The following is a 57,671-nucleotide window of genomic DNA, read 5'->3' on the forward strand; positions in this document are numbered from 1 at the left end:
ACATGCTGACGGACATTGTCGAAGGGCGTTTCGACGCCGGAATTCGGCTCGGCGAGCGGTTGGAAAAAGACATGGTGGCGGTGAAGCTGAGCGGGGATCTGCAAATGGCCGCGGTGGCCGCTCCAGCGTATCTCGCGGGACGCAACACGCCGCGTCATCCCGGCGATCTGCACCAGCATCGCTGCATCAATTTCCAATGGCCAGGCGGCGGCAACATCTACCGATGGGAGTTCGCGCGGGGCAAACGGGCGCTGGAAATCGCCGTCGAAGGCAGGCTGACCGTCAACGACACCGACTTGCTGCTGAACGCGGTGCTGGGCGGTGCCGGTATCGCCTACATGATCGACTATCAGGTTCGTCCCTGGATCGAAAACGGCCGGCTGGTCCGGTTTCTGGAAGCTTGGTCACCCAGCTTCCCCGGCTTCTATCTATACCATCCGAGCGTGCGGCATGTGCCGCCAGCCCTGAGGGCGTTCATTGATTTTGTGCGGGAGAGGCGGAGTGGCGAGTAGCAGTACGAGGCTCTCGCGGCCTTCACTGTTCGCTCACAATTTTCCCAACAGCTCCGGCGTCGGCCAGCCATCCACCGGCAGGCCAAGCCGCATCTGTTCCTTGCGGATCGCTTCACGGGTGTTGGTGCCCAAGATGCCGTCGACCGTGCCGACGTCGTAGCCCCTGGCCTCGAGCTTGGTCTGCAGTTCTTTCATTTGCTCATTGTTGAGGCCGGGCTCGGGATTGCGCGGATCGAGCGGCGGCGCGCCCGCCAGGCGCGCGGCGAGATTGGCCGCGGTCAGCGCGTAGGTGAAGGACTGGTTCCATTCGAGATAGACGTCGAAATTCTCGTAGGTGAGGAAGGCCGGGCCCTTGCGGCCCATGGGCAGCGCCAGGCCGGCTTTCAGCCCCTTGTCGGCCAGCGGCGAGCCGTCGGGGTTGGTGACGCCCCATTGCGCCCACTGCGTCAGCGGCAGCTTGTTGGTGCGCCCGGTCTGGTCCCACGGCATCTCTTCGGGCACGCGCACTTCCTGGATCCAGGGTTCGTCCCGTTTCCAGCCGCGCGACAGCACCTTGTTGCCCGTGGTCATGATCACGTCGGGCACGGAGCCGCGCAGATCGATCTTGCCGTCGCCGTCGCCATCGATGCCGCGCGCAAGATAGTCGGATGGCAGGATCTGCGTCTGGCCGATCTCGCCGGCCCAGGCGCCGGTGACGTCGGCCGGCAGCACGCCGCGATCGATCAGTTCCAGGAGCGGCACCAATTGCTGGCGGAAAAGCTGCGGGCGGCGGCAGTCATGCGACATCGTCACCAATGCGCTCAGCGTGTGGAAATCGCCCTGCACGGCGCCGAAATCCGTTTCAAGCGCCCAGAAGGCGGTGATAACCGGGGCCTGGACGCCGAACTGCTGGTCGGCGCGGGCGAAGATGTCGGCGTATTTCTTCATGTTCGCCGCACCTTGCTTCAGCCGGTAAGCCGAGATCATGCGGTTGGAAAACTGGACGAATGTTTGCGTGAAGACGCCCTGCGCACGGTCGCGCGCCAGAGCCCTCTCGTCGATCCGGGCGTCCTCCAGCGCATCAAGACCGACCGCGCCGACACCGGCAGCCTTGGCTTCCGTCGCCACACCCTGCTTCCAGCTTTCGAAATCGCCGCCGCATTCCTGCGCCATCGCCGGCAAGGCCGTGGCGCACAAGAACAGCGCCGCGAGGGCTTGGGAACGCAGTCGCATCAGCTTCCTTTCGAAACGAGAGGGCATTGTCATGCCTGGCTGAAAGCGCAACGCCCTGAATTACCAGCGGTTGCACTCTTTAGCGCTGGCTGTGTCGAAAGCAGGCGGCAGGCCCGGTGTCAACGGGTGATCTGCCGCAACCACCATTCGTGCGGCTTCGCTGCCGTTGTCACGGTGTCAACGGGTGATCTGCCGCAACCACNACTCTTTAGCGCTGGCTGTGTCGAAAGCAGGCGGCAGGCCCGGTGTCAACGGGTGATCTGCCGCAACCACGATTCCTGCGGCTTCGCTGCCGTTGTCACGGTGTCAACGGGTGATCTGCCGCAACCACGATTCCCGCGGCTTCGCTGCCGTTGCCACTGGTCAACGGGTGATCTGCCGCAACCACCATTCCCGCGGCTTCGCTGCCGTTGTCACTGTGTCAACGGGTGATCTGCGGCAACCACGATTCCCGCGGCTTCGCTGCCGTTGTCACGGTGTCAACGGGTGATCTGCCGCAACCACCATTCNGCGGCTTCGCTGCCGTTGTCACGGTGTCAACGGGTGATCTGCCGCAACCACCATTCGTGCGGCTTCGCTGCCGTTGCCACTGCGTCAATGCGTGTTCTGCCGCAGCCACTTGTTCCAGGCGGATTCCGAGCCGTTGAAGATGTTGATGTCGGACTTGCCGGTCATGCCGGGAACGATGCCGGTTCCGGTGTACTGCCAGAAGGTGAAAGGGTGGCTGCCATATTTCTCGCGCGGGTGCCCGGCGACGGAACGCAGCCAGTAGGGATAGCCGCGGAAGGTCGACAGTTCATTGTCGTCGAAGAAGTCGACCGAGGTGTAGATGATCGGCTTCTTGCCGTAATGCCGCTCGACGATTTCGAGGAAGGTCGTCATCTCCGCGCGCACCGTGGCGGCGTCGGGGCGCAGCCGGCAGGTCGGCGAGTTCGGGTTCCATTCCATGTCGAGAACCGGAGGCATGGCGGAGCGGTCTACGGGGACATTCTGGATGAACCAGCGCGCCTGGACGGCCGCCGGAGTGCAGAAATAGAAGAAATGATAGGCCGCGCGTGGAATCCCGTTGGCTTTCGTGCGCGCCCAGTGCTCGCTGAAATACTCATCGAAACGGTCGCCGCCTTCCGTTGCCTTGATGAAGGCGAAGGAGATGCCGCTGGCCTTGGCCGTCGGCCAATCGACCGAGGTCTGGTATTTGGAAACGTCGGTACCATGGACGGCATAGTTCCATGGCGCACCGCTGTCCCACTCATGCGGCTTTGAATCGGCAAAGCGCGGCGCGCGTACGGCCACCGTCGGACTTCTCGACGCGGACGGCGACAGCGGCGAGAGATCGTCCACGGTCGAGCAGGCGCCGAGCAGCGTCAGCATGAAAAGGGCCGCAAGACGGCGCATCGCAACTTCCAAGCCGGAATCAGCCGGTCGCTGATGGGTCTGTGCACTGATGGCCGAAGTTGGTCTGGCCCCCTCCAGTCGATCGCCCCACGCATCGCCTGGCATATCGTTCTTCATGCATGTCGTGTCCCAAAACCGCTGCGCACTTTTGGGCGACATGCATCCCTGTGATCGCCGATCATGGTTGATATCTGGTTTATGGCGCTCGACAAGAGGCGAGATTTTGCGGAAGCAATGGCGGCAATTCGATGACATAAACGTCAGGCGAATGCCTGGGAGGCAATGGATGCGGTTCGTCGTCAAGGTCGTCAAATGGCTTCTTGGCTTGATCGTGCTTGCAATCGCCGCGCTGTTTGCCTGGCTCTATATCGCGCCGCCGGAACTGATCCGCGTCGGCTCGGGCTATTCGGCCAAGATCGTCTGCTCCAACGTCTTCATCGCCGGCCGCGACGCCAACGAGGTGCTGGCCCTCGATGTGCAGGCGCCGGGCCACCCGCTGCTGCGCTTGATGCGGGTCTCGGTCGACAAGAACCGGGGGACGGTTTCGGCCGGCCTGCTCGGCTTCCTCGGCAAGAGCGAGGCGGTTGCCCGCGACGGGCTGGGCTGCGCCTCGGTTCCCGACGGCGATGTCGGCAAGGCGCGGCGCACGGCAATCCATGCCCCGCCATCGCCGACCAGTCAGGACGCGCTGTGGCCCGAGGGCGAGCGGGTCGATGCTTCGCAGAATCCCGAGGTCTCGAAGATTGTCGGGGACGCCGCGATGACCGGCACCGGCGTGCGCGCGGTCGTGGTGGTCAAGAACGGACGGGTCGTCGCTGAGCGCTATGGCGACGGCTTCTCCGAAAAGACGCCGCTGCTCGGCTGGTCGATGACCAAGACCGTCAACGCCGCCATCGTCGGCACGCTGGTCAAGGACGGCAAGATGGCGGTCACCAACAAGGGCCTGTTCACGCCATGGAAGGCCGACGGCCGCGCCGCGATCAGCCTTGCCGACATGATGGCGATGTCGAGCGGGCTGGAGTTCAACGAAGACTATGGTGACGTCGCCGATGTGACGCGCATGCTCTATCTCGAACCGGACATGGCGGGCTTTGCCGCAACCAAACCCCTCACCGGCGAGGTCGGCAAGACGTTTTCCTATTCAAGTGGCACGGCGGTGATGCTGTCGCGCCTCTGGCAGGACGCGATCGGCGACAGGGCCAAGGCATTGATGTGGCCGCGCATGGCGCTGTTCGATCCACTCGGCATGCATAGCGCGGTGCTCGAGACCGACGAGCAGGGCACTTTCGTCGGCTCGTCCTATCTCTACGCCACGGCGCATGACTGGGCCCGCTTCGGCCAGTTCCTGCTGCAGGGCGGTATATGGAACGGCAACCAAATCCTGCCGGTGGGCTTCGTCGACTGGATGCGCGAGCCGACATCCGCCTCGAAAGTCTACGGCAAGGGCCAGTTATGGATCGAAGCGCCGGGCGACGAGGAAAATCCCGGCGCCGGCGTCGCGGCCGGGCTGCCGAAGGACACTTATTGGATGGAGGGCCATGACGGACAGACCGTCGCCGTTATTCCGTCTGAGCAATTGGTGGTGGTGCGGCTCGGGCTAACGCCGGCCAAGTTCGGCTACCGTCCGCGGACGATGGTGGGTGCGCTGGTGAAGGCGCTGCATTAGCCCAATCGCTTATGACCCTAGCAGGCGTTGACCTGCCTGCAAGACCAGCCTCCGCCATCGGTATCGTGGCAGTCTTCGTAGTTCCCGTAACAGGTATTTGTTGAATTGCGATACCAGGGATAACCACCCGGGCAGCAGACATCCTGCTGCGCGGTCTGAAGGTATCGGTTCGCCGGCTGGCTTTGTCTTTCAGTATTGCCAGGGTGCGGAACGCTAAACCTGATTGGCATATCCAGGCTTGCATTGCTCATTGCGGACGAGCTCAAGAAAACCGTGCAAGCAACCAATGAAAGCATTCCCCGCGCACTCATGCTCTCCTCCTTGAGAGAAAATAGAGACCGCTAATATACCGGCTTTCATCCGTTGCGTCGATTGGCCCTGACCGGTAAAATTGCGGCGGGAAAACCGCTGAGCAGCTTTCCTGAGTGTCTGGCCGTCAAAGGCCAGGTTTGATCACGGCCAGCCAGGCATAGCCGCGATAAAGCGTACGAAAACGGAAGGTTGCGCCGGTTCGCCGCGATTCTGATTCAAGAACTTCGCGCAGGGTTGAGCGCGGCGCGACGTGGAATTTTTTCAGCCAGCCGCGCAGCAAGGTGCGGAACCAGCCTGGCAGACCTTCCTGCTGGCCGAAATCGACGAGGTGCAGCGAGCCCATGGGGGCCAGCGCGGCAAGTGCTGCCGATACGGTCTTCTCCCAGCCCGGGATCATCGACAGCGAATAGGATACGAAGATGCGGTCGAAGCTGCCTTGGCCAAACAGCGCTTTGGCGTTGAAATCCGTGGCATCACCTCTTGCCAGCGCTACGCGATCGGACAGGCCNTCGCGGGCAACCGCGGCGCCTGCCGTCTCCAGCATTTCGGCCGAAATATCGAGGCCGAAGAAGCGACCTTCTGGATAGGCGCGGGCGGCGAGGATGATATTGCGGCCGGTGCCGCAGCCGAGCTCCAGCACGGTGCCGCCGGGTGGCACGTCCAGCCCCTCGATCAATCGGTCGCGGCCAAGCAGATAGTATTTGCGGGTCAGGTCGTAGATGTGGCGCTGCCAGCGATAGACGCCGTCCATCAGTTCGGCATGGTTGGCCTGGAATTCGGGGCTGGCCGGCAGCTCGGTCGTGCTCATGCCGCGCACTTCACATAGAGGTGGAAACCGCCATAGATGGCGGAGCGGTCGCGGGCCGAGAATTCGCGCGAGGCATCACTCTCATAGGTCCACTGGTCGAGCAAAGAGGTCGAAACACGGCCCGGCAGCAGGCTGGGCTCGGCGGCGGTGCGGAAAATGACGCGAGCACCAGCCGAGGCGGTGCGGGTGATCTCCGACCACAGTGCATTGAGCTGGTCATCGGTCATCCAGTCCTGCGCGTCGAGCAGGATGAAGCGGTCGACGGCGCCGGCATCCTTGCCAGCGAGGAATTCGATCAGGTTGGCGTGATGGATGGCAACGCGGTCGATATTGCCGCGGATGGTGTCGTAGTTGTGCTTTTCCAGATAGGCGGGCAGGGCGGCCTCGCCTGGTTCCGGGTAGCGGCGAGCAAAGGCCTGCCAGGCGAAATAGTTGTTTTCCAAGGGGAAGTCGCAGGCAAGCTTTTCCAGCCGGGCCTTCAGCACGCTGGCCATGGTGCCGTCGCCGGAGGTGATCAGCGAATCATACTGCGCCGGCGGAATGCCGAGGCCGAACAGCGAAGCCTTGCGCGACGTTGCCCATTTCAGCAGCTTCCTCTCGAAGACTGGCGCGAGTTCCTCGTTGAAGAATCGGCGCTGTTCGCCGATATTTCTGGCTTCCATCATGCGGGCCGGGTTGACGCCGAAGAACTTCGCCGTGCGATGGCCCATGGCGATGAACAGGCCAAGCAGGCCGGTCTGGTAGAAATTGCGGTCGAAAACGCCAATGCGCCGGCGGCCGCGCAAGTTGCGGTGTTCCCAATAGTGGCGGCTGACCGCATCGAGATGCGGGGCGATGAAGCGGTCGTAGGCCTCGGAATTGTGACTGGTGTCGGCGGCGCCGAAGAAACGAAAGAGGTCGCCCTGCGAAGGCAGATGGCGGACCGCCTCCAGCTTCATCCGGTTCAGCGCGATGTGGGCGGCGTTGAGGTCGACGGCGTCGATCCGTGCCGGCGAGCGGGTAAGGTAGGCCAGGATGTTGCAGCCGCCGGAAGCGATGGTGACGACGCGATGACCTTGGCCAAGCTGCATCGCGTCCATGTCGACGTCAGGGTCTTCCCAGATCTGTGGATAAACGAGGCCGGAAAACAGGAAGGCGAACAGCCGCTCCGAGATGCCGGCTTTCGAAAGCGCGCGGTTCTGGTAGACCGCTTTTCCAACTTCCTTGCCGCGGCGAAAAACCAGATCCGAGGAGACGTCCGTCATGGCAAAGTGATTCCCCATTTGCTTTGCCGCAAGCGGGTAACCCAGGGTCATGACAGGCCGGTGACAGCCTGTTGACGTCTCCCTTACAGCTTGCCAAACCCGCCCGGCGTCGGCGTCGTCACGATGACGGCCTCGCCAGCGTCGAGCACGGTCTGGTCGCAGGCTTTCAGCACGTCGACCGTGCCGTCGTTGCGGCGGACCTTGGTCGAGCCGACCTCGCCGTCGCCGCCCCCATCCAGCCCTTGCGGCGGCCGGTTGCGGTGTGAGGAGAGGATGGCGCATTCCATTTTCTCCAGGAAGCGGATGGTGCGTCTGGTGCCGTCGCCGGCGTTCCATTTGCCCTTGCCGCCGGATCCCTGGCGAATGTGAAAATCCTCCAGCACCACGGGGAAGCGCAGTTCAAGCACCTCCGGATCGGTTAGGCGCGAATTGGTCATATGGGTGTGCACGCCGGAGGTGCCGCCAAAGCCGCGGCCGGAGTTCATATGGCCGGCCGGCGAGCCCGAACAGATGGTCTCGTAATATTGGTATTTCTTGTTGCCGAAAGTCAGGTTGTTCATCGTGCCTTGCGCATTGGCCATCGCCCCCATGGCGCCGAACAGCGCATTGGTTACGTGCTGCGAGGTCTCGACATTGCCGGCGACGACGGCGGCAGGGTAGGCCGGCTTCAGCATACAGCCGTCGGGAATGACGATGTTGATCGGCCTGAGGCAGCCGGCGTTCATCGGGATCATGTCCTCGACCATGACGCGGAAGGCGTAGAGCACGGCGGCCCGAGCGACCGGTTCGGGCGCGTTGAAATTGTTCTTCATGACAGGCGACGTGCCGGTGAAGTCGACGGTCGCCTCGCGCTTTTGCCGGTCGACCGTGATCTTCACCTTGATGACCTGGCCGGTATCGGTCGGATATTCATATTCCGACGTGTCCGGCAGCCGCTCCAGCACGCGGCGCACGCTCTCGGCGGCATTGTCCTGGACATGGCCCATATAGGCCTCGACGACGTCGAGTCCGAAATGGGAGACCATCTTGCGCAGTTCGGCGACGCCCTTCTCGTTGGCGGCAATCTGTGCCTTGAGGTCGGCGATGTTCTGGTGCGGGTTGCGGGCGGGGTAGCGATGATCGGTGAGCAGCGTATGCAACTCCGTCTCGCGGAATTTTCCACGGTCGACGATACGGAAGTTGTCGAACAGAACGCCTTCCTCGTCGACCGTGGTGGCGAGCGGCGTCATCGAGCCCGGGGCGGTGCCGCCAATGTCGGCATGGTGGCCGCGCGAGGCCGCCCAGAAGAGGATGTTTTTCCTGATGTCGTCGAACACCGGTGTCACCACGGTGATGTCGGGTAGATGCGTGCCGCCATTATAGGGGGCATTCAAGGCAAAGACGTCCCCGGGATGGATGTCGCTGGAGTTCAGCCGGATGATGGTTTCGACCGAACGATCCATGGAGCCGAGATGCACCGGCATGTGCGGCGCATTGGCGACCAGCGCCCCGGTGTGGTCGAACACAGCGCAGGAAAAATCCAGCCGTTCCTTGATGTTGACGGAATAGGCGGTGTTCTGCAGCGTCACCCCCATCTGCTCGGCGATCGACATGAAGAGATTGTTGAAGATTTCGAGCATCACCGGATCGGCTTGCGTGCCCAGGGCAGCGGCGCGCGTTTTCTTTTCCGTGCGGCGTATGACGACGTGATTGAGGTCGGTGATTTCGGCCCGCCAGCCCGGCTCGACGACGATGGTCTGGTTCGGCTCGATGATCAAAGCGGGGCCGGCGACCAGATTGGACGGTCCCAGGGTCTCGCGACGGTAGACGCCAGCGTCATGCCACTGGCCCTCCGTGTAGATACGCCGGGTTTCGGAAGCGGCTGGATGGATCGTTGCCGGTCCGGCAGGCGCATGGGCCTCGGCGCTGGTCTGGCCGGTTTCGGTGCCCTCGACGCCGACGGTCTCGACCATCATCGGTTTGGCGTCATAGACGAAACCGAATTGCGCTTTGTGGGCGATTTCGAAATCGCGCTTTGCCTGGAAAATCGAATCGTTCTCAAAATTCACCGGGAGGGTCGTGTCGGTGCCGTCATAGCGAATGTGCAGCACCGGCCTGGTGGCAACCGCGGCCTCGGCGATGCCTTGCGCCGCCAGCTCCGCGATAACGGCCTTTTTCAAGGTGGCGATGAGGTCGCCAATCTCCGTTATGGACTCTTCGGCGAGCGGCTTGAGCAGCGCCTGCTGGCGCGAGGCGAACACCGAGGCCAGCCCGATGCCATAGGCCGAAAGCAGGCCGGAGAAGGGATGGATCAGCACGGCCTCCATGCCAAGCGCGTCCGCGACCAGGCACGCGTGCTGTCCGCCGGCGCCGCCGAAGCAGTTCAGGAGATATTCGGTGATGTCGTAGCCGCGCTGCACGGAAATCTTCTTGATCGCATTGGCCATGTTCTCGACCGCGATGGTGACGAAGCCCTCGGCGACCGATTCGGGCGGCCGGCCATCGCCGATCTCGGTGGCAAGTGCCGCGAATTTCGCACGCACGGTTTCCGCGTCGAGCGGTGCGCCCTGGCGGGAACCGAAGATCGACGGGAAGAAATCAGGCTGCAGCTTGCCGAGCATCACATTGGCATCGGTCACCGCCAGCGGGCCGCCTCGCCGGTAGGCGGCGGGGCCGGGATTGGCGCCCGCGGAGGCCGGTCCGACGCGGAAACGGCCGGCCTCGTAGTGCAGGATCGAGCCGCCGCCGGCGGCGACCGTGTGGATGCGCATCATCGGCGCGCGGACGCGCACACCAGCCACTTCGGTGTCGAAGGCCCGTTCATACTCGCCGTCATAGTGGGCGACGTCGGTGGACGTGCCGCCCATGTCGAAGCCGATGACCTTGTCGAAACCGGCGAGCTTCGCCGTCTCGACCATGCCGACCACGCCGCCGGCCGGGCCCGACAGCAGTGCGTCCTTGCCCTGGAACATGTCGGCGGCGGTGAGCCCGCCAGAAGACATCATGAACATCAGGCGGGGGAATCCGTTGTTTTCTCTCGCCGCACCCAGCTCTCCCGCCACCCTTTGCACATAGCGGGAGAGGATTGGTGACAGATAGGCGTCGACCACCGCGGTGTCGCCGCGGCCGACCAGCTTGATCAACGGCGAGACCTCGTGGCTGACCGAGACCTGGCCGAAACCAAGCTTGCGGCAGACCTTGGCCACCGCCTTCTCGTGATCGGGGTATTTCCAGGCATGCATGAAGACGATCGCCACCGCGTCGATGCCATCCGCTTTCGCTTGTTCCATGGCCAGCCGGCAGGCTGATATGTCGAGCAGCCGTTCGACGCAGCCGTCGGCGAGCACGCGCTCGTCGACCTCGATGACGCGCTCATAAAGCTGTTCGGGAAGGATGATCTCCTTGGCGAAAATGTCCGGTCGCGCCTGGTACGCAATCCCTAGCGCATCGCGAAACCCCTTGGTGATGAGCAACAACACGCGGTCGCCCTTGCGCTCCAGGAGGGCGTTGGTCGCCACCGTCGTGCCCATCTTGATGTCGCCGATCAGGCTGGACGGGATCGCGGCGGCCGCTTCAAGGTCGAGCAGGTCGCGGATGCCCTGAATGGCCGCATCGGCATAGGCTTCAGGATTCTCCGATAGCAACTTGCGCGGATGCAGCCCGCCTTGCGGGTCGCGGCCGATAATATCGGTGAAGGTGCCGCCGCGATCGATCCAGAAATCCCATTTCGCGGTCATGCGGCTGTCTCCGGTATTTCGTTTCCGGAGTCGTTGTTAAAGCGCCGAAGCGCCGGCAGCAATGTCGCCTGCATGCCATTGATGTTACAGGCGGAAACGGAACGTTATGAAACCCGTGGCCGTCCAGAGCATTTCTCCTTCGACCGTTCACCGCAACGTGAACGTGTGTTGAAGGAGAGACGTAATGAAAAAGCTCATTCTTGCTTCGGTGTCCGCCCTTGCCCTGCTGGGTGTCGCGGCCTGCAGCGACAGCGGCAAAGGCACTGACAACACCACAACGCAGAGCACCAATCCGCCGGTTGCCGAGCAGCCGATGAAGCCTGCGGCCCCGGCCGATAATTCGACCAAGCCTGCCGAGCCGGCTCCGGCAACGCCCGCTCCTGCGCCCGCGCAGTAGTTTGTAAGCAGTAAGTGTCTTGGGAGGAAGGCCGGCTTCATGCCGGCCTTTTCTCGTGGAGACCGCGCTCGGGACCGTCGATCGTCTCTGGTCAGGGGCCCGAAAAAGAGAGGCCGTTAATGGCTTGATAGCGGGGACCGGTTGGCTCTATGAAGCTGGCCATGTCGATTTGGGATCGCCTCGGCGACTTCATCACGCGGGTTTCGTCGTCAACCACATCAGGCGTCGCCGACGTGGTCGAAGCTGTGCGCACGGTTTTCTCCGGCGATGCAGACCTGCGCCGCCGCATTGCCTTCTCTGTGGCGATGATCGCGCTGTCGGCCAAGATGGCCAAGGCAGATGGCATCGTCACCCAGGATGAGGTGCGCGCCTTCCAGGAAATCTTCGAAGTGCCGCCGAAGGAGACGCGCAACGTCGCGCGGCTGTTCGATCTGGCCCAGCGGGACGTCGCCGGTTTCGAAACCTATGCCGAGCGCATGGCGCAGCTCTGCGGCTCCGGGCACTCCAATTGCGTGATGCTGGAAGACATACTCGACGGCCTGTTCCACATCGCCAAGGCCGATGGGCTGGTGCATGAGCGCGAAGGCATCTTCCTGCACCGTATCGCCGAGATCTTCCGTATCGACGAGACGCACTACGAATCGATCATGGCGCGGCACGTCAATCTTGGTGCCGGCGACCCCTATCTCGTCCTCGGCATCGAGCGGGGCAAGCCGTTCGAGGAGGTCAGGAAACGCTATCGCAAGCTGGTGTCGGACAACCACCCGGATAGGCTGATCGCGCGCGGGCTGCCGCAGGAATTCATCAAGATCGCGACGACCAGGGTCGCGGCGATCAACGCCGCCTACGAGATGATCGAGCGGGGCCTGCGGCACGCATGAGCGGCTTCCTGCCCGATGAGCCGAACGCCGAGGTCAGGGTATCGCCGAATTTCGGGCCAAGGCGCGATGCGCAGAAGCCCGACATGATTGTGCTGCACTACACGGGCATGGCAACCGGGGCTGGGGCCGAAGCCTGGCTGTGCGACCCGGCGAGTGAAGTCTCGTCGCATTATCTCGTCCACGAGAATGGTCACATCGTGCAGATGGTCCGGGAAAGCGATCGCGCGTGGCACGCCGGCCAGAGTTCCTGGTTCGGACGCACCGACATCAATTCCTGCTCGATCGGCATCGAAATCGTCAATCCCGGCCATTCACTCGGCTATCCCGGCTTTCCGAAACGTCAGATCGCGGTGGTCATCGAGCTGTGCAAGGGGATTGCCGCGCGGCACGCGATCGCCGCCGAGCGGGTGCTGGCGCACTCCGACGTGGCGCCGGGGCGCAAGATCGATCCCGGCGAGAAGTTCCCCTGGGCGGCACTGTTCGAGGCTGGCGTCGGCCATCTGGTGCCGGCCGCTCCCGTCAGGCGCGGAGCCGCGCTGAAGCCCGGTGACCGCGGTGCCGATGTGGAGACGCTGCAGTCGATGCTGTCGCTTTATGGCTATGGCGTCGAGATATCGGGCGTTTTCGACGACCGGACACGAATTGTCGTCGAGGCCTTTCAACGGCATTTTCGACCGCGCCGGATCGATGGAATCGCCGACGGCTCGACGATGCGCACGCTGCAGAAACTGCTTGCTTCCGTGAGGAATTGACCTCAGGTCAAGAGCCGGTCCAAGTAATCCTTCCCGGTCATAAAGTTACAAACTGTCACTGAAAGTGACTTGCCTCGCCTTCATTGACGCCAAATCGGGCTTCAAAGGGCGTTTCGTACAGTTTGTCGGACATCCATCCCCCGGGTGTTCCGATATTGATCAAGCGATGCCACGCGAACATCTTCGCGTGGCCCCAACAGAACAGGATCACATGCAGAAATTGACCGGTTTAACGGCAGCTCTTGCTGCCGGGGTAATGAGTTTTGCCTTCAGTGCGGCAGACGCCGCGCCGTTAAGTCCACGGGCCGACCAGGGTCTCGTCGCGGCATCCGCCAAAGGCAAGGCCATTTCGGCCAAAAGCAGCAAGAGTGCGAAGGCGACGACGAAGCAGGCTTCCGCGAAAGTGGAAAAGGCAAGCTGGGCCAAGGCAAGTGGGACCAAGGCAAGTGGGACCAAGGCTAGTTGGACCAAAGCAGGGAAATCCTCCGTCCAGAGGCAGGCAAAGCGCGGCCGCAAAACCGTGGACATGACGACGACGGCATCGATCGGTCTCGGCAACGTCGCTGCGGCGACCGAGGCGGTGACGAGCGGCGGCCAGTATTCCGCGATTGTCGGCCGATACGCGGCGACCTACGGGGTTCCGGCGTCGCTGGCCCAGGCCGTGATCAAGATCGAGAGCAACTACCGGCCGAACATGGTCGGCGGCGCCGGCGAGATCGGACTGATGCAGATCAAGCCGGCAACCGCGCGCATGATGGGTTACAGCGGGTCGGCCAAGGGCCTGTTCGATCCCGACACCAACATCAAATACGGCATGAAGTATCTCGCCATGGCGCGCGACCTCGGCGGCGGCACGACCTGCGGCACCATCCTGAAATACAATGCCGGCCATGGCGCCACCCGCATGAACCCGGTTTCGGCGGCCTATTGCAGTAAGGTCAAGGTTCAGTTGGCGGCTGTCGGCGCACCGGCTTGATAAGAACCGACCACGACTGGCTTTTTCGGTTGCGTTTTGCGGTGTTAACCCCTTTATACGCCCTGCCAGCTGGCCGGGCGGCCGCACCCGCAAACGCCGAAAGGCCGCGGGTGAGGAAAGTCCGGGCTCCATGGAAACACGGTGCCGGTTAATGGCCGGCGGGGGCGACCCCAGGGAAAGTGCCACAGAAAGCAAACCGCCACGACTTTGTCGGGGTAAGGGTGAAAGGGTGGGGTAAGAGCCCACCGCGCGACTGGCAACAGGAGCGGCACGGCAAACCCCACCGGGAGCAAGACCGAATAGGGGCGGTGCGAGGGGAAACCCTCGAGGGCTGTTTCCGGCCCACCGTCCGGGTAGGTTGCGTGAGGCGCATGGCAACATGCGCCCAAGATGAATGGCCGCCACGTTCTCGCGTCGCAAGGGGCGAGGGCCATACAAAACCCGGCTTACAGGCCAGCTGGCAGTTTCTCTCCACGACATCTGGGATTAAGCCTTTGGTACCGGAAGGTTGCGCCATAGCGCCCGGCATACGCCATCTGATTGTCGGCGAATATCTCACCTTGGATCGGGCCCGCGGCGACGCAATCGAAATATTTCGCGTGCTGCACGGCCATCGCAACATCGAAGCCGACGACCTCGGGTCGTGATCAGCCCGTTCAGTCGCTGATCCTGTCCAGCGAGGCCTCGATCGCCTTCCAGAGTTCTTCCACCGGCTCACAACCGACCGACAGGCGAACGAAGCCAGCCGGAACCGCGTCACCTCGCTTCAAGCGCCGTTCGGCCGAGCTGTGGACGCCGCCGAAGGAGGTTGCGGCCTGCATCAGGTCGCAATTGTTGATGAAGTCCTCGGCTTTCTGCTCCGAAGCAAGTTCGAAGGAGATGAGGAAGCCGAAGCGCTCCATCTGGGCGCGGGCAAGATTGTGCGAGGGATCGCCTTCCAGGCCGGGATAGCGCAAGCCGTTGATCGCCCGATGGCCTTGCAGGCGCCGCGCGATCACTTCCGCCGACGAACACATGCGGTCGAAGCGCACATCCAATGTTTCCAGGCCGCGATGCACCAGCCAGGCTTCGAACGGCCCGGGGATGCTGCCCGAGACCTCGCGCCAGCCGGTCACGGCTGCGATGATATCCGCATTGCGGCTGGCAACATGTCCGAACAGCACGTCGGAATGGCCATTGGGTGCCTTGGTGTCGGCGGCGACAACGATATCGGCACCGTGATCGAGAGGACGCTGGCCGAACGGCGTCATCGTCGTGTTGTCGACCACCAGCAGCGCGCCGGCCTTGTGGACGGCATCGGCGACAGCGGCGATATCGCAGATGTCCAGCCCCGGATTGGCCGGCGTTTCGACGAACGCCAGGCGGTAGCCCGCAAAACCGCCGTCGAGGAAAGTCGATGTCGGCCGCACATCGTAGGAGACGCCGAGCGGTTTCAGGAAGCGATCAGCCAGCGCCCTGGTGGTGTGATAGCCGTCCGAAGGCAGCAGGACATGGTCGCCGGCCTTGAGCACGGCAAAGAATGCCGCCGAGATCGCTGCCATTCCCGAGGGAAAACCGACGCAGGGCGCGTCTTCCAAATGGGACAACATGTGTTCGACGGCATCCCATGTCGGGTTGCTGAAACGGCCGTACTGATTGAAGCCGGTGGCATCGCCCGGCGCATGAAAGATGGCGGCCATGGTCAGTGGCAGGGGAATGGAATCGCCCATGGCAAACCCGCTGCGACGCAAATGGGGAAGGGCCGCGGCGCGCGATTTGGCAGTTTCAGACATCGAGTTTCAAATCCCTTGGCGATCGGTGAGATGGGGGAGACGCTATGCCCGGCCGCGGCTCGCGGCAAGGCATCTCCACTTGGACCAGCGAGGCTCTAAACGGTTCGTTAGGCTTAATAGACCATAAAGACGAAACGTGCCGTCACAGCCTTTCTCACGGGCGTGATGCGCATGGTTGCGAAGCCCTATTCCCGTTGACGCCCATAGTGCCCCATGATATCCCATTTCGACATCAAAGCCTTCGTTCCGCGTCAGGGTAAAGCGTACGCCAATCGGGCAGCCGCGGCGGCTGCGCGTTTGCAGATTTTCGCCCGTGTGGACGGGGTTGGTGCGGGGCAGACGCAGCGCTGCGGTGGCGCGTACGACACGATGAAGAGGGGTGCGGCTGCGCAGGCGGCCGCAACGTGTGATGGACCGGTTTCTGTCGAACACGGTGAGCAGGATCGATGTGAAGGGGCGGGTGTCCGTGCCGGCGCATTTCCGTGCCGTGGTGCAGAAGCGCGGCTATTCGGAACTCTACGCGTTGCGTTGCCTGGACCTGCCTTCGATGGATGTCGGCGGGCTCGATCTGCTCGACCGCTACGAGCAACGCATCGCGCAGGAAGACCCGTTCCTGCGGACCGCGGACGACATGTCGTTCTTCTGCCATGGCGACGGAGCGTTCCTGAAACTCGACCAGGACGGCCGCATCACCATGACCGATTTCATTCGCGAACATACCGGCATTTCCGCGGAGGTGGCCTTTGTCGGGCGCGGCAATTTCTTTCAGATATGGGAGCCGGGACGGCTAGCGACCTATGGGGCGCAGGCGCGTGCCAGGCTTTTGCAGCTTCGGCAGGGGACGAAGGCTCACGAGGCCAAGGCCGGGGAGCGACCGGAATGACGGTGGACCACGGCGATGATGTCAACGCCGTTGGCGGATCGGTCCGCCACATTCCGGTCCTGCTTGGCGAAGTGCTGGAAGCGCTGGCGCCGGCGGAGGGCGACATCGTCATCGACGGCACGTTCGGCGCCGGCGGCTACACCAAGGCCATCCTGGCGACGGGCGCGTCCGTGATTGCCATCGACCGCGATCCAGATGCGATCGCGGCCGGGCGCGACCTCGAGGCGCAATCCGGCGGCCGGCTGAAGCTGGTGCAGGCGCCATTCTCGACGCTCGACGACAAGGTAGAAAGCGCCGATGGCGTCGTGCTCGACATCGGCGTTTCCTCCATGCAACTCGACCAGGCCGAGCGTGGCTTTTCCTTCCGCAGCGACGGACCGCTCGACATGCGCATGGCGCAGGCGGGCCTGAGTGCTGCCGATGTCGTCAACAGTTTCAAGCCGGGCGACCTTGCCCGCATCTTCGGCTTCCTCGGCGAAGAGCGTCACGCCGGCCGCATCGCCCGCATGATCGAGGCGCGCCGGGAAAAACGGCCATTCGAGCGCACGCTGGAACTCGCTGATGCGATCGAAACCCATATCGGACGCGCGCCGAAGGACAAGATTCATCCGGCGACCCGCGTCTTCCAGGCGCTACGCATCTTCGTCAATGACGAGCTCGGCGAACTGGCCAGGGCGCTGTTCGCGGCCGAACGCGTGCTGAAGCCTGGTGGACGGCTCGCCGTGGTGACGTTCCATTCACTGGAAGACCGTATCGTCAAGCGCTTCATCGCCGACCGCGCCGACGCCATGACCGGCTCGCGCCACATGCCGGAGGCGCAGGCGCGCACCGCGACATTCCGCAAGGCTGGTGGCGGGGTGACCGCAGGCGACGCCGAGGTTGCGGCCAACCCACGCGCCCGCTCGGCCAGGCTGCGTGCCGCGATCCGCACCGAGGCTCCGGCGCGGGGCGACGATTTTTCGATTTTCGGCCTTCCAAAGCTTCCCGGCATCGACCGGCCGGGGGAGAGGTAAGCACGTGTTTCGTACCAGCGACATAGTCCTGATCGCCGTCATGGTTTCGGCGGCCGCCCTGACCTACAAGGCCAAGCGCGAGGCCGAGGACCAGTTGGCGGCCGTGCAGAAGATCCACGCTGAGATACGTTACGAGGAGGACACGATCGACCTGCTCAAAGCCGACTGGAGCCTGCTCACCCAGCCGTCGCGCCTGCAGAAGCTGGCCGAACTCTATAAAGCGCAGCTCGCGCTGGAGCCGGTCAGTGCCCGCCAGATCGTGGGCCTGGGCGACCTGCCGGCCAAGGCCCTCGATATCCAGGACATCCTGAACGGGCGCCAGGGCGCCATGGCCGACAATTCCGACAAGGCGCCTTCAGGCGACAAGGATCCCGTCGTGACCGGAGATATTGCCCAATGATCGGCAAACTGCTGAAGCGCTTCGCGTCGGTAAGCCGCGCCAGGACGGGCGAGGAAAGATCGATCGTGGTCGAAGGCGCCCGCAAGGCCACTGGCGGCAAGGGCAAGGCGCGCATCGTGATGACGATGGCGGTGTTCTTCGGCATCTTCTCGACCATATCGGGGCGGCTGGTCTATCTCGGTTTCCAGACACCCGACCTGTCGGGCGGCCCGCAGAGCCGGGTGACCGCCTCGCGGCCTGACATTGTCGACCGCAACGGCGAAGTGCTGGCCACCGACATCAAGACGGCGTCGCTGTTCGCCGAGCCGCGCCGCATCGTCGATGCCGACGAGGCGATCGAGAAGCTGTCGACGGTGCTGCCCGAAATCGACTACGAGCAGACCTATCACAAGCTGAAGAGCGGCGCCGGCTTCGTCTGGCTGCAGCGGCAGCTGACGCCCAAGCAGCAGGCCGACATCATGCAGCTCGGCATTCCCGGTTTTGGCTTCCGCACCGAAAAGCGCCGTTTCTATCCAAGCGGCGAAACCTCGTCCTACGTTGTCGGCCTGACCAACATCGACAACCAGGGCATCTCCGGCATGGAGAAATATATCGATGAGCAGGGCCTGAGCGACCTGCAGGCGTCGGGCCTGGCGGTGGCGAAGGATCTCAGGCCGGTGAAGCTTTCGATCGACCTGCGCATCCAGCATGTGGTGCGCGACGAGATCGCCGCCGGCCTGGAACGCTATCGCGCCATGGGCGCGGGCGCTGTCGTGCTCAACGTCAAGACCGGCGAAGTGGTGGCCATGGCCTCGGTGCCGGATTTCGATCCGAACAACCCCTACAATGCGCAGGACAAGGACCGGCTCAACCGGATGTCGGCTGGGCTCTATGAAATGGGCTCGACATTCAAGAGCTTCACCTCGGCCATGGCGCTTGATTCCGGCAAGGCGACGATGTCGAGCCGCTTCGACGCTTCGCATCCAATCCGCGTCGGCCACCAGGCCATCCACGATTTCCACGGCAAGAACCGTGTGCTGTCGTTGCCCGAGGTGTTCCTCTATTCGTCCAACATCGGATCGGCCAGGGAAGCAGAGCTGGTCGGCATCGAGGCGCACCGCGAATTCCTGCATCGCCTCGGCATCCTGGAGAAGATGCAGACCGAACTGCCTGAAGTCGCCCGCCCGACCGAACCGAAAGTCTGGAAGCAGGTCAATTCGTTCACCATCGCCTTTGGCCATGGCGTGTCGACGACGCCGCTGCAAGCGGCTGTCGGCTGCGCGGCGCTGGTCAATGGCGGCTTCCTTATGCAGCCGACATTCCTGGTCCGCAGCCAAGAGGACGCGATGGCGGCGGCCAAGAAAGTGGTTGCCGAAAAGACTGTCGAGGGCATGCGCTACCTCTATTCGCTCAACGCCGAGAAGGGTTCGGCCAGAAACGCCCGCGTTCCCGGCTACCGCGTCGGCGGCAAGACCGGCACGGCCGAGAAGGTCATCAACGGCCGTTACTCGAAGGAGTTGAATTTCAACACCTTTGTCGCCGCCTTTCCGATGGACGATCCGCAATATCTGGTGTTCACGATCGCCGACGCCCCGCATCCGGAAAAGCCTGGGATGACCGACGTCGCTGCCAACAATGCCGGGGTTATGGCCGGCAATATCATCAGGCGTTCAGCGGCCATGCTTGGCGTGAAGCCAGATTTCAGCCATGAAAATGGTGCAACGCTGGTTTCCTATCAGTGATTCTTAGGGCGCGCCGGCAACTGCGCGCTATTTTGTTGCGGTGAACGGGACTCGATGAAGCTCAAAGATTTAGCCGGTATCCTGCCAGTCGAAGGAACAGCTTCCGCCGATCTGGAGGTTACCGGCATCTCGTCCGATTCCCGTCAGGTAAAACCGGGCGTCGTCTTTTTCGCGCTTGCCGGAACCAAGGCCGATGGCGCGAGCTACGCCGCCGACGCGGCCCGGCGTGGCGCCGCCATGATCGTGGTCGGCAAGCGCAGCGCCTTTGCCGATTTGCCGGTTCCGGTGCTGGCGGTCGATGACCCGCGCCTAGCGCTGGCGTTGAGTGCCGCCCGCTACTTCGGCAAACAGCCGCAAACCATGGTCGCGGTTACCGGCACCAGCGGCAAAACCTCGGTCGCCGCCTTCACCAGGCAGATTTGGGAACAGGCGGGATACGCCGCCGCCTCGATCGGGACCACTGGCGTGGTCGCGCCCGGCCGCAACGAATATGGTTCGCTGACGACACCCGATCCGGTCGCCCTGCACCGGTTGCTCACGGAATTGGCCGATGCCGGCGTTACCCACGCCTCCATGGAGGCCTCCAGCCACGGGCTCGACCAGCGCCGCCTCGATGGGGTGAAGCTCTCGGCCGGGGGCTTCACCAATCTCGGCCGCGACCACATGGATTACCATCCGACGATCGAGGATTATCATCGCGCCAAATTGCGCCTGTTCGATACGCTGCTGCCGAAGGGCGCCCCCGCCATCGTCTTCGCCGACGATCCGTGGTCCGAACCGACGATAAAGGCAGCGCGGGCCGCCGGGCTCGACGTGCTGACGGTCGGCCGCCATGGCGATTTCCTCAGGCTGAAGCGGGTCGAGCATGAGCGTCATCGCCAGCGTGCCGAGGTCGAGGCCGACGGTGTGATCCACGAGATCGACCTGCCGCTCGCTGGCGATTTCCAGATTGCGAATGCGCTGGTTTCGGCGGGGCTTGCCATTTCCACTGGAATGCCTGTCACCAAAGCCTTGGCGGCATTGCAGAAATTGAAAGGCGCGCCGGGCCGGCTCGATCTCGTCGGCACCACGGCGAGCGGCGCGCCGGTCTATGTCGATTACGCACACAAGCCCGACGCGCTCGAAAATGTGCTGGCCTCGGTGCGTCCGTTCACCACCGGCCGTGTCATGGTCGTCTTCGGCTGCGGCGGCGACCGCGATCGTGGCAAACGACCTATCATGGGCGAGATCGCGACACGGCTTGCCGATGTCGTCATCGTCACCGACGACAATCCGCGCTCGGAAGTGCCCGAAACCATCCGCGCCGCCATTCTTGAGGCCGCGCCCGGCGCCATGGAGATCGGCGACCGGCGCAAGGCTATCCACGAGGCTGTCGCCATGCTGCATGCCGGCGACACACTGATCGTGGCCGGCAAGGGCCATGAGGAAGGCCAGACGATCGGCTCGGAAACCCTGCATTTCTCCGACCACGAGGAAGTGCGCAGCGCGCTCCGGGGGCATGCCGCATGAGCTTGCTGTGGACGTCGGAAGCGCTGGTTGCCGCCACGGACGGGCGGCCGCTCGGCCCCATGCCCGAAGGCATATCGGGCATTTCGATCGATAGCCGCAGCCTGCAGCCGGGCGACGCTTTCTTTGCCATCAAGGGCGAGGCGATGGACGGCCATGACTTCGTCACCGCGGCCATCAAGGCCGGCGCCGGCGTGCTGGTGGTGGCAGAAGGCAAGCTGCCCTCACTTGGTCGGTTGACCGCGCCGATCATTGTCGTCGACGACGTCCTGGTCGCGCTGGAAAAGCTCGGTGTCGCGGCACGCGCCCGCTCGCAAGCCAAGATCGTCGCGGTGACCGGCTCGGCGGGCAAGACCACGACCAAGGAGGCGCTGCGCCACGTGCTTTCGGCCGTCGGCAAGGTGCATGCCTCGGCGCAGTCCTTCAACAATCATTGGGGTGTCCCGCTGACCTTGGCGCGCATGCCCGCCGATTGCGATTATGCCGTGTTCGAGATCGGCATGAACCACCCCAACGAGATCCGGCCGCTGGTGAAGATGGTGCGGCCGCATGTCGCCATCGTCACCATGATCGCGGCCGCGCATCTTGGCTTCTTCCGCAACCTGGACGAGATCGCCAAGGCCAAGGCCGAGATTTTCGAGGGCCTTGAGCCCGATGGTGCTGCCGTACTCAACCGCGACGACGCGCGTTTCAAGCTGCTGGACAGGATGGCACGGGCTGCCGGCGTCGAGCATATCCTTGGCTTCGGCGAGAATGCGCGCTCGACCTTCAAGCTGGTCAAGTGTGAGTTGCATGCCGACCATTCCGACATCGCCGCCAGGATCAGCGGCCACGATATGATCGCCCGTATCGGCGCGCCCGGCCGGCACATGGTGCAGAACGTGCTGGCGGTGCTCGGCGCCGCGCATCTGGTTGGCGCCGATCTCGACAAGGTTGCATTGGCGCTGGCCGATCTTTCGGCCGAGCGCGGGCGCGGCAAGCGCCACGTGCTAAGGCATCCCGGGAGCCCGATTTCGGGCCAGGCCGGTGGTTCGATCACGCTGATCGACGAGAGCTACAACGCCAATCCGGCCTCGATGGCAGCGGCGATGGCGCTGCTCAACGCGACGCCGGTGACGGGCGAGGGCAGGCGCATCGCCGTGCTTGGCGACATGCTCGAACTCGGCGATCACTCGGCCAAGCTGCATGCCGCGCTTGCCGATCTCATCGTCGGCACGGGGACGCGGACAGTCTTTCTCGGCGGCCCGGAAATGCGGTCGCTGGCGGAAGCGCTGCCGGACGATATCAGGACGGAATACCGCTCCGGTGTCGAGGAGTTGAAGCCGGTGCTGCTCGCCGCGCTGAAGCCGGGCGACGTGGTGATGATCAAATCGTCGAAGGGCATCGGTTTTGCAAAACTGGTCGATGCGCTGCTGGGCAAATTCCCGGCTGAAACGACAACAAGCAACCAGACCTAGTCGGGGGACGAAAGCGCATGTTCACACTGCTGGTCGATTTCGCGGACAAGGTCTCTGTCTTCAATGTCTTCCGCTACATCACGTTCCGCACCGGCGGGGCGCTGATCACCTCCGCGCTGATCGTCTTCATCTTCGGGCCGACCATCATCAATTCGCTGCGGCTCAGGCAAGGCAAGGGCCAACCGATCCGGGCCGACGGGCCGCAGACCCATTTCAAGAAGGCAGGCACGCCGACCATGGGTGGACTGATGATCCTGTCCGGTATCATCGGCTCGTCGCTTTTGTGGGCGAACCTGTCCAGCATCTATGTCTGGGTGGTGCTTTTGGTGACGCTCGGCTTCGGCTCGATCGGCTTTTATGACGACTATCTGAAAGTGACGAAGCAGTCGCATCTCGGCTTCTCCGGCAAGGCGCGGCTTGCGTTGGAGTTCGCTATCGCCGGCATCGCCGCCTGGGCGATCATGCACAATGGCCAGGCGCCATTCTCGTCGTCGCTGACGTTCCCCTTCGCCAAGGAATTCATCATCAACCTGGGCTGGTTCTTCGTTCCGTTCTCCTGCTTCGTCATCGTCGGCGCCGGCAATGCGGTGAACCTGACCGATGGCCTCGACGGCCTGGCGATCGTGCCGATCATGATCGCGGCGGCGTCCTTTGGCGTTATCGCCTATCTCTCGGGCAACGCGGTTTTCGCCGAATATCTGCAGATCCATTTCGTGCCCGGCACAGGTGAACTGGCGGTCGTGCTTGGCGCGGTCATCGGCGCCGGCCTCGGCTTCCTCTGGTTCAACGCGCCGCCCGCGGCGATCTTCATGGGCGACACCGGATCGCTGGCCATGGGCGGCCTGATCGGCACGGTCGCCGTCGCCACCAAGCACGAGATCGTGCTCGTCATCGTCGGCGGCCTGTTCGTGGTCGAGATTCTCTCGGTCATCATCCAGGTCGGCTACTTCAAGATGACCGGCAAGCGCGTGTTCCTGATGGCGCCTATCCACCATCATTTCGAAAAGCTCGGCTGGACCGAAAGCCAGGTGGTGATCCGCTTCTGGATCATCGCCGTCATCCTGGCGCTGGTCGGTCTTTCCACCCTCAAGCTCAGATAGGCCGCCACTTGATCCCCGCCGCATCCTTCGCAGGCAAGCGTGTATCGCTCTTCGGGCTCGGCGGCTCGGGGATCGCCACGGCGCGCGCGCTGATCGAGGGCGGAGCCGAGGTGCTGGCCTGGGACGACAATCCCGGCAGCGTCGCCAAGGCGGCCGCGACCGGCATCGCCACCGGCGATTTGCGTAGCGCCGACTGGGCCGGTTTTTCCGCCTTCGTGCTGTCGCCCGGCGTGCCGCTGACCCATCCCAAGCCGCACTGGAGCGTGGAATTGGCGCGCGGGGCCGGCGTTGAGATCATCGGCGATATCGAGCTGTTCTGCAGGGAACGGATGCAGCGTGCGCCGGATGCTCCCTTCATCGCCATCACCGGCACCAACGGGAAGTCGACGACGACGGCGCTGACGGCGCATATCCTTCAAGCCTCCGGGCGCGACACGCAGATGGGTGGCAATATCGGTCGTGCCGTGATGACGCTCGATCCGCCGAAGCCCGGCCGGCAGTATGTAGTCGAATGCTCGTCCTACCAGATCGACCTTGCGCCGTCGATCAATCCGACGGCGGGCATCCTGCTCAATCTGACGCCCGACCATCTCGACCGCCACGGCACCATGCAGCACTACGCATCCATCAAGGAGCGGCTGGTGGCGGGCAGCGAGACGGCGATCATCGGGATCGACGATTCCTGGTGCGCGCAGATCGCCGATCGGCTGGAGCGGGCAGGGCGGCAGGTCGTCCGCATTTCCAAGCGCCTGCCGCTGACCGACGGCTATTTCGCCGACAGCACCAATCTGATGGAAGCCGTGCACGGCCGCTACAGCCGGGTTGCCTTCCTCGAAGGCATTGGCTCGCTGCGTGGTCAGCACAATGCGCAAAACGCGTTGGCCGCCGTCGCGGCTTGCCTCAAGGTCGGGCTCAACCTTGGCGAGATCCAGTCTGGGTTGGAAAGCTTCCCGGGTCTGGCGCACCGCATGGAGCAGGTTGGCCGCAAGGACCATGTGCTGTTCGTCAACGATTCCAAGGCGACCAATGCCGATGCCGCCGCACCCGCGCTGTCCAGCTTCAATCGCATCTATTGGATCGCCGGCGGCCTGCCCAAGGAAGGCGGCATCGAGCCGCTACGCGGTTTCTTCCCGCGCATCGCCAAGGCCTATCTGATCGGCGAGGCGGCGCCCGCCTTTTCGGCGACGCTCGGCGAGGCCGTGCCCTACGAGATCTCGGGCACGCTGGCGGCGGCGGTCGAGCATGCCGCGCATGACGCGGCCAAGGACGACAGTGGCGAGGCGGTGGTGCTGTTGTCGCCGGCCTGCGCCAGTTTCGACCAGTTCAAGAATTTCGAGGTCCGTGGCGAAGCCTTCAGGCAAGCTGCGAGCGCTATGGATGGCGTCAAACCCATCGGAGGGGCACGATAATGCAGAGCCGTCTCGACAAAAGTCCGGTCGCAACCTGGTGGTGGACCATAGATCGCTGGTTTCTGGCGGCGTTTCTGTCGCTGATGGGGCTCGGCATCGTGTTGTCCTTCGCGGCAAGTCCCGCGGTGGCCGAACGCATCGGCCTCGACAGTTTCCATTTCGCCACCCGGCAGATCATCTTCACCGTGCCTGCGCTCGGCGTGATGCTGGCGGTCTCCTTCCTCGATTCCAGGCAGATCCGGCGCATGTCGCTGATCATGCTGTGTCTCATGCTGGTGCTCATGGTGGCGGTGCTCTATGTCGGCGTCGAGGTGAAGGGCGCGCGGCGCTGGGTGTCGCTCGCCGGCCTGTCCATCCAGCCGTCCGAGTTCCTGAAGCCGGCCTTCGTCATCATGTGCGCGTGGCTGTTCGCCGAGCACAAGCGCCAGCCCGACATTCCGGGCAATCTGTTCGCCATGCTGCTCCTGGTGCTGGTCGTGTCGCTGCTGGTGGCGCAGCCGGATCTCGGACAGACCATGCTGACCACCGGCACCTGGGGCATCATGTTCTTCATGGCGGGGCTGCCATGGCTTTGGATCATCGTGCTGGGCGCCGCCGGCGTCGGCGGTGTCTTCGCCGCCTATACGGTGTTTCCGCACGTCGCGCTGCGCATCGACAAGTTTCTCACCGGCGAGGGCGACACGTTCCAGGTCGACATGGGCCGCGATGCGCTGATCAATGGCGGCTGGTTCGGTGTCGGGCCGGGCGAGGGCACGGTCAAGCGTGTCATCCCCGACAGCCATGCCGACTTCGTCTTCTCGGTCGCGGGCGAGGAGTTCGGGCTGATCATGTGCTTCTTCATCATGTCGATCTTCGCCTTCATCGTGCTGCGCGGTCTCAACACGGCGCTCAAGGAGCATGACGACTTCACCCGTTATGCGGTCGGCGGTCTGGTCACCGTGTTCGGCCTGCAGGCCGTGATCAACATGTGCGTCAACCTGCAACTGGTGCCGGCAAAGGGCATGACGCTGCCCTTCATCTCCTATGGCGGCTCCTCGCAGATCGCCATCGCCATCTCAATGGGGATGGTGCTGGCGCTGACGCGCAAGCGGCCGGAAAAGCGCAAGCAGATGGGCTTTACCCTGCCGCAGCGCGCGATGCCGGCGGAGTGACATGGCCAGAGGCGTTATCCTTCTCGCCGCGGGCGGAACCGGCGGACATCTGTTTCCAGCCGAAGCCCTGGCGCATGAACTCCTCGAGCGCGGCTGGGCGGTGCATCTGGCGACCGACACCCGGGCCGAACGGTTTGCCGCCCATTTTCCAGCGGCCGCCGTCCATCCGATCCAGTCGGCGACGTTAGGCTCGAAAAATCCCTTTGCCCTGCTCGGCGCCTTCTGGAAAATCTGGAGCGGCGTGCGTCAGGCCTCCGCCGTCATCGGCAGGATCAAGCCGGAGGCCGTGGTCGGCTTTGGCGGCTATCCAACCTTGCCGCCGCTCTACGCGGCGACGCGGCGCAAGGTGCCGACGCTGATTCACGAGCAGAACGCGGTGATGGGGCGCGCCAACCGGGCGCTGGCCGGCCGTGTCGACGCGATCGCCGGCGGCTTCCTGCCGCAGGATGAAAGCGCGGCCGGCGCCAAGACGGTGACGACCGGCAATCCGGTCCGCCCGGCTGTGCTCGAAGCGGCCAGGACGCCTTACGCTGCTTCAACCGGGAATGAGCCCTTCCGCCTGCTGGTGTTCGGCGGCAGCCAGGGCGCACAATTCTTTTCCGATGCCATGCCGGGGGCAATCGCGCTGCTTTCCGATGCACAGCGCCAGCGCCTTGTCATGACCCAACAAGCTCGCGCGGACGACGTGGCTCGGGTGAAGGCGGCCTATGCCGCGCTCGGTGTCGCCGTCGAGGTCTCGCCGTTCTTCACCGACATGGCGGCGCGCATAGCGGCCGCGCATCTTGTAATCTCGCGTTCCGGCGCCTCGACCGTGTCGGAAATCGCCGTCATCGGCCGGCCGGCGTTGCTGGTGCCCTACCCCTTCGCGCTCGACCACGACCAGGCGGCCAATGCAGCCGCGCTTGCGGCCGCCGGCGGTGGCGAAGTGCATGTGCAATCCTCGCTTTCGCCCGAGCGCATCGCGGCACTGCTCGGCGCCCTGATAGACCAACCGGAGCGGCTGGCGACGATGGCTGCCGCGGCCAAGTCGGTGGGCAGGCCCGACGCGGCGCGGTTGCTCGCCGACCTCACAGAGGCTATTGCGTCCCGCAAAACAGTATCGGATTTCAGGAAGGGGACGCACCCATGAAGATGCCGCAGACCATCGGCCTCGTGCATTTCATCGGCATTGGCGGCATCGGCATGAGCGGCATCGCCGAGGTACTGCACAATCTCGGCTACAAGGTGCAAGGGTCCGACCAGGCCGAAAGCGCCAATGTACAGCGGCTGCGCGACAAGGGCATCGAATGCTTCGTCGGCCACAAGGCGGAGAATCTCGGGGAAGCCGAGGTCATCGTCGTCTCGACGGCGATCAAGAAGTCGAATCCGGAGCTGAAGGCGGCGCGTGAAAAGCTGTTGCCGATCGTGCGCCGCGCGGAGATGCTGGCCGAACTGATGCGTTTCCGCCAGGCGGTGGCGATCGGCGGCACCCACGGCAAGACGACGACGACCTCGATGGTGGCGACGCTGCTCGAGGCCGGCGGGCTCGACCCGACCGTCATCAATGGCGGCATCATCAATGCCTACGGCACCAACGCCCGGATGGGCGATGGCGAGTGGATGGTGGTCGAAGCCGACGAGAGCGACGGCACCTTCCTCAAGCTGCCGGCCGACATCGCCGTCGTCACCAACATCGATCCCGAGCATCTCGATCATTATGGCAATTTCGACAATGTGCGCGAAGCGTTCCGCCAGTTCGTCGAGAACGTGCCTTTCTATGGCTTCGGAGTGATGTGCACCGATCATCCGGAAGTGCAGGCGCTGGTCGGGCGCATCGAGGACCGGCGCGTCATCACCTATGGCGAGAACGCGCAGGCCGATGTGCGCTTCACCAACCATCGCATGGCGGGGGCGACCTCGGAGTTCGACGTGATCATCCGCGACCGCAAGGGGCGCGGCCAGACGGCGATATCGGGCCTGCGCTTGCCGATGCCCGGCCGCCACAATGTCTCCAACGCGACCGCCGCGATCGCGGTCGCGCACGAACTCGGCCTGTCGGCCGAGGCGATCAAGAAGGGCCTGTCGTCCTTCGCCGGCGTCAAGCGCCGCTTCACCCACACCGGTTCTTGGAACGGTGTCGACGTGTTCGACGATTACGGCCACCACCCGGTCGAAATCTCGGCGGTGCTGAAGGCGGCGCGCAGCGCCACCAACGGGCGTGTCATCGCCATTGCCCAACCGCACCGCTTCACCCGGTTGCATGATCTGTTCAACGAGTTCTCCGCCTGCTTCAACGATGCCGACACGGTGATGGTCGCCCCGGTCTACGCCGCCGGCGAAGAGCCGATGGACGGCGTGACATCGGACGCGCTGGTGTCACGTATCCGTGCCGGCGGCCATCGCGACGCCCGCTACATCGAGGGGCCGGCCGACATCGCGCCCGTCATCCGCGACATCGCCAAGCCCGGCGACTTCGTCGTCTTTCTCGGCGCCGGCAATATCACTCAGTGGGCCTATGCGCTGCCGAAGGAGCTTGCCGCCCCATGATGAACGGCCAGGCCCTGATCGACAGACTTGGCGACCGCCTGGCCGGCCTGCGCGGCCGCATCACGCCGAATGCCGAGATGGACAAGATCACCTGGTTCCGGGCTGGCGGCCTTGCCGAGGCGCTGTTCCAGCCGGCGGACGAGGAGGATCTGTCGGCCTTCCTCAGAGCCGTTCCCGAAGAGATACCCTTGACCATCGTTGGTGTAGGCTCGAACCTTCTGGTCCGCGACGGCGGCATTTTGGGTTTCGTCATCAGGCTTTCGGCCAAGGGCTTTGGCGAGGCCGAGATCGTTTCCCCGATCAGGATCAAAGCAGGTGCCGCCACGCCAGACAAGCGCATGGCGGCGGTGGCGCTCGAGGCCGGCATTGGCGGCTTTCATTTCTATCACGGCATTCCAGGCGCTATCGGCGGCGCGCTCAGGATGAATGCCGGCGCCAACGGGGTCGAGACGCGCGAGCGCGTCGTCGAGGTCCGGGCGCTCGACCGCGCGGGCAACGCCCAAACGCTGAGCAATGCTGAGATGGGCTATGCCTACCGCCATTCGGCGGCGCCCGCCGGGCTGATCTTCACTTCGGCCGTTTTCGAAGGCTTTGCCGAGGACAGGGCGGTGATCAAGGCGGCGATGGAAGCGGTGCAGAACCATCGCGAGACCGTGCAGCCGATCCGCGAGAAGACGGGCGGCTCGACCTTCAAGAATCCGGAAGGCACTTCGGCCTGGAAGGAGATCGACAAGGCGGGTTGCCGCGGGCTGATGATCGGAGGTGCGCAGATGTCGCCGATGCATTGCAACTTCATGATCAACACCGGAACCGCGACCGGCTACGACCTCGAATACCTCGGCGAGACGGTGCGTGCGCGGGTGCTCGAGCATTCCGGCATCCGGTTGCAGTGGGAGATCAAGCGCATCGGCAATTTCCGTTCCGGATACGCCGTCCAGGAGTTCCTCGGCCAGCTTCTCTAGCGCCTCTTGAAGTTCACGTGATGCGTGAACTTCAACCGGATCGAAATGCCGTGAAATAGTTGCTGCAAAGACTCAGCGACACGGCTTTCGGATCCATTTTCTCAGAAAGTGAATCTCTCGGAATCATAAGTGCTTGCCAGTGAATCAACTCTCTGATTCTCTGCCCTAAAGCGTTTCCTGATTTGAGTCGTTCGACGCGTTTTCAGCGTTTTCCGTCTGGGGGGCAACCTGCCGGGAGACTCGGACTCAATGTAGCGGAAATCTTGGGTTTTTGGTCCGCGGTGAGAGGGGATGACGGGGAATGAAAAGCAAGCATGTGGCCGTATTGCTGGGAGGTTTCTCGTCCGAGCGGCCCGTGTCCCTTTCTTCCGGAAAGGCCTGTGCCGATGCGCTGGAGCAGGAGGGTTACCAGGTCACCCGCGTCGATGTCGGGCGCGATGTCGGCTCGGTGCTTGCCGAGCTCAAGCCTGACGTCGCCTTCAATGCGTTGCACGGGCCTTTTGGCGAGGACGGTACCATCCAGGGCATCCTCGAATATCTCGGCATTCCCTACAGCCATTCCGGCGTGCTGGCCTCGGCGCTTGCCATGAACAAGGAACAGGCGAAGAAGATCGTCAAGTCGGTCGGCGTCCCCGTTGCCGAATCGAAGGTCGCCAACCGGTTCTCCATCCAGAACAAGCATCCGATGAAGCCGCCCTATGTGGTCAAGCCGGTCAGCGAGGGGTCGAGCTTTGGCGTCGTCATCGTGTCGGAGGGGCAATCGCACCCGCCGCAGGTGATCGGGTCGTCCGACTGGAAATATGGCGATACCGTCATGGTCGAGCGCTACATCCATGGGCGCGAGCTGACCTGCGCCGTCATGGGCGATGTGGCGCTTGGCGTCTGCGAGATCATCCCGACGGGCCATTCCTTCTACGACTATGATTCAAAATATGTCGCGGGCGGATCAAAACACGAATGCCCCGCAAAAGTTTCACCGAATATTTACCAAAAAATACAGACACTGGCGCTCAAGGCTCACCAAGCTGTCGGCTGTCGGGGCGTTTCCCGGTCGGACTTCCGTTATGACGATCGTCACTCCGAAAATGGCGAGGTTGTATGGCTCGAGGTCAACACTCAGCCGGGCATGACGCCGACGTCTCTGGTGCCTGAAATTGCCGCCCATGCCGGGCATTCGTTTGGTGAATTGTTGAGTTGGATGGTGGAGGACGCTTCGTGTCTGCGTTGAAATGGGGACAGGGTAAGGTGAGGGGCGCGGCCGGGCCGTCGCTGTTCGGCCTGCCATTGTCGTTGGACCATTTCGTTCTGCCGCGCGTGCTTCGCCGCCCGGTACGCATCCTGACGCGCCTGGGCGATGGTGAATTCCAGGCGCCGCGCTTCTCCGCCGCGATCATGTCATCGGTGCTGCTGGCCTCGAGTGGCGCCTATGGCGCCTACCTCGGCGGTCATGCCGACGGGATCATTCAAAGCATCACCGCCCGCACCGGCTTCGCGGTCGACCAGGTCAAGGTGGTCGGCAACCGCCAGACTTCGGAGATCGACATTCTCGATAGGCTGGAACTCGATGGCTGGACGTCGCTTATCGGCTTCGATGCCGAGGCCGCGCGGGAGCGTATCGCGACCCTGCCGTGGATCCAAGTTGCCTCGGTGCGCAAGGTCTATCCGCACACGCTGGAAGTGCGGGTCGAGGAGCGTGCGGCTTTCGCGCTCTGGCAGCAGGGCAACGACCTCTCCGTCATCGAGAAGGATGGCGCCGTCATCGTGCCGTTCTCAGGCGGCAGGCAGGTGCTCCTGCCGCTGTTGATCGGCACCGGTGCGCCCGCCAAGGCGCCTGATTTCCTGGCCAGGATCGAACGATATCCCGACCTCGCCGCCCGCATCAAAGGCTATGTCCGCGTTGGCGAACGGCGCTGGGACCTGAAGCTGGACAACGGCATCACCATCAAGTTGCCCGAGGACGACGAGGATCAGGCGCTCGCCGAACTCGTCAAGATGGACCATGACAAGGGGCTGTTGTCGCGCGACATCGCCGCCGTCGACATGCGCCTGACAGACCGGCTGGTCGTGGAGCTGACGCCGCAGGCGGCGACGCAGCGCGAAGCCGCGCTCAACGAGAAGCCGAAAACCCTCAAGCGCAAGCCGGAGACGAAGATATGAACTGGCTTGGCGGTTCTGGCGATGCCTCGTCGCGCCGGTCGGGCACCCTGACGGTGCTGGACGTCGGCTCGAACAAGGTCTGCTGCATGGTGGCCAAGCTCAAGCCGAACGATGACGGCAAGCTCCTGCGCGGCCGCTCGCATCGCATCCAGGTCATCGGCATCGGCCACCAGAAATCGCAAGGCGTGAAGTCCGGCGTCATCGTCGATCTCGACCGTGCCGAGCATGCCATTCGCCTCTCCGTCGACGCCGCCGAACGGATGGCCGGGCTGACGGTCGATTCGCTGATCGTCAACATGACCGCCGGCCGGCTGAAGAGCGAAAGCTTCTCAGCGACCATCAATCTTGGCGGCCACGAGGCGGACGAAGCCGACGTCAAGCGCGTGCTCGGCGCCGGTGCCAAGCAGGCGCTCAAGGCCGAGCGCGAGGTGGTCCATTCGCTGCCCGTCGGCTTCTCGCTCGATGCCGAGCGTGGCGTGCGCGATCCGCGTGGCATGGTGGGCGACACGCTTGGCGTCGACATGCATGTGTTGACAGGCGATGCGGCGCCGATGCGCAATCTGGAGCTCTCCATCAACCGCTCGCATTTGTCGGTCGAGCGCATGGTGGCGACGCCCTATGCCAGCGGGCTGGCGGCACTGGTCGACGACGAGCTGGAACTCGGAGCCGCCTGCATCGACATGGGCGGCGGCACGACGACGATCTCGGTGTTTTCGGAAGGCAAGTTCGTCCATGGCGACGCCATCGCAATCGGCGGCAACCATGTCACGCTCGACATGGCCAAGGGACTTTCGACCTCGCTCGACGCCGCCGAGCGGCTGAAGGTGATGCACGGCTCGGCATTGCCGGGCAGCGCCGACGACCGCGACCTGGTCTCGATCCAGCCGATCGGCGACGATGGCGACGTGCCGCTGCAGATCCCGCGTTCGGTGATGACGCGCATCGTGCGCGCCCGGATCGACGAGACGCTCGAACTCCTGCGCGACCGGTTGAACAAGTCCGGTTATGGCAATGCGGTCGGCAAGCGCGTCGTGCTCACCGGCGGCGCCAGCCAGCTGGCCGGCCTGCCGGAAGCGGCGCGCCGCATCCTGGGGCGCAATGTACGCATCGGTCGCCCGCTCGGCGTGGCGGGCCTGCCCGAAGCGGCGAAAGGCCCTGCTTTCTCGGCCGCGGTCGGGCTTCTGATCTATCCGCAGATGGCGAGCTTCGAGAGCCATCCGGCGAAAGGCATTTCCGGTCTCAGAATGACCGGAACGGGTGGAAAACTGCATCGCATGAGTCAGTGGTTGAGAGACAGTTTCTAATTGACGGGGACAGCCCCATAGGCGGCCGCGGCGGCGAAGCGGCGTGAAAGGCAAAGGACGGAGACAATGACCATCAATCTGCAGAAGCCGGACATCACCGAGCTTAAGCCGCGCATCACCGTGTTCGGTGTGGGCGGCGGCGGCGGCAATGCCGTGAACAACATGATCACCGCCGGACTGCGCGGTGTCGAGTTCGTCGTGGCCAACACCGACGCGCAGGCGCTGACCATGTCGAAGGCCTCTCGGCTGATCCAGCTTGGCGCGCATGTCACCGAGGGGCTCGGTGCCGGATCGCAGCCGGAAGTCGGCCGCGCGGCGGCGGAAGAGTGCATCGACGAGATCCTCGACCATCTCACCAACACCCATATGTGCTTCGTCACCGCCGGCATGGGCGGCGGCACCGGCACGGGTGCTGCTCCGGTTGTTGCCCGTGCAGCGCGCGAGAAGGGCATTCTCACCGTCGGCGTCGTCACCAAGCCGTTCCACTTCGAAGGCCAGCGCCGCATGAAGACGGCCGATTTCGGCATCGAGGAGCTGCAGAAATGCGTCGACACCTTGATCGTCATCCCCAACCAGAACCTGTTCCGGCTGGCCAATGACAAGACCACCTTCGCCGACGCCTTCGCGATGGCCGACCAGGTGCTCTACTCCGGTGTGGCCTGCATTACCGACCTGATGGTCAAGGAAGGCCTGATCAACCTCGACTTCGCCGACGTGCGTTCGGTGATGCGCGAGATGGGCAAGGCGATGATGGGCACCGGCGAGGCTTCGGGCGAGGGCCGCGCGATGGCGGCGGCGGAAGCCGCGATCGCCAACCCGCTGCTCGATGAGACCTCGATGAAGGGCGCCAAGGGCCTGCTGATCTCGATCACCGGCGGCCGCGACCTGACCCTGTTCGAAGTCGACGAAGCGGCGACCCGCATCCGCGAGGAAGTCGACCAGGACGCCAACATCATCCTGGGCGCCACTTTCGACGAGGAGCTCGAAGGCGTCATCCGGGTCTCGGTGGTCGCCACCGGCATCGACAAGTCGGCGGCCGAAATAGCCGCCGCGCCGATCTCGATCCGTACCGCGCCGCCGAAGCAGGCTGCCCGGCCGGCCGTCGCCCCGGTGGAAAGCCGCCCGGCGCCGGTCCAGCAGACGGTGTATGAGCCACGCGCCGCCGATCCGGTTGCCGAAGCCATCCAGTTGGCCGAAGCCAATGCCGCGGCCATGGCTCAGGCTCGTCCGGCTCCTGTCGCCCATGCGGACGATTTCCGCCCGCAGAGCAAGATCTTCCAGGCACCGCCCGCACAGCCGCAGCCGATGGTGCAGCCGGTCGTCCAACAGATGATGCAGCCGGCTCCGCAGCCGCGCGAAATGCTGCGTGAGGTCCAGCAGCCGGTGGCGATGGCACCGCAGCGCATGCCGCGCGTCGAGGACTTTCCGCCGGTCGTCAAGGCCGAGGTCGACGCCAAGAGCCGTCCGGCCGACCACGAAAACAGCGGCCCGATGGGCCTCCTGAAGCGCCTGACCAACGGCCTGACCCGCCGCGAGGAGGAGCCTGCACGGCTGCAGCCGGCGCAGCCGCGCGAGCCCAAGCTGCGCCAAGCCGCACCGGAAGTGCGCCGCCTCGCCAGCCAGGACGCCCAGCTTTACGCGCCGCGGCGCGGCCAGCTGGACGATCAGGGCCGCCTGACGCCGCAGACCAGGGCGACTCAGGACGACGACCAGCTCGAGATTCCAGCGTTCCTGCGCCGCCAGGCCAACTGAGCGGTTAACGGACTGTAACAAACGTTAACAGGCAAGCAAGAAATTGCGTGCCTGTTAACGTTTAAAAATAGCGTATAATCAATGCATTATGACGTCGTACGTGTTCCAGTTCGCGGTTACAAAGAGTAAGAAACCGTGATTTGGAGTCTCCCTGCCGGGACATTATCTTCGCTGCCTACCATAGTCGGTTTGCCAGGATTTCGGGGGAAGTCGCCCTGCTTGCCGATTTAACAAGAGCCGCGCCCTCGGGCTGGAGAAGCGGACCTAGGCATTACGGGCTCATGGGGATTGTCTTGCACGACCATCAGACGACAGTGAAGACGCGCGCGTCGCTTACAGGCACCGGCGTCCACAGCGGCAAAGAAGTTTCCATCAGTTTCCTGCCCGCGGATGCCGATACCGGCATCGCGTTCCAGCTCCTGAAAGGAGAAGGGCGGGGCCGTGAGTTCCGCGCCCTGTTTTCCGAGATCGGCGCCACCGACCTTTGCACCATGCTTGGCGATCCTTCGGGCGAGCATATCGCCACGGTCGAGCACATCATGGCCGCCCTGTTAGGACTCGGCATAGACAACGTCATCATCGAGATCGACGGCCACGAGGTCCCAATCCTCGACGGCAGCGCCATGGCGTTCGTCGAAGCCATCGACCAGGCCGGCATCGAGACGCTGGCCGTCAAGCGGCGCTATATCAGGGTGGTCAAGCCGGTCCGCATCGAGAATGGCGCCTCCTGGGCCGAGTTCAGGCCCTATGACGGTACCCGTTTCGAGGTCGAAATCGATTTCGAAAGCCCGGCGATCGGCCGTCAGTTCTTCGCATCCGATATCAATGCCGATATTTTCCGCCGCGACATCGCGCGGGCCCGCACCTTCGGCTTCATGAAGGACGTCGAGCGGCTGTGGGCCGCCGGCTATGCTCTGGGATCCTCGCTGGAAAATTCCCTGGTGATCGGTGACGACAACCGCGTCATCAACATGGGCGGCCTGCGCTATCCCAACGAATTCGTGCGCCACAAGACGCTCGACGCGATGGGCGACCTGGCGCTGGCCGGCGCGCGATTCATCGGATGTTTCCGCTCCTATCGCGGCGGCCATCGGCTGAACGCCGCGGCGCTGCGGCGCCTGCTGTCGGACCGCACCGCCTTCGAGATCGTCGAGACGACACGCCGCGAGCGTGGCCGGGCCGCCGAGATGAACGCCGTCAATGCGCCTCTCTATGCGCCCTGGATGATCTGATTTTCTTAATTTTTTTTGGATTTTATGGATGTGGGTGTTGCATGAATGCATCATCCACCGGCGAAATTGCGTAGATTTTCGAGCCGCGGTCCGCCGCCACAAAAATGCGCGATTGGCTGGACATAGCGTTGCCGGGCAAGGCGGTTATGGTTTATGGCTGCTGCCGTTGATTAGTGCATGTCGCTCAAAAGTGGGGACCAGTTTTGGGACAACTGCATGCAACGAGCATTAAAATAACGCCGAAAGGGCGCAATCCAATCATGTTCTTCAAGCGATTCGGTCAATCGAAAGCGCCGCAGCGGTCTGTCTTCCTGGCGCTTTCGGTGGTTGTTCCATCGCTCTTTCTGGCGGCTTGCATGTCGTCGGAAAAAGACATCGATCTGTCGACCTATGTCGATCAGACCGAACCGGCCGACGTTCTCTACAATCAGGGCCTGGCCAATCTGAACGCCGGCCGCCTGGACGAGGCAAGCAAGAAATTCGACGCGGTCGACCGCCAGCACCCCTATTCGGAATGGGCCCGCAAATCGATGGTGATGGGCGCGTTCGCCGACTATCGAAAGGGCAGCTACGACGACGCGATCCAGTCGGCGAAGCGGTACCTGGCTCTCTATCCGTCAACGGATGACGCGGCCTATGCCCAGTACATCATTGGTCTCAGCTACTATCGCCAGATCAAGGATGTGACGCAGGACCAGAAGGAAGCACGCCAGACCCTGCAGACGATGCAGGACCTGGTGACACGCTGGCCGACGTCGGAGTATGTCGACGATGCCAAGGAAAAGATCCGCTTCGCCAACGACCAGCTCGCCGGCAAGGAAATGCAGATCGGCCGCTATTATCTGGAGCGCCGCGAGTACATCGCCGCCGTCAAACGCTTCCGCACCGTGGTCGAAAGCTATTCCAACACCCGCCACGTAGAGGAAGCGCTCGCGCGCCTCACCGAAAGCTATTACGCGTTGGGCTTGACCTCGGAGGCCCAGACGGCGGCCGCGGTGCTCGGTACCAACTATCCCGACAGTTCGTGGTACAAGGATTCCTACAAGCTGCTGCAGAGCAACGGGCTGGCGCCGCGCGAAAATGCCGGGTCGTGGATATCCAAGGCCGGGAAGCTGATCACCGGCGCCTAACCGCAGAGCCTCCGAGCGAAGCGCGCACAGCGCGCTTTTTCGGATTGATCCGAAGCTCAAACAAAAAGATAGTGCGGCGCTGCGACTCCAACTGTCGGGTGCCGCCTCTATCTTTTTGTTTTCGTGCCTGTCGTTATCCCGGAGCGGGTCCACTTTTGGGCGGCATGCAATAGGTCCGGTTTCTCATGCTTTCCAGACTGTCGATCCGCGATATCGTCCTGATCGAAAAGCTGGACATCGACTTCCAGCCGGGTCTTTCCGTGCTGACCGGCGAAACCGGCGCCGGCAAGTCCATCCTGCTCGATGCCCTGTCGCTGGCGCTCGGCGCGCGTGGCGATGCCTCGCTGGTGCGTCACGGCGCGTCCCAGGGCCAGGTCATTGCCGTGTTCGATGTTCCGCGCAACCATCCGGTGCGCGCGCTGCTTGCCGAAAACGCGATCGAGGACGATGGCGACGTCATCCTGCGGCGCGTGCAAACGGCGGACGGCCGGACCCGTGTGTTCGTCAACGACCAGCCGTCCAGCGTGACGTTGATGCGCGATGTCGGCCGCGCGCTGGTCGAGATCCACGGCCAGCATGACGAACGCGCCTTGGTCGATCCCGGGGCGCATCGCGATGTGCTCGATGCTTTCGGCGGCCATCTCGGCGCCGTCCGCTCGACCGGCGAGGCATGGCGGCACTGGCGCGCCGCCCAGCAGGAGCTGACGCGCCATCGCGCCAAGGTGGAAGCCGCCGCGCGCGAGGCGGACTATCTGCGCGCCGCGGTTGCCGAACTGACCAAGCTCGATCCGCAGCCGGGCGAGGAAACCGAACTTGCCGAGCTGCGTGCCCACATGATGCGCGCCGAGAAGATCGCTTCCGAAATTCACGACGCCCAGGATGTGCTATCCGGCCCGTCCTCGCCCTTGCCGCAACTGGCCAGCCTGCTGAGACGGCTGCAGCGCAAGGCGTCGGAAGCGCCCGGCGTGCTCGAGGACGTGGTGAAATCGCTGGACGAAGCCATGCTGTCGCTCGACGCGGCGCAGTCGGGCGTCGAGGCCGCGCTTCGTGCCACGGAGTATGATCCACAGCGGCTGGAGAAAGCCGAGGAACGACTGTTTTCACTGCGGGCGGCGTCACGCAAGCACAGCGTCGCCGTTGACGACCTGGCGCAGCTGCGCGATACGATGGTTGCCGATCTCGCCGATCTCGATGCCGGCGAAGAACGCCTGCACGGCTTGGAAAAGCAGGCAGCCGCCGCGCGCGAAGCCTATGATATCGCCGCCGCACAGCTATCCTCGCTTCGCCATGCCGCGGCGGTCGGTCTGACCAAGGCGGTCATGGCCGAACTGCCGGCGCTGAAGCTCGAACGCGCGGCCTTCATCGTCGAGATGAAGAGCGAGGCCGAGGCGCGCATGGAAGAGGGCATCGACCAGATCGAGTTCTGGGTGCGCACCAATCCTGGCACGCGGCCCGGGCCGATGATGAAGGTTGCCTCCGGCGGCGAGCTTTCGCGCTTTCTCCTGGCGTTAAAGGTGGCGCTGGCCGACCGTGGTTCGGCGCCGACACTGGTTTTCGACGAAATCGACACCGGGGTGGGCGGCGCCGTGGCCGACGCCATCGGCCAGCGGCTGGCGCGGCTGTCGAAGCGCGTCCAGGTGCTTTCCGTCACCCATGCGCCGCAAGTGGCGGCGCGCGCGGCAACACATTTCCTGATCTCCAAATCGGGCAGCACCGACCGTGTCGCGACCGGAATTGCCGAGATGGACAGGACTGCGCGGCAGGAGGAGATCGCCCGCATGCTGGCCGGCGCCACGATCACCGACGAGGCGCGCGCCGCCGCCGAGCGGTTGTTGCGCGAGAATACAAACGCGGCGTGAGACGATCCGGCGTCATGAGACGATCAGGCGTCATGAGACGATCAGGTGTCATGAGACGATCAGGTGTCATGAGACGATCAGGTGTCATGGGGCGAGTCAGGATATGGCTCCATCCTGCTGTTCAGGAATGATCTTTTCCGAAAACCGGCTCCCACCTTTCAAGATCATGCTCTATTGTGACGCGCCACCGTTCAGGGACAAAAAGCATGGCTGAAAAACCTGTCGATTCGCTCAGCGAAAGCGAGGCTGAAGCGGAACTCCAGCGCCTTGCCGAGGAGATCGCCGGTCATGACCGGCGCTACCATGCCGAGGACGCGCCCACGATCACGGACGCGGAGTATGACGCGCTGCGGCGGCGCAATCTTGCTATCGAGGAGCGCTTTCCCGGGCTGGTGCGCGAGGATTCGCCCTCGCTCAGGGTGGGTGCCGCCCCGGCGGAAGGCTTCACCAAGGTGCGCCATGCCGTGCCGATGCTCAGCCTCGCCAAGGCCTATACCGACGCCGACGTCACCGATTTCATCGAGCGCGGCCGGCGCTTCTTCGACCGCGACAAAGACCTCGACATTGCCTTCACCGCCGAGCCGAAGATCGACGGGCTGTCGGCTTCGCTGCGTTACGAAAAGGGCGTGTTCGTGCAAGGCGCGACGCGCGGCGACGGCGCTGTCGGCGAGGACATCACCGCCAACCTCAGGACCATCGCCGACATTCCCGCTAAGCTGAAGGGCTCAGGCTGGCCGGAGACCATCGAGATCCGTGGCGAGGTCTATATGACCTATGCCGAATTCGAGGCGCTCAAGGCGCGCTCGGCGGCTGTCGGCGGCCAGGATTACGTCAATCCGCGCAACACGGCGGCCGGGTCGCTGCGCCAGAAGGATCCATCCGTAACCGCCAGCCGCAACCTCAAATTCTTTGCCTATGCCTGGGGTTACACGACAGCGGATCCGGCACCAACGCAGTACGAATCAGTGCAGAAATTCGCCGATTGGGGCTTCAAGATCAGTCCGCTGCTGGTGCGGGCGAAATCGGTCGAGGAATTGGTCGCGCATTATCACCTGATCGAGGAGCAGCGCTCGTCGCTCGGCTATGACATAGACGGCGTCGTCTACAAGGTCGACCAGTTGGAGCTGCAGCGCCGCTGGGGTTTCGTCACCGGTGAACCACGCTGGGCCATTGCCCACAAATTCCCGGCCGAACAGGCGATGACGACCGTGCACAGGATCGACATCCAGGTCGGCCGGACGGGCACGCTGGCGCCGGTCGCGCGGCTCGCCCCGGTGACGGTCGGCGGCGTGGTGGTGGAGAACGTCACGCTGCACAATGAGGATTATATCAAGGGCCTGGACAGTACAGGGCAGCCGATCCGCGACGGCATCGACGTGCGCATCGGCGACACGGTGGTGATCCAGCGGGCAGGCGATGTCATCCCGCAGATCGTCAGCGTCGTCATCGACAAGCGTCCGCCCGATGCCGTGCCGTACGAATTCCCGCACTCTTGCCCGATCTGCGGCTCGCCGGCGACGCGCGAGATCAACGAGAAGACCGGCAAGGAGGATTCGCGCCGCCGCTGCACCGGCGAACTGATCTGCCCGGCGCAGGCCGTGGAGGGGCTGCGCCACTTCGTGTCGCGCGGCGCCCTGGATATCGAAGGCCTGGGCGCGGAGAACATCGACCTGTTTTTCAATGCGGGTTTGATCAAGACAGCCGCCGACATCTTCACGCTCAGGGAGCGCCGCCCGGCCGTGACCAAGGCGCTGGCCGAGCGGCGCGAGGAGCAGGCTAGGCAGCGCGAGGCCGCATCCGGCAAGACCCGCAAGAATGTGCGCAGCGTCGAGGACCGCAATTACGAAGGCCTCGACAAATTGTTCGCGGCCATCGATTCGCGCCGCGAGCCGGAGCTCGACCGCTTCATCTTCGCGCTCGGCATCCGCCATATAGGCGAGACGACGGCAGCCGTGCTTGCGCGAACATTCTCGACCATCGAGGAGCTGATCCGAGTCGGCAAGGAGACGGCCGCGGCGGAGGATCCACATGCCGTCTTCCCATCGATCAATGGCATTGGCGATACGGTGATCGATGCGCTGCGCGATTTCTTCGGCAATGAGCGCAATGACGAGGTGCTCGAGAAGTTGTTGGAGCAGGTCAAGCCGAAGCCCTATATCGTCACCGTTTCGGCCGACAGCGAGGTCGCCGGCAAGACGATCGTCTTCACCGGTTCGCTGGAAAAGATGACCCGTTCCGAAGCCAAGGCGATGGCCGAACGTCTCGGCGCCAAGGTGGCCGGCTCGGTTTCGGCCAAGACCGATCTGCTGGTCGCGGGACCGGGTGCGGGCTCCAAGCTCAAGCTTGCCAGCGAACTCGGCGTCGAGGTCATCGACGAGGACACCTGGCTGCAGCGGGTAGGCAAGTCGTGACGGGCGAAGCGTTCAAAGGGTTCGGCCCCAAGGCCATTCCGTTCCTGAAAGCGCTCGATTTCCACCAGAGTCGCGAGTGGTTTCTGGAGAACCGCGAGCTGTTCGAAAAGGAATTGCGCGATCCACTGGGCGATCTCGTCGAGACGCTTGCGCGGCGATTTGCGGAAGCCGGCCTCGGCCTGCGCGGCGATCGCAAGAAGTCGTTGTTTCGCATCAATCGCGACGTGCGCTTCGCCAAGGACAAGCGGCCTTACAACAGGCATGTCTCGGCGATCCTGTCGCCGGACGGCAGCAAGGCGGTGCAGGGTGTCTTCTATGTCCATATCGGGCTGGAGGGATGCTACGCCGGCGTCGCCTGGTGGCAGCCGGAGGCCGCGCTCCTGTTGTCGATGCGTCGGGCCATCGAGACATGGCCCGAGCGGTTTCGCGCCATGGTGAAGGCGTTGAACAAAAATGGCCTCGAACTCGATGCCGAAGGCGGCATGAAACGCACGCCGCGCGGCTTCGAACACGTCTCTGACAAAGACCTCGCCGGCGCCATTCGCAACCGGCATTTCGCCGTCCGTCACCCGATCGATCCAGCTGGTATCCACGGGCCGGAATTGGTCGAGGAACTCCTCGACTTCACCATGCGCGCCAAGCCGCTGCTCGACTGGGGCAGGGCGGTCGAGGGCACGGGAGCGAGGGACTGAGTTCCCACGCGACGGTCGCGACGATCATTTCCGCTGATCGTTTGGCTCAAGCGAATTCGTGTGACAACCAGGGCAGTGCTTCCTAAATCAGCCCTCTGACCGGGGAGAGACATGTCGGCGCAAGCAATTTCCGAGACCGGCGCGAAAAGCGACTTCTGGCAAGGCGTACGGCTCTCCGTGCCGGTCGTGGTGGCGGCGGCGCCCTTCGGGCTGCTGTTCGGCGCGATTGCCGTCGACAACGGCTTTTCCGTTTTCGAAGCCTTCCTGATGAGCGCGCTGATCTTCGGCGGCGCCAGCCAGATGGTCGGCATAGAACTGTTCGGCCAGCATGTCGCGCCGTGGCTGATCGTGCTATCGATCTTCGCCGTCAATTTCCGCCACGTGCTCTATTCCGCCGGCATTGGCCGGCGCATCGCGCACTGGTCCGGGGTGCAGCAGGCGCTCGGCTTCTTCATCCTCACCGATCCGCAATTCGCCGTCGCCGAGGCCAGGGCCCAGTCAGGCCAGACCGTCGGCTTTGCCTGGTATCTGGGACTTGGGCTGCCGGTGTATGTATTCTGGACCATCGAAAGCGCGCTCGGTGCGCTGTTTGGAAAGCTTATTCCCGATCCCCATGCGCTGGGGATCGATTTCCTGCTGCCGATCTATTTCCTTGGCCTGGTGATGGGCTTCCGCAAGCGGCCGCTGTGGCTGCCGGTGGTCATCGCCAGCGCCTTCGCCTCGATCATCGCCTACAAGACAGTGGGTTCGCCCTGGCACGTTTCGATCGGCGCCGTCGCCGGCGTGTTGCTCGCCGTCGTCCTGCCGCCGCATCACAGCGGTGTGGAGACAAGGCCATGAGCACGACCTTCTGGATCATCATCGCCGGCGCCATCGCCACCTATCTCACCCGTATTGGCGGGCATCTGGTCATCTCGCGCTTCGACCACATCCATCCGCGTGTCGAGGCCGGGCTCAACGCCGTGCCTGCGGCGGTGCTGACGACGCTTGTGGCGCCGGCCGCGCTCGGCGCGGGCCCGGCGGAGTGGGCAGCGCTGGTCGTCTCCGCGCTGGTGGCGCTGCGTGGCGGGCTGATGGCGATGTTTCTGGCGGGCGCGGCGGTGTTGATCGTAGCGCGCCAGTTCGTCGGGTAGGGCGCATCGATATCCAGGTGATTCCGGCCTGCAGACGGCTGATACCCGCGCTTCGGTGCTCCAATCCGGTTCTCGGCATCAACCGTTTTTTCGGCTCGGCCCGGCCTGAACCTCGACACGCCCTTCAGCGCTTCAGAAAATCAAATCTTCGCGTCGTGCGGCAGCGGTGCCGTCGCCTTTTCCAGCCAGGCCAGCGTTTCGCCGTCGAGCATCGGACCGATCTCGGCCAGCACGCGGGCATGGTAGGCGTCGAGCCAGTGCAATTCGTCTCGGGTCAGCAGATCCGATCGCACCAGCCTCACGTCGATCGGGGCGAGCGTCAGCGTCTCGAAACCGTGCATTGCGATGTCGCCGCCCTCGATCTGTTCGGCCGGCGTCACCAGGATGAGGTTTTCGATGCGAATGCCGTAGGCGCCCTCCTTGTAGTAGCCGGGCTCGTTCGACAGCATCATGCCCTCTAGCAGCTTTTCGGTGCCGGTGCGGGCGATGCGCTGCGGACCCTCATGCACGGCCAGGTATGAGCCGACGCCGTGGCCGGTGCCATGGGCGAAGTCGCAGCCATGCCTCCACAGCGCCATGCGGGCGACGGCGTCGATCTCCGAGCCGCGCGTGCCGGCGGGGAAGCGCAACGTGGAAATGCCGATCATCCCTTTCAGCACCAACGTGAAGCGCTCGCGCATCTCTTCGGTCGGCTGGCCGATCGGCACGGTGCGGGTGATGTCTGTCGTGCCGTCCTGGTATTGCGCGCCGGAATCGAGCAGGAACAGCTCACCAGCCTGCAGCTTGCGGCTGGTGGCGCGCGAGACGCGGTAATGCATGATGGCGCCGTTCGGGCCGGCGCCCGAAATGGTGTCGAAAGAGACGTCGCGCAGCGGCATCTGCGTTTCCTCGCCAGTCTGCCGACGGGTTTCTTCGAGCCTGGTGACAACCGCGATTTCGTCGAGCGAGCCGGGTTTCTGGCGCTCCAGCCAGCACAACAGCTTGGCCACCGCCGCGCCGTCGCGGCGATGCGCGGCGCGCGAGCCGTTGATCTCGGCCTGGTTCTTTGTGGCGCGCGGAATGCGGGCAGGGTCGGGCGCGGCAATCACCGTGCCACCATTGTCCTCGACCAGCATGCGCAACCGGTCGGCGGCCAGCACCGGATCGAGCGCGATTTTCGCGCCGCTTTTCGCAAGTGCGGCAATCGCGCCTTCGAATTCGCCGGGCTCGTGCGGATCGGCAAGTTGGGTGAGGTAGGCCGCCACCTGGCGCGAGAACTTGCGCCGATCCATGAAAAGCTGGTGCGACCCGTCGGCGGCGAGGATGGCGAAGCCGAGCGCCAGCGGCGTGTGCGGCACGTCACCGCCACGAATGTTGAAGGCCCAGGCGATGGACGATGGGTCGGTCAGCACCGCATGGGTGGCGCCGTCCTTGCCGATCGACGTCGCCAGCCGCGCCAGCTTGTCCTTGGCGAGTTCGCCGGCAAAGCCGATCGGGTGCAGCTCTACCGGGGTCACGGGTGCCGCGGGCTGATCCTTCCAGATGATGTCGATGGGGTTCCGTTCGAGCGGCACCAGCACCGCGCCGGTCTTGTCGGCGGAGGCCTGCAGCGCCTTGACTTCGCCGATCGTGTGCAGCCAGGGATCGAACCCCAGCCGCGCCCCCTTGCCGATGTTGTCCTTGAGCCAGACAGGGGGCGGATTGTCGACCAGGCTTTCGATCGAAAAGATGCCGAGATCGACTTCGCCACGCACCTGCAGCGTGTAGCGCCCGTCGACAAAGACGAAGGCGCGGTCGCGCAGCACGATGGCGACGCCGGCCGAGCCGCTGAAGCCGGTCAGCCATTTCAGCCGTGCCGACCGGTCGGCGACGTATTCGCCCTGGTGCTCGTCGGCGCGCGGAACGATGAAGCCGTCGAGGCCGTTCGCGGCCAGCCACTGGCGCAGTAGCGCCACGCGCGGCTTGCCGACCGCCGGATCGCCCGCGGAATCGAAGGTCTGGAACATGATGGGCCTCCTTGGTATCCGCGCGACCGTAGCCTATGGGCCTGGAAAGCGGAATCGATTTTCCGGAGGCGCAAATTGCAACAGCATCGCCTGGCTGACAACCAAATGAGGCTGGTCCAGCCATGGCACGAAAGGGGACCGCGCCGGCATTCTCTTGGCTATGCCGCCCTGGCGACACGCATCGGAGTCCGGCAATGGGGACCGTTGAGGGCCGGCAACCGCCTTGCCGGCCTCAATGCTTGAGATGGATCGTCACCCAGCCTTCGCGGTGCAAGGTACTGACGTGGCGGAAATTCTGGCCGACATAGGCCGAGATCACAGCGTCGCGCTGGCGGTCGAGGATGCCTGACAACACGATCGAGCCGCCAAGTGCGATATGTCCGGCCATTTGCGGCGCCAGCCGCATCAGCGGCCGGGCCAATATGTTGGCGACGATGAGGTCGAAGGGTGCGCGCCTGGCAAAGATCGGGTGGTGAAAGCCAGGCGCGGTCACCGTCTCGATCAGGCCTTTGACGTGGTTCAGCCTGGCATTGGCGGCGGCAACCTTGACCGCAACCGGATCGATGTCGGTGGCCAGCACCGGAATATGGGCCAGTTTGGCGACGGCGATCGCCAGCACCGCGCTGCCGGTACCGAGGTCGAGTGCGTTACGCGGATGCTCGCGCCGCAGCACCTTCTCCAGCATTTCCAGGCAGCCCGCGGTGGTGCCGTGGTGGCCGGTGCCGAAGGCAAGGCCGGCCTCGATCTCGATAGCGAGCTCGCCGCTGTGGCGCTTCCTGCTGTCATGCGCGCCGTGGACGAAGAAACGGCCGGCGCGCACCGGCTTCAACCCTTCCAGGGAACGTGCCACCCAGTCGATGTCGGGCAGCGCCTCGCGCTCGACCGGTCTCGACAAAGCGAGGCCGGCGAGAACATCGTTCAGCCGCGCCTCGACCGCCTCGACGTCGCCATCGGCGTAGAGCGAGACCTCGTGGATGTCGGCGTCTTCGTCGACTTCCAGCACGGCGATCGGCAGGCCTTCTTCCTCGAAGGCCAGCTCAAGCGCCGCGAATATGCGCTCAGCCTCGATCTTTCCAGTGGTGAAATGGAGCCGCGTCTGGGTCATGGAGAGTTTCTTCTTTGAGTTTTATCTTTGTCCGAAAAACCGGTTTCCACTTTTCGCTGACGCGGTCCTTCGGTTCGGGATCAAACTCTAGCCCTTCGCCGCAAGGCGCTTCAGCTTTTCGATGGCGGTGTTGGCATTCTCGCCATAGGCGATCGTGCCCGCGAAGTCGCCCTTGGCGTTGAGCAGCAGCACCGAGGCGGTGTGGTCCATGGTGTAATCGCCGTCGCCGGTATCGACCTTCTTCCAATAGATGCCGAACGCCTTGGCCATGGCATGTACCTTGTCCGGGTCGCCGGTAATCCCGGTGATGCGGTCGGAGAAATTGCTGACATAGGCGTTCATCACCGGCGGCGTATCGCGCTCCGGATCGACCGAGACGAAATAGGCATGCAGGTTCTTGCCGTCGTCGCCGAGCGTCTTCAGCCAGCCGGAGAGTTCGAACAGCGTGGTCGGGCAGACCTCGGGGCAGTGGGTGAAGCCGAAGAAGACGACGCTGGGCTGGCCCCGGAANTAGGCATGCAGGTTCTTGCCGTCGTCGCCGAGCGTCTTCAGCCAGCCGGAGAGCTCGAACAGCGTGGTCGGGCAGACCTCGGGGCAGTGGGTGAAGCCGAAGAAGACGACGCTGGGCTGGCCCCGGAAGGCGGCCTCGGTGATCGGTGCGCCTTTCTGGTCGACCAGGGTGAACGCCGCGCCGAACGGTTCGCCGCCATAATGGCCGCGATACCAGTCGAAGGTCAGCCAGCCGATGCCGGCCGCCATCAGAACGAGAATGCCGACCAGGATAGAACGCATCATCAGAAAAGTCCGTCCGTAATGTCACGGTGCGCCGGCCAGAACCATGCGCCCGTTGTCCGGCCACAGTCTTAGCGGTTCGACGGGGTACACGCAAAGATGCAGCGTTGACGCAACCGCCTGTGGCGGATGCCTGCGGTTTGATCGGATCTTGCGCCTTGCAATGTGTCGGCCTTGGCCCCACCTGAGACCCCGGCAACTCGAACCGCAGGAGGATTCTTTGCCGGGATTGACTGTGCCAGGATTGATCGGGCGAGGATTGATCGGACGAAAACTGATCGGCGGTGCTTTGGCCGCGTGTGTCGTGCTTGCCGCCGGTAGCGCCATTGCCGAGGAAGTCGGCAAGGTCGGCGTCGACTGGATCGGCAACGACATCATCGTCGAGGCGATCAAGGATCCGAAAGTGGAGGGCGTGACCTGCCACGTTTCCTATTTCGATCGCAGCGTCATCGACCGCCTGCACAAAGGCAACTGGTTCGAGGATCCGAGCGATTCCTCGATCTCCTGCCGTCAGACCGGTCCGATCACCATCGGGGATATTGATACGAGCGAAGGCGGCGAGGAGGTTTTCAAGCAAGGCATCAGCCTGATCTGGAAGAAGCAGGTGGTGAACCGCATCTACGACAAGGCCAACGAGACGCTGATCTATCTCTCGCATTCGCGCCAGGTGCAGAACGGCTCGGCGAAAATGTCGGTCACGACAGTGCCGCTCTACGGCCAGAACGTGGTGTGGAGCAAGGGCCAGCCGAAATAGGCGGGCGATTGGTCCCGATAGGGCACCATTGAGTTGCAGACAGAAGCCTGCTCTTTACACGAAATGCATGAGGAGATTTGGTGATGTCCCCGCCGCCCTGGAGCCGATCTCGGCCAATTTCATGTGACTTCTGCGGCGCGAAAAATGACGACGACAGGAAATTCGTTGCCGGTCTTTCTAGATACACCTGCGAGAAATGCATTGCTCCTGCATTCAAGGACGCCCTTTGGAAATCAAAAGCGGGTCTAATGGCTATCGTGTGCTCGGTGTGTGATTTCCAGAATGATGGAAAGAGGCGATTTATGGCTGAAAAGATCTCGTTTATTTGCGACGAGTGCGTCAGCCTCGCAACTGAGCGGCTGGGTGCTATAACTTGAGCTGCTGTAACGGGAGTAGTGACTCGTCGGGTACCCGGCTTGCGGTACCAATCATCCCGGCGTAAAGCCGCCCGCATGGACCGTTCCGAAAACCTCGTCCTGAAGGATTCCGAGCCGCGCATCCATCCGACCGCGGAGCTGAAGGCGTGCAAGCTCGGCCGCTACGCTTCGATCGGCGAGCGGGTGGTGCTGCGCGAGGTGAGCGTCGGCGACTTCTCCTATTTCGAGCGTCATGCCGAGGCGATCTATACGAGCATCGGCAAATTCTGCTCGATCGCCGCCAACAGCCGCATCAACGCGCTGGAGCATCCGATTGAGCGATTGACCCAGCACAAGGTCAGCTATCGGCCGAACGAGTATTTCCGCTGGTTGGGTGTCGATGCGGCGTTCCGCGAGCGGCGGCGGGCAAAAACTGTGACCATCGGCCATGACGTCTGGATCGGTCATGGCGCGGTGGTCATGCCCGGCATCGCCATCGGCAATGGCGCGGTCATCGGCGCCAATGCGGTGGTGACGCAGGACGTGCCATCCTACACGATCGTCGCCGGCGTGCCGGCGAAGCCGCTCAGGCCGCGCTTTGCGCCTGACACAGCGGCGCGGATCGACGCTCTCGCCTGGTGGGACTGGCCGGTCGACAAACTCGCCAGGGCGGTTCCCGACATCCAGTCCATGGCGATCGAGGCCTTCCTCGATCGGTGGGAAAACGACGCCGGTTAGCCGGCATCCACGCCTGTCCCGCTCGCTTCCCGTTGTTCCAACGGCCGCGCATTCCATTCGGGCAAGAAGCCTTGGCTGTAATCAATGAGCTGCGGGAAAGTGGAGCAACCGCGCTGGCCGGCGGGAAACCATGCCCCGCGCTCTCCGGAATGAAACCCCTTCCGCCATGCGGGGGTGGCGCAGCGGAAGGGGCTGGAGGTAAACCGCTGTGAAGCGGAAGGAGCAGGCGCTGTACCTGCCCGGTTACAATGATCTTAAACCGATAAGGTGTGTTTTGCACCAGATGCGCGCTTTGCGTGCACTCAATTGCGTGGGTCGTATTTTTTACCGGCGGGAACCCGAAATGGCTGCTGGTTGTTTCTTCCGGCGGACCGCATGGCGCGGCGCTGTTTTGAGGGACCACATGATCGAGAAGCTTTTCACCAAATTCTCCAACCAGATCGCCCATCTCACCGGACTACCGCTGACGTTTGCGGTGTGTTGCCTGATCGTCATCGTCTGGGCGGTGAGCGGGCCGTTCTTCAATTTTTCCGACACCTGGCAGTTGGTGATCAACACCGGAACCACGATCATCACCTTCCTGATGGTGTTTCTCATCCAGAACACCCAGAATCGGGACGGCGCCGCGATCCAGGCCAAGCTCGACGAGTTGATACGTGTCAGCGAGGCCAAAAACACCTTCATCGGCATCGAGCACCTGACTGAAGGCGAGGTCCAGGAGATCCGCGCCAAATGCGAGGTCGCGGCGAGGCGGCATGACGACAAAGTCGCGACCATGGCCGCAAAGAAGGTGGTGGCGGCAAAACGCAAACCGAAAAAAGAGGTGGCACGAAGCGCCGGCGGCTGAACCGGCGGTCAATCTCCGACAGTTCCGCCGGTGTTCGAGTTATGTGATACGGACAGTAGCCAATGTTCCGGGCATGCTCATCGCTTCATGAACGCCGCGAATGCATCCTTGTGGTCGGGATGCCAGCGCGACAGGGCAGGCCGATTTTCGATGATGTCGCCGATGGCCCAGGCCATGCGCTTTTCGTCCATGGGCCGCGCCGCCTCATTGTCGGGACACAGGATGTAGAAGTCGCCCCTGACCAGCGATTCCAGCATGAAATCGATCACCTGCTCTCCGGTCCACGCTCCCGCCGGCTTTTCCGTCGCGCCTTCGGTCAGGCCGGTATAGGTGAAGCCGGGGATGAGTAGATGCGCCGACAGGCGGGCGGCGGGCTCATTGCGCAGCGCATGCGCCAAGCCTTCGGTAAAGGTCTTCACGCCGGCCTTGGAAACGTTGTAGGCGAGGTTGCCGGGCGGTGTGGTGATGCCTTGCTTGGAACCGGTGTTGACGATCAGGCCCGGCCTGGCCGACGCCAGCATGCGTGGCGCGAAGGCTTCGACGCCATGCACGATGCCCCAGAAATTGATGTCGAGCAGCCGTTTCCAGCCGTCGCGGTTTTCCCAGGGCTTTCCCGGGTTATCGCCGACGCCGGCATTGTTCATCAGCAGCGAGACCTCGCCGAAAGCCCCGAACGCCCGGTCGGCGAGACGGTCGACCTCACCGGCCTTCGAAACGTCCGATGCGACGGCAAGCACGGCGTCGTCGCCGGCTATCGCGGAGACGGCCCGCGAGGCATCGTCGAGGCGCGGCCCGCCGATGTCGGCCAGCACGATCTTCATGCCCATCAGCGCCAGCCGTTTGGCCGCGGCAAGGCCGATGCCGCTGGCGGCGCCGGTGATGACGGCGGCATTGCCCTGGCCAAGGGCGGGAAGGGCGATCTGAATCTCGGTGTCGGCGATCATCGGCGATGGTTTCCTTTTCTGATGGCGCCGAACTTAGCGCCGGAATGGGCTTGCGCAAGCCTGCGTCGGGGCGTGTCGGGTTGACCAGTCCGGTCGCGGCTGCGCATGCTGCGATGCCAAAAAGGAGATTTCCGATTGCCGGATTGGGTTGCAATTCTGAAGGAGCAGACCGCCACCGGCGACCAGATGGGGCGCGAGGTGCCGCAGATGCTGGCAAACCCCGATATCAGCGAAGCCCAGGTGAAGACTCTGTTTTCGGCGCTCGAAAAACAGGCCGAGTTCGTCGAGAAACTGCGCATGGCGCTGGAAAAATTCGGCCATGATTTTTCGATCATCAAGGCGGCGGAGCGGCTGGAAGAGCGCTATGCCGATCTGGCCGCTTCCGTGGCGGAAAAGCTGAAGGCGATGCGCGGTTAGGCAATTCCACGAAGTGTGAAACGGCTTGCCCTCCGGGATCGCGACAGGCAGATGGCTATTTTTCGATCACCCGCGCAAAGCGCGTGTCCGGCACCAGCCAGATCAGGGCGACGGCGACATAGAGCGCCACTCCGATCCACCGGTCGAGGAAGGTTAGCCCAACGGCCGCTATGTAGACGGCGAGCGAAATCCTTCCCTTGCGATCGCGGCCGATTGCCTTGGCGAATGCGGTGTCCGGCCCATGCTGCCGATGCAGCGCAATGACCAGGATGCTGTAGGCGGTCGCACACATTACAAGGTCAAAACCATAGACCGCGACCGGAACCGCGGCGAAATGGTTCTCGCCCATGAAGGCGGTCGTCACCGGCATCAGGGACAGCCAGAACAGCAGATGCAGGTTCGCCCAAAGCACGCGGCCGTCGACACGCTGCACGGTATGGAACATGTTGTGCAAATTGTTCCAGTAGATGCCGACATTGATGAAGGAAAGCACGTAGCACAGGAAGACCGGCCACTGAGGCAGCAGCGCCGAAAAATCCTCGCCTTCCGGTACCTTCAGGTCCAGCACCATGATGGTGATGATGATCGCCACCACGCCATCGGTGAATGCCTCGACCCTGCCCTTGCCCATGACCACCACCCGTCCACGACGAATTGCCGAAAGAAAGTAAATCGTTAGCGGATGTTGGCACGCCGATAAACGGCGTACACAAAATTGCTCGGCTATATCAGGGGAAACTTCCACGCCGGAACCAGTGAACGTGGTGATCGGCCTTGGCAACTCGTTGACTTTTCCCGGCCCGGCCTCTCCCCTTGCGATGCAGTCCTGGCCGAGGCCGACGAACGGCCGGCGCTCGAACGGAGGCACTGTTGAGACCTCGCTGTCCTGCTTGCGATAGCGACCATTCTGACCGGCGCCTTCGGGACATCCGCCGCGGCCTTCGCCTACGGCGCCCACACCAAGACTAGCCTCAACGTACGTACCGGGACCGGCGCGGGATACGCTTTTGCGATCATCGGCTTGCCTGGCCGGGCAACGCCCACCGTGGTGTCAGGAGCATGGTCGTCGACCGGAACGTCGGCGGTGAGGACGCGTTAACGTCGCGACCCCTGAAACTGGTGACGAGGTTGGCCATGGCCTTTCGCGATCTGGCGCAAACTCACAACGAAGCCGGCAGCGACGTCCTCGCGATCCCGACTGTGGCGGCGATGATCGCGGTGCTGTTTGCCGGCAGCACGGTGCTGACGCCCCTCTATATCGTCTACAAGCAGCAATTCGGCTTTTCGCAGATCACCTTGACGCTGATCTACGCGGTCTATGTCGTCGGCAATCTCGGCGCCCTGCTGGTGTTCGGCAGCGTTTCGGATGTCATCGGGCGCCGGCCGGCGGCGCTTGCAGCCATGATCGTCGCCGTCATCAGCGCGGTTGTGTTCCTGTTTGCCGGCAATGTCGCGTCGCTCGATGTTGCGCGGGTCCTGAGCGGGCTTGGCATCGGCGTGGGCGCCGGGACGGGAACCGCGTGGATCGCCGAGCTTCTTCCAGAGGCCGGCCAGTCGCGCGCCAGCGTCATCGCCACCAGCACCAACTTTATCGGCCTGGGTTTCGGGGCGCTTGTTTCGGGGCTGCTTGCCCAATTTGAGCCGTGGCCATTGCGTCTGGTCTTCATTGTCTACCTGGCGGCGCTCGCGGTGGTGACGATCCTGGTCTGGCGCACGCGCGAAACGGTGACGCAGCCAGGCGGCCTTGGCAAGGTCTCCATGCGGCCGCGGCTTTCCGTGCCGGCGCAGATCCGCTCGCGCTTCGTGGCGCCGGCGGTGACCGGGTTTGGCGCGATGGCGCTGGTCGGCTTCTATGCGGCGGTGGCGCCGAGCATCCTGGCGCAGCAACTGCATGAGGCCAACCACGCCGTGGCCGGTGCGCTGTTCTTCGAGCTGGCGATGGTCGCGGCGCTCAGTATCGTGGTGCTGGCGCGGATGGGGAGCAGCAAGGCGATGCTGGCCGCGCTGGCCTTGATGATCCCAAGCGCCGTGCTTGTGGTGGCGGCACAGATGCTGGCCTCGATGGCGCTGATGATCGCGGCGACCGCCTGCTGCGGCGTGGCGGCAGCGCTCGGCTATCGCGGCGGCCTGCAAGTGGTGAACGAGATCGCGCCGCGGGATCGCCGCGCCGAGGTCGTGTCCAGTTTCTTCATCTGCTGCTTTGTCGGCAACGCCTTGCCTGTCATCGGCATTGGCATCGTGTCGACTTATGCCAGTGCTGTCGTCGCGAGCCTGGCCTTCGCGGCCATGATCATCGCGTTCGCGCTGGTGGCGCTCGCCTTCGGGCTCAGACAGAGGCGCTGAGACCGCCGCGCCAGCCCGGCAAGGCAGACCGCATCAGCCGTTCGGCGTTTCAGGCGCCATGTTCGCCCGCTGGCGCGGCACGCCAAGCCCGGTGTCGGGCGGTTCGCCGGCAGCCGGCCTGTTCTCGATCATTTGCAAGCCGCGCCAGCCGCCGAAGCGGTAATAGATCGCGGCCAGGATCAGAGACGTGATCGAACCGGCCGGAAAACTCCACCACAGCGCTTCCTCGCCGATCACGCCGCGCATGTAATAGGCAAAGCCGGTGCGCACGACGAGCACCGAGATCACCAGGATGATCAGCGGCGGCATCACGGCACCCGTGGCGCGCACCGTGGCGAACAGCACGATGGTGATGCCGAACAGGATGAACGACCAGGAAGCGACCGTGTTGATATGGGCGGCGATATCGATCGCCGCGCTGTCGCTGCTCAGGAACAGGCTCAGGATCGAACGGTCGAAGACCCATAGCAGCGCGACGAGGGCTCCGGTCAGGACAAGGTTGAAACCGACGCCAGAGGCGGCGATGCGGCCGATCCGGTCCCACCGGCCTGCGCCGACATTTTGCGCCGCCATGGACGAGACCGCGGCGCCGATGGCGAGTGCCGGCATCTGGATGTAGGTCCAGAGCTGCGCGGCGATACCGTAGGCGGCGGCGACCTGCGAGCCATAGGAATTGACGATGCCCATCACCGTCAGGGCCGCCGCCGAGATGACGATCATCTGCAGGCCCATCGGCACGCCCTTGAAGACGACAATGCGCAACAGCGCCGGATCCGGGCGCAGCAGGACGAGATTGGCGCCGGCCAGCCGCAACGGATGCTTGCGCGCATAGAGCACGACGAGGATGGCGACGACGCTCACGGTCTGGCCGATCAGCGTCGAGGTGGCGGAACCCGCGATCCCGAGTTCAGGAAACGGGCCGATGCCACGGATGAGCAGGGGATTGAGCACGATGTCGAGCACGACCGCCAGCGCCATGAAGATGAAGGGGGTGCGTGAATCGCCCGCTCCGCGCAGCACGGTCATGACGAAGGACAGAAGGTTCATCATCGGCACGGCGACAAAAATAATGCGCAGGTAGGAGCGTGCGAGCGGCAAGGCGTCGGCCGGCGTGCCGAGCGCGCCCAGGATGGCGTCGACCCAGATCCAGCCGCAGACCGCGAACACCACCGAAACGAGGAAGAAGAAGGTGGCGCTGGTGCCGACGATGCGGCGCGCCTCGGCCAGGTCGCGAGCGCCGACCGCCTGCGCCACCAGGATGGTGGCCGCCATGCCGATGCCGAACACCGTGCCGAGGATCAGGAACAGGACGAGGTTGGCGTTGGACGTCGCGGTCAGCGCCGACTCGCCGAGGAAGCGGCCCACCCAGACGGCATTGACCGAGCCGTTCAGCGATTGCAGCACGTTGGAGCCGAGCACCGGCAAGGCGAAGAGCAGCAGCGTGCGTGGGATCGGGCCGCTGGTCAGGTCGCCGGTACGCCGGCGTGCGGGCTTTTTTTCGTCCATGGCGGGCAACCTGGGAAGTGTGACTCTGGCCCGCGAGGATATCTCAGGCCGGACCGAGATGCACCCTGCGCCGAGGAGCAGTGACCGTTCGATCGGGCCAGGCTTGATCGCTGGCGGCGCGCTGAAGGCGGCAGTCCGCTTGCTCTGATCCACTCATTCTCAAGTCTTGCGGAATGGGATATTGGTCCTGAAACTGGCGCCGCATTCCCCGAGACCCTATGCATAACCGGGGGTGTGCTCAAGCGGACGCGCCAGGCGCGCCCGCTTGAGCAGTGATCGTTACTTCTTGCCGAGACCCGGCAGCGTGACCTGATAGACCAGGAACATGGTGTCGACATCGGCGCCGTCATCGGCCTTGTAGGCGGCGCCGACCTGGAAGCCGTCCTGGGCGAGGAAGTCATTGTCGTTGCCGACGAACAGGAAATAGTCGTCGGGCAGCTTCGGATCGAGAACGCTGGCCAACGACATCGCTTCCCACTTCTCCGAAAGCTCATTGTGGTCCTTCGCGCCGCCATTGTGCAGGCCGAAGTGGCCAAGCGCGGTGGCGTCGTTGATGTCGATGAACGGCGTCAGCTTGGCCGGCGTCACCGAGGGATCAAGCACGCCCTTGGGTGCGACCGGCTTGTCGGCCGCGTCGAAGGCGCCGCCCGCGATGTCCGTCGCGCCGGAGACGTCGACGATGTTGATCTGGCGGTAGAGCGAAGCGTCACCCTTCTTCAGGCCCTGGCCGTTGCCGCTGTCGCGCGCCAGCATCAGGAAGGATGTGTCCGAAAGCGCCACGATCTCGCTCTGCGCGGCGATTTTGGTCTTGCCCTTGGCATCCTTGAACACCGGCAGCGGCACGACATATTCATGCGCGAGCTTCAGATGGGCGAGGTCGGAAGCATCGTAGACCAGCGCCCGCGTGTTCTGCCGTGTCGAGGGTGAATCGCCGCCGTCCTGCCTCGGCGCCGACTGCAGCACGGCGATCAGGAACTTGCCGTCCGGCGTCATCGCCATGCCTTCGAGGCCCTGGTTGTTCTGGCGCCCGGTTTCGGGATCCTTCGGATCAGGGTCGGCGGCGCCCGGGCCGGGGTTGTCGGAGGAGAAGTTCGGCGCTCCCTTGCGCATCGGCACGAGGGCCGCGGGCGGCTGGGTCGCCGACATCAGGCGGCCTTGCGCGGAGAACCTGTAGATGTTGGGGCCGTACTCGTCGGAGATGAACATCGAGCCGTCCGGCAGCCGCACGATGGCTTCATTGTCGAGCGCGAGCTTGCCATTGGTGGCGACGGGCAGCATCGGCATGTCGCCGGCCGCGGCGCGTACGTCCGACAGCGGATCGAGGCCGGTGGCATCGGCGCCCTTGTCGTCGGTCAGAAGCATGCTGTCGGCAAGCGTCGCCTTGACGCCCGTCTGCTCCTGGCCGGCCGCGGAAGCAGCGCCCGGCGCGGCAGGCGTGAATTCGATGGCGATTGTGTTGAGGCGCGGCCGGTAGTCGGTGGTGCCGGCGACATTGTAGCCACGGTCGGGCAGGAGCCAGAGCGATCCCTTGTAGATGCCGGCATCATGCGTCCAGCCCGAAATGTCGATCGCCATGCCCGAGCCCGAGCCGAAGGTCTCGCCGAACTTGTCGCGCTGGTCGGCTGGGATGCGGCCGACGCCGACGAGGCCCTTGTTGATATAGGCCACGCCATCGGCAAGCGCCGGGGTGAGGGCGGTGAACAAGGCCAGCGCCACGCCAAGCGAGGCGGATCGGTGCAGGGGTTTCATGGACAATCCTCTTTATGACGAAGCACGCCGGAGCGGCCGAAGGAAAATCAAGAGAGGTGCCGCATCGATGATGCCGCGCGTGCCTCCCCGAAAGCGATCTAAGGCGTCAACATGATGCTTGCGTGACAGTGCGCGATACGGGTCCGCCGGTATCTCCATGTGCGGATAAAAAAAGCTGGAGAGCGGGATTAGTGACCTCCCATGGAGCGTGCCTGCCCTATTAGACACTTATGTCTAGTACGAATATGGTGCCGGCTTCGACCGGACCGGGAGGGGAAGCCTTGAAGCCGCGCTATCGCGCAGTGGTCATCGGGGGTGGCGTTGTCGGCGCCTTGGGCGGATTTGCCTACACGATCNTATTAGACACTTATGTCTAGTACGAATATGGTGCCGGCTTCGACCGGACCGGGAGGGGAAGCCTTGAAGCCGCGCTATCGCGCAGTGGTCATCGGGGGTGGCGTTGTCGGCGCCTCGGGCGGATTTGCCTACACGACCGGCAAGAGCGTCGCGCTGGCGTTGGTGGACGACGGTTTCGCCGGGGAGGGGATGGCGCTTTGCGTGCACATTGTCGGCGTCGAACGGACGGCGCGGGTCATCGCGGCCTCGATCTACGATCCCCGACGCAGGGCGGTGCGGCAATGAGGAGGAGTTTCTGATGGTCGATGACGCTGCACGGGATACGAGGCGCGAACGC

Annotated in this window: 50 protein-coding genes and 1 other RNA gene (2 of these 51 only partly in view); 37 read left to right on the forward strand and 14 right to left on the reverse strand. The window is 63.7% G+C overall.

Going from position 1 to position 57,671, the window contains the following annotated elements; all coding sequences use genetic code 11:
* Window positions 1-512, forward strand: partial view of a LysR family transcriptional regulator gene (locus X742_RS168675; protein WP_023769642.1) — the 3' portion only. 391 nt of this gene lie to the left of the window's left edge; the window shows 512 of its 903 coding nt (coding positions 392-903); the start codon falls outside the window, past its left edge; its stop codon occupies window positions 510-512.
* Between the two features lie 33 nt (window positions 513-545).
* On the opposite strand, the gene X742_RS168670 is transcribed toward X742_RS168675, so the two are convergent.
* Window positions 546-1,724 carry a lytic murein transglycosylase gene (locus X742_RS168670; RefSeq protein ID WP_023769643.1) on the reverse strand — a complete coding sequence of 393 codons (1,179 nt, stop codon included), beginning with the start codon at window positions 1,722-1,724 and terminating at the stop codon, window positions 546-548.
* Between the two features lie 594 nt (window positions 1,725-2,318).
* Entirely contained in the window at window positions 2,319-3,119 is an 801-nt protein-coding gene (locus X742_RS168665) for a GH25 family lysozyme (RefSeq protein WP_023769644.1), read from the reverse strand.
* 286 nt (window positions 3,120-3,405) lie between these two features.
* Here X742_RS168665 and X742_RS168660 point away from each other — a divergent pair, with 286 nt between their 5' ends.
* Entirely contained in the window at window positions 3,406-4,785 is a 1,380-nt protein-coding gene (locus X742_RS168660; protein WP_023769645.1) for a serine hydrolase, read from the forward strand.
* Window positions 4,786-5,221: 436 nt separating this feature from the next.
* Here the strand turns inward: X742_RS168660 and X742_RS168655 are convergent, their stop codons facing one another.
* The 3 genes from X742_RS168655 to X742_RS168645 are packed head-to-tail and all read right to left on the reverse strand — an operon-like array spanning window position 5,222 to window position 10,865.
* The gene (locus X742_RS168655; RefSeq protein ID WP_023769646.1) at window positions 5,222-5,905 is read right to left on the reverse strand and encodes a class I SAM-dependent methyltransferase; all 684 of its coding nucleotides are present in this window, start codon (window positions 5,903-5,905) and stop codon (window positions 5,222-5,224) included.
* Complete coding sequence (locus tag X742_RS168650; RefSeq protein ID WP_031247573.1) at window positions 5,902-7,200, reverse strand: DUF3419 family protein; 1,299 nt, start codon at window positions 7,198-7,200, stop codon at window positions 5,902-5,904. The genes X742_RS168655 and X742_RS168650 overlap by 4 nt, the downstream gene beginning before the upstream one ends.
* 32 nt (window positions 7,201-7,232) lie before the next feature.
* Entirely contained in the window at window positions 7,233-10,865 is a 3,633-nt protein-coding gene (locus X742_RS168645; protein ID WP_023769648.1) for a hydantoinase B/oxoprolinase family protein, read from the reverse strand.
* 184 nt (window positions 10,866-11,049) lie between these two features.
* Between X742_RS168645 and X742_RS168640 the strand changes: the two genes are divergently transcribed.
* From X742_RS168640 to X742_RS168630, 3 genes are all read left to right on the forward strand, one after another.
* A complete protein-coding gene (locus tag X742_RS168640) occupies window positions 11,050-11,262 on the forward strand; it encodes a hypothetical protein (protein WP_023769649.1) in 213 nt (70 codons plus the stop codon).
* 161 nt (window positions 11,263-11,423) lie between these two features.
* A complete protein-coding gene (locus X742_RS168635; RefSeq protein ID WP_023769650.1) occupies window positions 11,424-12,143 on the forward strand; it encodes a DnaJ family molecular chaperone in 720 nt (239 codons plus the stop codon).
* On the forward strand, window positions 12,140-12,895 hold the full coding sequence (locus tag X742_RS168630) for an N-acetylmuramoyl-L-alanine amidase (RefSeq protein ID WP_023769651.1): 756 nt from the start codon (window positions 12,140-12,142) through the stop codon (window positions 12,893-12,895). The genes X742_RS168635 and X742_RS168630 overlap by 4 nt, the downstream gene beginning before the upstream one ends.
* A 207-nt stretch (window positions 12,896-13,102) precedes the next feature.
* On the opposite strand, the gene X742_RS1000000175380 is transcribed toward X742_RS168630, so the two are convergent.
* A complete protein-coding gene (locus X742_RS1000000175380) occupies window positions 13,103-13,321 on the reverse strand; it encodes a hypothetical protein (protein ID WP_245275480.1) in 219 nt (72 codons plus the stop codon).
* On the opposite strand from X742_RS1000000175380, the gene X742_RS168625 reads away from it, so the two are divergent.
* Complete coding sequence (locus X742_RS168625) at window positions 13,242-13,871, forward strand: transglycosylase SLT domain-containing protein (RefSeq protein WP_245275476.1); 630 nt, start codon at window positions 13,242-13,244, stop codon at window positions 13,869-13,871. The two genes, X742_RS1000000175380 and X742_RS168625, sit on opposite strands and share 80 nt — an antisense overlap.
* A gap of 65 nt (window positions 13,872-13,936) precedes the next feature.
* An RNA gene (rnpB, locus tag X742_RS1000000171425) (RNase P RNA component class A) lies at window positions 13,937-14,336 on the forward strand.
* A 191-nt stretch (window positions 14,337-14,527) separates the two neighbouring features.
* Here rnpB and X742_RS168620 read toward each other — a convergent pair.
* Window positions 14,528-15,643 carry a cystathionine gamma-lyase gene (locus X742_RS168620; RefSeq protein WP_023769655.1) on the reverse strand — a complete coding sequence of 372 codons (1,116 nt, stop codon included), beginning with the start codon at window positions 15,641-15,643 and terminating at the stop codon, window positions 14,528-14,530.
* Between the two features lie 409 nt (window positions 15,644-16,052).
* Here X742_RS168620 and mraZ point away from each other — a divergent pair, with 409 nt between their 5' ends.
* From mraZ to X742_RS168505, 23 genes are all read left to right on the forward strand, one after another.
* The gene (gene mraZ / locus X742_RS168615; RefSeq protein WP_023769656.1) at window positions 16,053-16,526 is read left to right on the forward strand and encodes a division/cell wall cluster transcriptional repressor MraZ; all 474 of its coding nucleotides are present in this window, start codon (window positions 16,053-16,055) and stop codon (window positions 16,524-16,526) included.
* Complete coding sequence (rsmH, locus tag X742_RS168610; protein WP_023769657.1) at window positions 16,523-17,539, forward strand: 16S rRNA (cytosine(1402)-N(4))-methyltransferase RsmH; 1,017 nt, start codon at window positions 16,523-16,525, stop codon at window positions 17,537-17,539. The genes mraZ and rsmH overlap by 4 nt, the downstream gene beginning before the upstream one ends.
* Window positions 17,540-17,543: 4 nt before the next feature.
* The gene (locus tag X742_RS168605; RefSeq protein ID WP_023769658.1) at window positions 17,544-17,939 is read left to right on the forward strand and encodes a hypothetical protein; all 396 of its coding nucleotides are present in this window, start codon (window positions 17,544-17,546) and stop codon (window positions 17,937-17,939) included.
* Complete coding sequence (locus tag X742_RS168600) at window positions 17,936-19,660, forward strand: penicillin-binding protein 2 (protein ID WP_023769659.1); 1,725 nt, start codon at window positions 17,936-17,938, stop codon at window positions 19,658-19,660. Before X742_RS168605 ends, X742_RS168600 begins: the two co-directional genes overlap by 4 nt.
* Window positions 19,661-19,714: 54 nt before the next feature.
* On the forward strand, window positions 19,715-21,169 hold the full coding sequence (locus tag X742_RS168595; RefSeq protein ID WP_023769660.1) for a UDP-N-acetylmuramoyl-L-alanyl-D-glutamate--2,6-diaminopimelate ligase: 1,455 nt from the start codon (window positions 19,715-19,717) through the stop codon (window positions 21,167-21,169).
* Window positions 21,166-22,623: a UDP-N-acetylmuramoylalanyl-D-glutamyl-2,6-diaminopimelate--D-alanyl-D-alanine ligase gene (locus X742_RS168590; protein WP_023769661.1), complete on the forward strand. Its 1,458-nt coding sequence runs from the start codon at window positions 21,166-21,168 to the stop codon at window positions 22,621-22,623. The genes X742_RS168595 and X742_RS168590 overlap by 4 nt, the downstream gene beginning before the upstream one ends.
* Window positions 22,624-22,640: 17 nt before the next feature.
* Window positions 22,641-23,723 carry a phospho-N-acetylmuramoyl-pentapeptide-transferase gene (mraY, locus tag X742_RS168585; protein ID WP_023769662.1) on the forward strand — a complete coding sequence of 361 codons (1,083 nt, stop codon included), beginning with the start codon at window positions 22,641-22,643 and terminating at the stop codon, window positions 23,721-23,723.
* 8 nt (window positions 23,724-23,731) lie between these two features.
* Entirely contained in the window at window positions 23,732-25,132 is a 1,401-nt protein-coding gene (gene murD / locus X742_RS168580) for a UDP-N-acetylmuramoyl-L-alanine--D-glutamate ligase (RefSeq protein WP_023769663.1), read from the forward strand.
* On the forward strand, window positions 25,132-26,283 hold the full coding sequence (gene ftsW / locus X742_RS168575; protein ID WP_015317209.1) for a putative lipid II flippase FtsW: 1,152 nt from the start codon (window positions 25,132-25,134) through the stop codon (window positions 26,281-26,283). The genes murD and ftsW overlap by 1 nt, the downstream gene beginning before the upstream one ends.
* Before the next feature lies 1 nt (window position 26,284).
* Window positions 26,285-27,412 (forward strand): undecaprenyldiphospho-muramoylpentapeptide beta-N-acetylglucosaminyltransferase, encoded by a 1,128-nt coding sequence (murG, locus tag X742_RS168570; protein WP_023769664.1) that lies wholly within the window; start codon window positions 26,285-26,287, stop codon window positions 27,410-27,412.
* On the forward strand, window positions 27,409-28,809 hold the full coding sequence (gene murC / locus X742_RS168565; protein WP_023769665.1) for a UDP-N-acetylmuramate--L-alanine ligase: 1,401 nt from the start codon (window positions 27,409-27,411) through the stop codon (window positions 28,807-28,809). The genes murG and murC overlap by 4 nt, the downstream gene beginning before the upstream one ends.
* Window positions 28,806-29,771 carry a UDP-N-acetylmuramate dehydrogenase gene (murB, locus tag X742_RS168560; protein WP_031240726.1) on the forward strand — a complete coding sequence of 322 codons (966 nt, stop codon included), beginning with the start codon at window positions 28,806-28,808 and terminating at the stop codon, window positions 29,769-29,771. The genes murC and murB overlap by 4 nt, the downstream gene beginning before the upstream one ends.
* A 301-nt stretch (window positions 29,772-30,072) precedes the next feature.
* Window positions 30,073-30,999: a D-alanine--D-alanine ligase gene (locus X742_RS168555; RefSeq protein ID WP_023769667.1), complete on the forward strand. Its 927-nt coding sequence runs from the start codon at window positions 30,073-30,075 to the stop codon at window positions 30,997-30,999.
* Window positions 30,987-31,928 carry a cell division protein FtsQ/DivIB gene (locus tag X742_RS168550; RefSeq protein ID WP_023769668.1) on the forward strand — a complete coding sequence of 314 codons (942 nt, stop codon included), beginning with the start codon at window positions 30,987-30,989 and terminating at the stop codon, window positions 31,926-31,928. The genes X742_RS168555 and X742_RS168550 overlap by 13 nt, the downstream gene beginning before the upstream one ends.
* Window positions 31,925-33,232, forward strand: a complete 1,308-nt coding sequence (gene ftsA / locus X742_RS168545; RefSeq protein ID WP_023769669.1) for a cell division protein FtsA — start codon at window positions 31,925-31,927, stop codon at window positions 33,230-33,232. The genes X742_RS168550 and ftsA overlap by 4 nt, the downstream gene beginning before the upstream one ends.
* A gap of 66 nt (window positions 33,233-33,298) precedes the next feature.
* On the forward strand, window positions 33,299-34,984 hold the full coding sequence (gene ftsZ, locus X742_RS168540) for a cell division protein FtsZ (RefSeq protein WP_015317216.1): 1,686 nt from the start codon (window positions 33,299-33,301) through the stop codon (window positions 34,982-34,984).
* Window positions 34,985-35,265: 281 nt separating this feature from the next.
* Window positions 35,266-36,216: a UDP-3-O-acyl-N-acetylglucosamine deacetylase gene (lpxC, locus tag X742_RS168535; RefSeq protein ID WP_023769670.1), complete on the forward strand. Its 951-nt coding sequence runs from the start codon at window positions 35,266-35,268 to the stop codon at window positions 36,214-36,216.
* A 260-nt stretch (window positions 36,217-36,476) separates the two neighbouring features.
* Window positions 36,477-37,346 (forward strand): outer membrane protein assembly factor BamD, encoded by an 870-nt coding sequence (locus X742_RS168530; protein ID WP_023769671.1) that lies wholly within the window; start codon window positions 36,477-36,479, stop codon window positions 37,344-37,346.
* Window positions 37,347-37,531: 185 nt separating this feature from the next.
* A complete protein-coding gene (recN, locus tag X742_RS168525) occupies window positions 37,532-39,205 on the forward strand; it encodes a DNA repair protein RecN (RefSeq protein WP_023769672.1) in 1,674 nt (557 codons plus the stop codon).
* A gap of 206 nt (window positions 39,206-39,411) precedes the next feature.
* On the forward strand, window positions 39,412-41,616 hold the full coding sequence (ligA, locus tag X742_RS168520; RefSeq protein ID WP_023769673.1) for an NAD-dependent DNA ligase LigA: 2,205 nt from the start codon (window positions 39,412-39,414) through the stop codon (window positions 41,614-41,616).
* Complete coding sequence (locus X742_RS168515) at window positions 41,613-42,308, forward strand: TIGR02453 family protein (RefSeq protein WP_023769674.1); 696 nt, start codon at window positions 41,613-41,615, stop codon at window positions 42,306-42,308. Before ligA ends, X742_RS168515 begins: the two co-directional genes overlap by 4 nt.
* A 111-nt stretch (window positions 42,309-42,419) precedes the next feature.
* Window positions 42,420-43,148: an AzlC family ABC transporter permease gene (locus X742_RS168510; protein ID WP_023769675.1), complete on the forward strand. Its 729-nt coding sequence runs from the start codon at window positions 42,420-42,422 to the stop codon at window positions 43,146-43,148.
* A complete protein-coding gene (locus tag X742_RS168505) occupies window positions 43,145-43,441 on the forward strand; it encodes an AzlD family protein (protein ID WP_023769676.1) in 297 nt (98 codons plus the stop codon). The genes X742_RS168510 and X742_RS168505 overlap by 4 nt, the downstream gene beginning before the upstream one ends.
* A 140-nt stretch (window positions 43,442-43,581) precedes the next feature.
* Here X742_RS168505 and X742_RS168500 read toward each other — a convergent pair whose 3' ends face one another.
* From X742_RS168500 to X742_RS1000000176410, 3 genes are all read right to left on the reverse strand, one after another.
* Complete coding sequence (locus X742_RS168500) at window positions 43,582-45,426, reverse strand: aminopeptidase P family protein (RefSeq protein ID WP_023769677.1); 1,845 nt, start codon at window positions 45,424-45,426, stop codon at window positions 43,582-43,584.
* Window positions 45,427-45,658: 232 nt separating this feature from the next.
* A complete protein-coding gene (locus X742_RS168495; RefSeq protein ID WP_023769678.1) occupies window positions 45,659-46,531 on the reverse strand; it encodes a 50S ribosomal protein L11 methyltransferase in 873 nt (290 codons plus the stop codon).
* 87 nt (window positions 46,532-46,618) lie between these two features.
* Window positions 46,619-47,326: an SCO family protein gene (locus X742_RS1000000176410; RefSeq protein WP_023769680.1), complete on the reverse strand. Its 708-nt coding sequence runs from the start codon at window positions 47,324-47,326 to the stop codon at window positions 46,619-46,621.
* 232 nt (window positions 47,327-47,558) lie between these two features.
* Here X742_RS1000000176410 and X742_RS168490 point away from each other — a divergent pair, with 232 nt between their 5' ends.
* From X742_RS168490 to X742_RS168480, 3 genes are all read left to right on the forward strand, one after another.
* Window positions 47,559-48,077 carry a CreA family protein gene (locus tag X742_RS168490; RefSeq protein ID WP_032924720.1) on the forward strand — a complete coding sequence of 173 codons (519 nt, stop codon included), beginning with the start codon at window positions 47,559-47,561 and terminating at the stop codon, window positions 48,075-48,077.
* 452 nt (window positions 48,078-48,529) lie between these two features.
* Window positions 48,530-49,171 carry a DapH/DapD/GlmU-related protein gene (locus X742_RS168485; protein WP_023769682.1) on the forward strand — a complete coding sequence of 214 codons (642 nt, stop codon included), beginning with the start codon at window positions 48,530-48,532 and terminating at the stop codon, window positions 49,169-49,171.
* 403 nt (window positions 49,172-49,574) lie between these two features.
* Window positions 49,575-50,018 carry a low affinity iron permease family protein gene (locus X742_RS168480; protein ID WP_031247580.1) on the forward strand — a complete coding sequence of 148 codons (444 nt, stop codon included), beginning with the start codon at window positions 49,575-49,577 and terminating at the stop codon, window positions 50,016-50,018.
* A 77-nt stretch (window positions 50,019-50,095) separates the two neighbouring features.
* Here X742_RS168480 and X742_RS168475 read toward each other — a convergent pair whose 3' ends face one another.
* The gene (locus X742_RS168475) at window positions 50,096-50,962 is read right to left on the reverse strand and encodes an SDR family NAD(P)-dependent oxidoreductase (RefSeq protein ID WP_023769684.1); all 867 of its coding nucleotides are present in this window, start codon (window positions 50,960-50,962) and stop codon (window positions 50,096-50,098) included.
* A 135-nt stretch (window positions 50,963-51,097) separates the two neighbouring features.
* On the opposite strand from X742_RS168475, the gene X742_RS168470 reads away from it, so the two are divergent.
* Entirely contained in the window at window positions 51,098-51,379 is a 282-nt protein-coding gene (locus X742_RS168470; RefSeq protein WP_023769685.1) for a hypothetical protein, read from the forward strand.
* 55 nt (window positions 51,380-51,434) lie between these two features.
* Here X742_RS168470 and X742_RS168465 read toward each other — a convergent pair whose 3' ends face one another.
* Window positions 51,435-52,010: a TMEM175 family protein gene (locus tag X742_RS168465; protein ID WP_023769686.1), complete on the reverse strand. Its 576-nt coding sequence runs from the start codon at window positions 52,008-52,010 to the stop codon at window positions 51,435-51,437.
* A 503-nt stretch (window positions 52,011-52,513) separates the two neighbouring features.
* On the opposite strand from X742_RS168465, the gene X742_RS168460 reads away from it, so the two are divergent.
* On the forward strand, window positions 52,514-53,722 hold the full coding sequence (locus tag X742_RS168460; protein ID WP_023769687.1) for an MFS transporter: 1,209 nt from the start codon (window positions 52,514-52,516) through the stop codon (window positions 53,720-53,722).
* Between the two features lie 33 nt (window positions 53,723-53,755).
* Here the strand turns inward: X742_RS168460 and X742_RS168455 are convergent, their stop codons facing one another.
* Together X742_RS168455 and X742_RS168450 are read right to left on the reverse strand one after the other, a co-directional pair.
* Window positions 53,756-55,228, reverse strand: a complete 1,473-nt coding sequence (locus X742_RS168455; protein WP_023769688.1) for an MATE family efflux transporter — start codon at window positions 55,226-55,228, stop codon at window positions 53,756-53,758.
* Between the two features lie 279 nt (window positions 55,229-55,507).
* Entirely contained in the window at window positions 55,508-56,977 is a 1,470-nt protein-coding gene (locus X742_RS168450) for an esterase-like activity of phytase family protein (protein ID WP_023769690.1), read from the reverse strand.
* A 420-nt stretch (window positions 56,978-57,397) separates the two neighbouring features.
* Between X742_RS168450 and X742_RS168445 the strand changes: the two genes are divergently transcribed.
* Window positions 57,398-57,619, forward strand: coding sequence for a glycine cleavage T C-terminal barrel domain-containing protein (locus tag X742_RS168445; RefSeq protein WP_031247581.1), 222 nt, complete (start codon window positions 57,398-57,400; stop codon window positions 57,617-57,619).
* A gap of 13 nt (window positions 57,620-57,632) precedes the next feature.
* On the forward strand, window positions 57,633-57,671 hold the 5' end (the start) of the coding sequence (locus tag X742_RS168440) for a trimethylamine methyltransferase family protein (RefSeq protein ID WP_023769692.1). The gene runs 1,515 nt beyond the window's last position; 39 of the gene's 1,554 nt are visible here — the first part of the coding sequence; it begins with the start codon at window positions 57,633-57,635; its stop codon lies beyond the right edge, outside the window.

Source organism: Mesorhizobium sp. LNHC229A00 (assembly GCF_000502415.1).
Taxonomy (GTDB): Bacteria; Pseudomonadota; Alphaproteobacteria; order Rhizobiales; family Rhizobiaceae; genus Mesorhizobium.

Coding starts and splice junctions, on each gene's coding strand:
- X742_RS168670 (WP_023769643.1), bottom strand. CDS start 1,724: ATGCGACTGCGTTCCCAAGCCCTCGCGGCGCTGTTCTTGTGCGCCACG.
- X742_RS168665 (WP_023769644.1), bottom strand. CDS start 3,119: ATGCGCCGTCTTGCGGCCCTTTTCATGCTGACGCTGCTCGGCGCCTGC.
- X742_RS168660 (WP_023769645.1), top strand. CDS start 3,406: ATGCGGTTCGTCGTCAAGGTCGTCAAATGGCTTCTTGGCTTGATCGTG.
- X742_RS168650 (WP_031247573.1), bottom strand. CDS start 7,200: ATGACCCTGGGTTACCCGCTTGCGGCAAAGCAAATGGGGAATCACTTT.
- X742_RS168645 (WP_023769648.1), bottom strand. CDS start 10,865: ATGACCGCGAAATGGGATTTCTGGATCGATCGCGGCGGCACCTTCACC.
- X742_RS168640 (WP_023769649.1), top strand. CDS start 11,050: ATGAAAAAGCTCATTCTTGCTTCGGTGTCCGCCCTTGCCCTGCTGGGT.
- X742_RS168635 (WP_023769650.1), top strand. CDS start 11,424: ATGTCGATTTGGGATCGCCTCGGCGACTTCATCACGCGGGTTTCGTCG.
- X742_RS168630 (WP_023769651.1), top strand. CDS start 12,140: ATGAGCGGCTTCCTGCCCGATGAGCCGAACGCCGAGGTCAGGGTATCG.
- X742_RS168620 (WP_023769655.1), bottom strand. CDS start 15,643: ATGTCTGAAACTGCCAAATCGCGCGCCGCGGCCCTTCCCCATTTGCGT.
- mraZ (WP_023769656.1), top strand. CDS start 16,053: ATGGACCGGTTTCTGTCGAACACGGTGAGCAGGATCGATGTGAAGGGG.
- rsmH (WP_023769657.1), top strand. CDS start 16,523: ATGACGGTGGACCACGGCGATGATGTCAACGCCGTTGGCGGATCGGTC.
- X742_RS168600 (WP_023769659.1), top strand. CDS start 17,936: ATGATCGGCAAACTGCTGAAGCGCTTCGCGTCGGTAAGCCGCGCCAGG.
- X742_RS168595 (WP_023769660.1), top strand. CDS start 19,715: ATGAAGCTCAAAGATTTAGCCGGTATCCTGCCAGTCGAAGGAACAGCT.
- X742_RS168590 (WP_023769661.1), top strand. CDS start 21,166: ATGAGCTTGCTGTGGACGTCGGAAGCGCTGGTTGCCGCCACGGACGGG.
- mraY (WP_023769662.1), top strand. CDS start 22,641: ATGTTCACACTGCTGGTCGATTTCGCGGACAAGGTCTCTGTCTTCAAT.
- ftsW (WP_015317209.1), top strand. CDS start 25,132: ATGCAGAGCCGTCTCGACAAAAGTCCGGTCGCAACCTGGTGGTGGACC.
- murG (WP_023769664.1), top strand. CDS start 26,285: ATGGCCAGAGGCGTTATCCTTCTCGCCGCGGGCGGAACCGGCGGACAT.
- murC (WP_023769665.1), top strand. CDS start 27,409: ATGAAGATGCCGCAGACCATCGGCCTCGTGCATTTCATCGGCATTGGC.
- murB (WP_031240726.1), top strand. CDS start 28,806: ATGATGAACGGCCAGGCCCTGATCGACAGACTTGGCGACCGCCTGGCC.
- X742_RS168555 (WP_023769667.1), top strand. CDS start 30,073: ATGAAAAGCAAGCATGTGGCCGTATTGCTGGGAGGTTTCTCGTCCGAG.
- ftsA (WP_023769669.1), top strand. CDS start 31,925: ATGAACTGGCTTGGCGGTTCTGGCGATGCCTCGTCGCGCCGGTCGGGC.
- ftsZ (WP_015317216.1), top strand. CDS start 33,299: ATGACCATCAATCTGCAGAAGCCGGACATCACCGAGCTTAAGCCGCGC.
- lpxC (WP_023769670.1), top strand. CDS start 35,266: ATGGGGATTGTCTTGCACGACCATCAGACGACAGTGAAGACGCGCGCG.
- X742_RS168530 (WP_023769671.1), top strand. CDS start 36,477: ATGTTCTTCAAGCGATTCGGTCAATCGAAAGCGCCGCAGCGGTCTGTC.
- recN (WP_023769672.1), top strand. CDS start 37,532: ATGCTTTCCAGACTGTCGATCCGCGATATCGTCCTGATCGAAAAGCTG.
- ligA (WP_023769673.1), top strand. CDS start 39,412: ATGGCTGAAAAACCTGTCGATTCGCTCAGCGAAAGCGAGGCTGAAGCG.
- X742_RS168510 (WP_023769675.1), top strand. CDS start 42,420: ATGTCGGCGCAAGCAATTTCCGAGACCGGCGCGAAAAGCGACTTCTGG.
- X742_RS168505 (WP_023769676.1), top strand. CDS start 43,145: ATGAGCACGACCTTCTGGATCATCATCGCCGGCGCCATCGCCACCTAT.
- X742_RS168500 (WP_023769677.1), bottom strand. CDS start 45,426: ATGTTCCAGACCTTCGATTCCGCGGGCGATCCGGCGGTCGGCAAGCCG.
- X742_RS168495 (WP_023769678.1), bottom strand. CDS start 46,531: ATGACCCAGACGCGGCTCCATTTCACCACTGGAAAGATCGAGGCTGAG.
- X742_RS168485 (WP_023769682.1), top strand. CDS start 48,530: ATGGACCGTTCCGAAAACCTCGTCCTGAAGGATTCCGAGCCGCGCATC.
- X742_RS168480 (WP_031247580.1), top strand. CDS start 49,575: ATGATCGAGAAGCTTTTCACCAAATTCTCCAACCAGATCGCCCATCTC.
- X742_RS168475 (WP_023769684.1), bottom strand. CDS start 50,962: ATGATCGCCGACACCGAGATTCAGATCGCCCTTCCCGCCCTTGGCCAG.
- X742_RS168465 (WP_023769686.1), bottom strand. CDS start 52,010: ATGGGCAAGGGCAGGGTCGAGGCATTCACCGATGGCGTGGTGGCGATC.
- X742_RS168460 (WP_023769687.1), top strand. CDS start 52,514: ATGGCCTTTCGCGATCTGGCGCAAACTCACAACGAAGCCGGCAGCGAC.
- X742_RS168455 (WP_023769688.1), bottom strand. CDS start 55,228: ATGGACGAAAAAAAGCCCGCACGCCGGCGTACCGGCGACCTGACCAGC.
- X742_RS168450 (WP_023769690.1), bottom strand. CDS start 56,977: ATGAAACCCCTGCACCGATCCGCCTCGCTTGGCGTGGCGCTGGCCTTG.